General features: G+C 72.4%; 59 protein-coding genes (2 of these 59 only partly in view). 26 read left to right on the top strand and 33 right to left on the bottom strand.

The genetic code is table 11. The features are described 5' to 3' along the window. Nucleotides 1-563: the 3' portion of a LysR family transcriptional regulator gene (locus tag VA596_RS30205; protein ID WP_323331573.1), read on the top strand. It extends 235 nt beyond the left edge of the window; the window shows 563 of its 798 coding nt (coding positions 236-798); its start codon lies off the left edge, out of view; it ends in the stop codon at nucleotides 561-563. A 145-nt stretch (nucleotides 564-708) separates the two neighbouring features. Here the strand turns inward: VA596_RS30205 and VA596_RS30200 are convergent, their stop codons facing one another. Further along, complete coding sequence (locus VA596_RS30200) at nucleotides 709-1623, bottom strand: hypothetical protein (RefSeq protein ID WP_323331572.1); 915 nt, start codon at nucleotides 1621-1623, stop codon at nucleotides 709-711. A 29-nt stretch (nucleotides 1624-1652) separates the two neighbouring features. Further along, the gene (locus VA596_RS30195; protein WP_323331571.1) at nucleotides 1653-2516 is read right to left on the bottom strand and encodes a helix-turn-helix domain-containing protein; all 864 of its coding nucleotides are present in this window, start codon (nucleotides 2514-2516) and stop codon (nucleotides 1653-1655) included. A 133-nt stretch (nucleotides 2517-2649) separates the two neighbouring features. Here VA596_RS30195 and VA596_RS30190 point away from each other — a divergent pair, with 133 nt between their 5' ends. Then, nucleotides 2650-3975 (top strand): alginate lyase family protein, encoded by a 1326-nt coding sequence (locus tag VA596_RS30190; RefSeq protein WP_323331570.1) that lies wholly within the window; start codon nucleotides 2650-2652, stop codon nucleotides 3973-3975. A 4-nt stretch (nucleotides 3976-3979) separates the two neighbouring features. Here VA596_RS30190 and VA596_RS30185 read toward each other — a convergent pair whose 3' ends face one another. Then, nucleotides 3980-4378 carry a hypothetical protein gene (locus tag VA596_RS30185; protein ID WP_323331569.1) on the bottom strand — a complete coding sequence of 133 codons (399 nt, stop codon included), beginning with the start codon at nucleotides 4376-4378 and terminating at the stop codon, nucleotides 3980-3982. A 168-nt stretch (nucleotides 4379-4546) separates the two neighbouring features. On the opposite strand from VA596_RS30185, the gene VA596_RS30180 reads away from it, so the two are divergent. The 3 genes from VA596_RS30180 (at nucleotide 4547) to VA596_RS30170 (ending at nucleotide 8632) form a co-directional block, all read left to right on the top strand. Beyond that, nucleotides 4547-5995, top strand: coding sequence for a glycoside hydrolase family 76 protein (locus tag VA596_RS30180; protein ID WP_323331568.1), 1449 nt, complete (start codon nucleotides 4547-4549; stop codon nucleotides 5993-5995). After that, the gene (locus VA596_RS30175; protein WP_323331567.1) at nucleotides 5996-7042 is read left to right on the top strand and encodes a LuxR C-terminal-related transcriptional regulator; all 1047 of its coding nucleotides are present in this window, start codon (nucleotides 5996-5998) and stop codon (nucleotides 7040-7042) included. Between the two features lie 660 nt (nucleotides 7043-7702). Beyond that, nucleotides 7703-8632: a helix-turn-helix transcriptional regulator gene (locus VA596_RS30170; RefSeq protein ID WP_323331566.1), complete on the top strand. Its 930-nt coding sequence runs from the start codon at nucleotides 7703-7705 to the stop codon at nucleotides 8630-8632. Here the strand turns inward: VA596_RS30170 and VA596_RS30165 are convergent. The 3 genes from VA596_RS30165 to VA596_RS30155 are packed head-to-tail and all read right to left on the bottom strand — an operon-like array spanning nucleotide 8610 to nucleotide 10562. Beyond that, a complete protein-coding gene (locus tag VA596_RS30165; protein ID WP_323331565.1) occupies nucleotides 8610-9344 on the bottom strand; it encodes a thaumatin family protein in 735 nt (244 codons plus the stop codon). The two genes, VA596_RS30170 and VA596_RS30165, sit on opposite strands and share 23 nt — an antisense overlap. A 5-nt stretch (nucleotides 9345-9349) precedes the next feature. Next, nucleotides 9350-10153, bottom strand: coding sequence for a glycoside hydrolase family protein (locus tag VA596_RS30160; protein WP_323331564.1), 804 nt, complete (start codon nucleotides 10151-10153; stop codon nucleotides 9350-9352). 13 nt (nucleotides 10154-10166) lie between these two features. Beyond that, complete coding sequence (locus tag VA596_RS30155) at nucleotides 10167-10562, bottom strand: cysteine/serine endopeptidase inhibitor (protein ID WP_323331563.1); 396 nt, start codon at nucleotides 10560-10562, stop codon at nucleotides 10167-10169. A 161-nt stretch (nucleotides 10563-10723) separates the two neighbouring features. Here VA596_RS30155 and VA596_RS30150 point away from each other — a divergent pair, with 161 nt between their 5' ends. Further along, the gene (locus VA596_RS30150; RefSeq protein ID WP_323331562.1) at nucleotides 10724-12250 is read left to right on the top strand and encodes an FG-GAP-like repeat-containing protein; all 1527 of its coding nucleotides are present in this window, start codon (nucleotides 10724-10726) and stop codon (nucleotides 12248-12250) included. On the opposite strand, the gene dapA is transcribed toward VA596_RS30150, so the two are convergent. Continuing rightward, on the bottom strand, nucleotides 12176-13108 hold the full coding sequence (gene dapA, locus VA596_RS30145; protein WP_323331561.1) for a 4-hydroxy-tetrahydrodipicolinate synthase: 933 nt from the start codon (nucleotides 13106-13108) through the stop codon (nucleotides 12176-12178). The two genes, VA596_RS30150 and dapA, sit on opposite strands and share 75 nt — an antisense overlap. 73 nt (nucleotides 13109-13181) lie before the next feature. On the opposite strand from dapA, the gene VA596_RS30140 reads away from it, so the two are divergent. Both VA596_RS30140 and VA596_RS30135 read left to right on the top strand, forming a co-directional pair. Further along, nucleotides 13182-14072, top strand: a complete 891-nt coding sequence (locus VA596_RS30140) for a LysR family transcriptional regulator (RefSeq protein ID WP_323331560.1) — start codon at nucleotides 13182-13184, stop codon at nucleotides 14070-14072. 46 nt (nucleotides 14073-14118) lie between these two features. Continuing rightward, a complete protein-coding gene (locus VA596_RS30135) occupies nucleotides 14119-14709 on the top strand; it encodes an RDD family protein (RefSeq protein ID WP_323331559.1) in 591 nt (196 codons plus the stop codon). Here the strand turns inward: VA596_RS30135 and VA596_RS30130 are convergent. Together VA596_RS30130 and VA596_RS30125 are read right to left on the bottom strand one after the other, a co-directional pair. Beyond that, a complete protein-coding gene (locus tag VA596_RS30130; RefSeq protein ID WP_323331558.1) occupies nucleotides 14590-15240 on the bottom strand; it encodes a response regulator transcription factor in 651 nt (216 codons plus the stop codon). The genes VA596_RS30135 and VA596_RS30130 overlap by 120 nt on opposite strands. Nucleotides 15241-15250: 10 nt before the next feature. After that, nucleotides 15251-16429 carry a sensor histidine kinase gene (locus VA596_RS30125; protein ID WP_323331557.1) on the bottom strand — a complete coding sequence of 393 codons (1179 nt, stop codon included), beginning with the start codon at nucleotides 16427-16429 and terminating at the stop codon, nucleotides 15251-15253. Nucleotides 16430-16591: 162 nt separating this feature from the next. Between VA596_RS30125 and VA596_RS30120 the strand changes: the two genes are divergently transcribed. Further along, nucleotides 16592-17044 (top strand): hypothetical protein, encoded by a 453-nt coding sequence (locus tag VA596_RS30120; protein WP_323331556.1) that lies wholly within the window; start codon nucleotides 16592-16594, stop codon nucleotides 17042-17044. Between the two features lie 3 nt (nucleotides 17045-17047). Here the strand turns inward: VA596_RS30120 and VA596_RS30115 are convergent, their stop codons facing one another. Next, nucleotides 17048-17812 (bottom strand): DUF1206 domain-containing protein, encoded by a 765-nt coding sequence (locus VA596_RS30115; protein ID WP_323331555.1) that lies wholly within the window; start codon nucleotides 17810-17812, stop codon nucleotides 17048-17050. Nucleotides 17813-17912: 100 nt separating this feature from the next. Between VA596_RS30115 and VA596_RS30110 the strand changes: the two genes are divergently transcribed. Further along, nucleotides 17913-19025: a DNA alkylation repair protein gene (locus VA596_RS30110; protein WP_323331554.1), complete on the top strand. Its 1113-nt coding sequence runs from the start codon at nucleotides 17913-17915 to the stop codon at nucleotides 19023-19025. Between the two features lie 497 nt (nucleotides 19026-19522). On the opposite strand, the gene VA596_RS30105 is transcribed toward VA596_RS30110, so the two are convergent. Further along, nucleotides 19523-20452 (bottom strand): NADP-dependent oxidoreductase, encoded by a 930-nt coding sequence (locus VA596_RS30105; RefSeq protein WP_323331553.1) that lies wholly within the window; start codon nucleotides 20450-20452, stop codon nucleotides 19523-19525. 61 nt (nucleotides 20453-20513) lie between these two features. Here VA596_RS30105 and VA596_RS30100 point away from each other — a divergent pair, with 61 nt between their 5' ends. Further along, nucleotides 20514-21167 (top strand): TetR/AcrR family transcriptional regulator, encoded by a 654-nt coding sequence (locus tag VA596_RS30100; protein WP_323331552.1) that lies wholly within the window; start codon nucleotides 20514-20516, stop codon nucleotides 21165-21167. Here the strand turns inward: VA596_RS30100 and VA596_RS30095 are convergent. Both VA596_RS30095 and VA596_RS30090 read right to left on the bottom strand, forming a co-directional pair. After that, nucleotides 21127-21498, bottom strand: coding sequence for a hypothetical protein (locus VA596_RS30095; RefSeq protein ID WP_323331551.1), 372 nt, complete (start codon nucleotides 21496-21498; stop codon nucleotides 21127-21129). The two genes, VA596_RS30100 and VA596_RS30095, sit on opposite strands and share 41 nt — an antisense overlap. A gap of 77 nt (nucleotides 21499-21575) precedes the next feature. Then, nucleotides 21576-22472, bottom strand: coding sequence for an RNA polymerase sigma-70 factor (locus tag VA596_RS30090; RefSeq protein ID WP_323331550.1), 897 nt, complete (start codon nucleotides 22470-22472; stop codon nucleotides 21576-21578). A 159-nt stretch (nucleotides 22473-22631) separates the two neighbouring features. On the opposite strand from VA596_RS30090, the gene VA596_RS30085 reads away from it, so the two are divergent. Beyond that, a complete protein-coding gene (locus VA596_RS30085; protein ID WP_323331549.1) occupies nucleotides 22632-23123 on the top strand; it encodes a carboxymuconolactone decarboxylase family protein in 492 nt (163 codons plus the stop codon). On the opposite strand, the gene VA596_RS30080 is transcribed toward VA596_RS30085, so the two are convergent. Both VA596_RS30080 and VA596_RS30075 read right to left on the bottom strand, forming a co-directional pair. Then, on the bottom strand, nucleotides 23120-23992 hold the full coding sequence (locus VA596_RS30080; protein ID WP_323331548.1) for an LLM class flavin-dependent oxidoreductase: 873 nt from the start codon (nucleotides 23990-23992) through the stop codon (nucleotides 23120-23122). The two genes, VA596_RS30085 and VA596_RS30080, sit on opposite strands and share 4 nt — an antisense overlap. Nucleotide 23993: 1 nt before the next feature. Continuing rightward, the gene (locus VA596_RS30075) at nucleotides 23994-25013 is read right to left on the bottom strand and encodes an aldo/keto reductase (protein ID WP_323331547.1); all 1020 of its coding nucleotides are present in this window, start codon (nucleotides 25011-25013) and stop codon (nucleotides 23994-23996) included. 93 nt (nucleotides 25014-25106) lie between these two features. Between VA596_RS30075 and VA596_RS30070 the strand changes: the two genes are divergently transcribed. The 3 genes from VA596_RS30070 to VA596_RS30060 all read left to right on the top strand — a co-directional run bounded on the left by VA596_RS30070 (nucleotide 25107) and on the right by VA596_RS30060 (nucleotide 27509). Then, complete coding sequence (locus tag VA596_RS30070) at nucleotides 25107-25682, top strand: TetR/AcrR family transcriptional regulator (RefSeq protein ID WP_323331546.1); 576 nt, start codon at nucleotides 25107-25109, stop codon at nucleotides 25680-25682. An 85-nt stretch (nucleotides 25683-25767) separates the two neighbouring features. Continuing rightward, nucleotides 25768-26394 carry an isochorismatase family protein gene (locus VA596_RS30065; protein ID WP_323331545.1) on the top strand — a complete coding sequence of 209 codons (627 nt, stop codon included), beginning with the start codon at nucleotides 25768-25770 and terminating at the stop codon, nucleotides 26392-26394. A gap of 23 nt (nucleotides 26395-26417) precedes the next feature. Continuing rightward, nucleotides 26418-27509, top strand: a complete 1092-nt coding sequence (locus VA596_RS30060; RefSeq protein WP_323331544.1) for an alpha/beta hydrolase — start codon at nucleotides 26418-26420, stop codon at nucleotides 27507-27509. Here VA596_RS30060 and VA596_RS30055 read toward each other — a convergent pair. Next, nucleotides 27496-27957, bottom strand: coding sequence for a MarR family winged helix-turn-helix transcriptional regulator (locus tag VA596_RS30055; RefSeq protein WP_323331543.1), 462 nt, complete (start codon nucleotides 27955-27957; stop codon nucleotides 27496-27498). The two genes, VA596_RS30060 and VA596_RS30055, sit on opposite strands and share 14 nt — an antisense overlap. A 361-nt stretch (nucleotides 27958-28318) precedes the next feature. Here VA596_RS30055 and VA596_RS30050 point away from each other — a divergent pair, with 361 nt between their 5' ends. Both VA596_RS30050 and VA596_RS30045 read left to right on the top strand, forming a co-directional pair. Next, nucleotides 28319-29170, top strand: coding sequence for a geranyl diphosphate 2-C-methyltransferase (locus VA596_RS30050; protein WP_323331542.1), 852 nt, complete (start codon nucleotides 28319-28321; stop codon nucleotides 29168-29170). Nucleotides 29171-29214: 44 nt separating this feature from the next. Next, entirely contained in the window at nucleotides 29215-30288 is a 1074-nt protein-coding gene (locus VA596_RS30045; protein WP_323331541.1) for a family 2 encapsulin nanocompartment cargo protein terpene cyclase, read from the top strand. Here the strand turns inward: VA596_RS30045 and VA596_RS30040 are convergent. Further along, nucleotides 30218-31678: an MDR family MFS transporter gene (locus VA596_RS30040; RefSeq protein WP_323331540.1), complete on the bottom strand. Its 1461-nt coding sequence runs from the start codon at nucleotides 31676-31678 to the stop codon at nucleotides 30218-30220. The two genes, VA596_RS30045 and VA596_RS30040, sit on opposite strands and share 71 nt — an antisense overlap. 111 nt (nucleotides 31679-31789) lie before the next feature. Between VA596_RS30040 and VA596_RS30035 the strand changes: the two genes are divergently transcribed. Further along, on the top strand, nucleotides 31790-32374 hold the full coding sequence (locus VA596_RS30035) for a TetR/AcrR family transcriptional regulator (RefSeq protein ID WP_323331539.1): 585 nt from the start codon (nucleotides 31790-31792) through the stop codon (nucleotides 32372-32374). A gap of 2 nt (nucleotides 32375-32376) precedes the next feature. Here VA596_RS30035 and VA596_RS30030 read toward each other — a convergent pair whose 3' ends face one another. From VA596_RS30030 to VA596_RS29990, 9 genes are all read right to left on the bottom strand, one after another. Continuing rightward, the gene (locus VA596_RS30030) at nucleotides 32377-33198 is read right to left on the bottom strand and encodes a hypothetical protein (protein ID WP_323331538.1); all 822 of its coding nucleotides are present in this window, start codon (nucleotides 33196-33198) and stop codon (nucleotides 32377-32379) included. Further along, nucleotides 33195-33824, bottom strand: a complete 630-nt coding sequence (locus VA596_RS30025; protein WP_323331537.1) for a hypothetical protein — start codon at nucleotides 33822-33824, stop codon at nucleotides 33195-33197. Before VA596_RS30025 ends, VA596_RS30030 begins: the two co-directional genes overlap by 4 nt. Nucleotides 33825-33872: 48 nt before the next feature. Continuing rightward, complete coding sequence (locus VA596_RS30020) at nucleotides 33873-34958, bottom strand: hypothetical protein (protein ID WP_323331536.1); 1086 nt, start codon at nucleotides 34956-34958, stop codon at nucleotides 33873-33875. 141 nt (nucleotides 34959-35099) lie between these two features. Beyond that, nucleotides 35100-35654 (bottom strand): GTP-binding protein, encoded by a 555-nt coding sequence (locus VA596_RS30015; RefSeq protein ID WP_323331535.1) that lies wholly within the window; start codon nucleotides 35652-35654, stop codon nucleotides 35100-35102. A gap of 16 nt (nucleotides 35655-35670) precedes the next feature. After that, the gene (locus tag VA596_RS30010; RefSeq protein WP_323331534.1) at nucleotides 35671-36042 is read right to left on the bottom strand and encodes a DUF742 domain-containing protein; all 372 of its coding nucleotides are present in this window, start codon (nucleotides 36040-36042) and stop codon (nucleotides 35671-35673) included. After that, a complete protein-coding gene (locus VA596_RS30005; RefSeq protein WP_323331533.1) occupies nucleotides 36039-36464 on the bottom strand; it encodes a roadblock/LC7 domain-containing protein in 426 nt (141 codons plus the stop codon). The genes VA596_RS30010 and VA596_RS30005 overlap by 4 nt, the downstream gene beginning before the upstream one ends. 67 nt (nucleotides 36465-36531) lie before the next feature. Then, complete coding sequence (locus VA596_RS30000) at nucleotides 36532-38931, bottom strand: sensor histidine kinase (protein ID WP_323331532.1); 2400 nt, start codon at nucleotides 38929-38931, stop codon at nucleotides 36532-36534. 358 nt (nucleotides 38932-39289) lie between these two features. Then, the gene (locus VA596_RS29995; RefSeq protein WP_323331531.1) at nucleotides 39290-40279 is read right to left on the bottom strand and encodes a helix-turn-helix transcriptional regulator; all 990 of its coding nucleotides are present in this window, start codon (nucleotides 40277-40279) and stop codon (nucleotides 39290-39292) included. 46 nt (nucleotides 40280-40325) lie between these two features. Continuing rightward, nucleotides 40326-40598 carry a PASTA domain-containing protein gene (locus VA596_RS29990; protein WP_323331530.1) on the bottom strand — a complete coding sequence of 91 codons (273 nt, stop codon included), beginning with the start codon at nucleotides 40596-40598 and terminating at the stop codon, nucleotides 40326-40328. Nucleotides 40599-40659: 61 nt separating this feature from the next. On the opposite strand from VA596_RS29990, the gene VA596_RS29985 reads away from it, so the two are divergent. The 5 genes from VA596_RS29985 (at nucleotide 40660) to VA596_RS29965 (ending at nucleotide 45045) form a co-directional block, all read left to right on the top strand. Then, nucleotides 40660-41022 (top strand): hypothetical protein, encoded by a 363-nt coding sequence (locus VA596_RS29985; protein ID WP_323331529.1) that lies wholly within the window; start codon nucleotides 40660-40662, stop codon nucleotides 41020-41022. Nucleotides 41023-41689: 667 nt separating this feature from the next. Continuing rightward, nucleotides 41690-43087: a fatty acid desaturase gene (locus tag VA596_RS29980; protein WP_323331528.1), complete on the top strand. Its 1398-nt coding sequence runs from the start codon at nucleotides 41690-41692 to the stop codon at nucleotides 43085-43087. Further along, nucleotides 43087-43275, top strand: coding sequence for a ferredoxin (locus tag VA596_RS29975; protein WP_323331527.1), 189 nt, complete (start codon nucleotides 43087-43089; stop codon nucleotides 43273-43275). The genes VA596_RS29980 and VA596_RS29975 overlap by 1 nt, the downstream gene beginning before the upstream one ends. After that, nucleotides 43272-44417 (top strand): NAD(P)/FAD-dependent oxidoreductase, encoded by a 1146-nt coding sequence (locus tag VA596_RS29970; RefSeq protein WP_323331526.1) that lies wholly within the window; start codon nucleotides 43272-43274, stop codon nucleotides 44415-44417. The genes VA596_RS29975 and VA596_RS29970 overlap by 4 nt, the downstream gene beginning before the upstream one ends. Before the next feature lies 1 nt (nucleotide 44418). Beyond that, a complete protein-coding gene (locus VA596_RS29965) occupies nucleotides 44419-45045 on the top strand; it encodes a TetR/AcrR family transcriptional regulator (protein ID WP_323331525.1) in 627 nt (208 codons plus the stop codon). A gap of 4 nt (nucleotides 45046-45049) precedes the next feature. On the opposite strand, the gene VA596_RS29960 is transcribed toward VA596_RS29965, so the two are convergent. From VA596_RS29960 to VA596_RS29940, 5 genes are all read right to left on the bottom strand, one after another. Beyond that, entirely contained in the window at nucleotides 45050-46786 is a 1737-nt protein-coding gene (locus VA596_RS29960) for a pyruvate dehydrogenase (RefSeq protein WP_323331524.1), read from the bottom strand. A 43-nt stretch (nucleotides 46787-46829) separates the two neighbouring features. Then, on the bottom strand, nucleotides 46830-47681 hold the full coding sequence (locus tag VA596_RS29955; RefSeq protein WP_323331523.1) for a haloalkane dehalogenase: 852 nt from the start codon (nucleotides 47679-47681) through the stop codon (nucleotides 46830-46832). A gap of 10 nt (nucleotides 47682-47691) precedes the next feature. Next, entirely contained in the window at nucleotides 47692-48150 is a 459-nt protein-coding gene (locus VA596_RS29950; protein ID WP_323331522.1) for a MarR family winged helix-turn-helix transcriptional regulator, read from the bottom strand. 62 nt (nucleotides 48151-48212) lie between these two features. Further along, nucleotides 48213-49433, bottom strand: a complete 1221-nt coding sequence (locus VA596_RS29945) for a kynureninase (RefSeq protein ID WP_323331646.1) — start codon at nucleotides 49431-49433, stop codon at nucleotides 48213-48215. Beyond that, nucleotides 49430-49813, bottom strand: coding sequence for a DUF5997 family protein (locus tag VA596_RS29940; RefSeq protein ID WP_323331521.1), 384 nt, complete (start codon nucleotides 49811-49813; stop codon nucleotides 49430-49432). Before VA596_RS29940 ends, VA596_RS29945 begins: the two co-directional genes overlap by 4 nt. A 41-nt stretch (nucleotides 49814-49854) precedes the next feature. Here VA596_RS29940 and VA596_RS29935 point away from each other — a divergent pair, with 41 nt between their 5' ends. Next, complete coding sequence (locus tag VA596_RS29935) at nucleotides 49855-50598, top strand: LysR substrate-binding domain-containing protein (RefSeq protein ID WP_323331520.1); 744 nt, start codon at nucleotides 49855-49857, stop codon at nucleotides 50596-50598. Nucleotides 50599-50602: 4 nt separating this feature from the next. On the opposite strand, the gene VA596_RS29930 is transcribed toward VA596_RS29935, so the two are convergent. Then, nucleotides 50603-50884: an early set domain-containing protein gene (locus VA596_RS29930; protein ID WP_323331519.1), complete on the bottom strand. Its 282-nt coding sequence runs from the start codon at nucleotides 50882-50884 to the stop codon at nucleotides 50603-50605. Nucleotides 50885-51091: 207 nt separating this feature from the next. Here VA596_RS29930 and VA596_RS29925 point away from each other — a divergent pair, with 207 nt between their 5' ends. Together VA596_RS29925 and VA596_RS29920 are read left to right on the top strand one after the other, a co-directional pair. Then, entirely contained in the window at nucleotides 51092-51607 is a 516-nt protein-coding gene (locus VA596_RS29925; RefSeq protein WP_323331518.1) for a hypothetical protein, read from the top strand. Nucleotides 51608-51657: 50 nt separating this feature from the next. Continuing rightward, a complete protein-coding gene (locus VA596_RS29920) occupies nucleotides 51658-51840 on the top strand; it encodes a hypothetical protein (RefSeq protein ID WP_323331517.1) in 183 nt (60 codons plus the stop codon). Nucleotides 51841-52385: 545 nt separating this feature from the next. On the opposite strand, the gene VA596_RS29915 is transcribed toward VA596_RS29920, so the two are convergent. Then, nucleotides 52386-53006 carry the 3' portion of a hypothetical protein gene (locus VA596_RS29915; RefSeq protein WP_323331516.1) on the bottom strand. 27 nt of this gene lie beyond the right edge of the window, so 621 of the gene's 648 nt are visible here — the last part of the coding sequence; its start codon lies off the right edge, out of view; it ends in the stop codon at nucleotides 52386-52388.

Below are 53006 nucleotides of genomic sequence, written 5' to 3'. Positions count from 1 at the left end.
ACCGGGCGGCCCGGCGGGTGGGACGGTCCTCGCGGCTGACGGTCGCGGTGCGCTCGGGCACGGCCGCCGGTGTGCTGGCCGAGCTGGTCGACGCGCACCCGGTGGAGCTGCTGTTCACCACCGACCAGGTCGGCGCGGTCCGCGGCGGCGCCGCCGACGTCGCCCTGCTCTGCGCGAGCAACGACCTCGCCGGCTTCGTGACGACGGACGTCGCCGAAGAGCTGCCGGTGGCCCTGGTCCCGGTGTCGCACCCGCTCGCCGGCCGCACCACGGTCTCGATCGCCGACCTCCGCCGCGAGGACGCGTTCCGCCCGGAGTGCCCGCAGCTGCCCCTGGACGAGATCGTGGACCGCGTCGCGGTCGGCGAGCTGCTGGCGGTGGTGGGCCACGGCGCGGTGAGCCGGGCGGGCGACACCGTGGTGGGCGTCCCGGTGGCGGACTGCCCGCCGACGCGGGTGGTGCTCGCCCGCCTGGCCGGAACCCCGACCGCCGAGGTGAAGACGTTCGAGCGCACAGCAAAGGACCTCGCGGCCCGAAGGCTCGCCATGGCGGCGACTGCCTAGCCACGGCAGAGTCCATGCGCGGAAGACGAATGCGTCGTCACCCGCGGCGGCGCGGTGTCGCTCCGGAAGATGAGGTGTTCTCCTTGTTGCGCAACAGTTCCCGGCCGTCGGGACGTGCTTCGACGGCCGGGAACGCCACCGCAACTCAGCAGCGGGCTAGCGTCGTCCGCAGCAGGTTCGGGTCGGTCTGCGTGAGGTAGGCCGCGCTGAACACGTAGACTTCCTTGCCCCGCACCGCGATCGACGTCGGGTTCTGCAGGCCGTCCGTGGCGTCCAGCACCGTCGACGCCACTCCGTCCGCGCCGATCCGGACGACCTTGTTCGGGCTGTCGAGCGCGGCGAGGATCTCGTCGCCGCGGCCGGTGAACGTGAAGTCGTCGATGCCCGGGACGTCGGTGGCCTTGACCCGCGGGGTGCCCGCCCGGCCGTCCGGCAGGATCGGGATGCGGAGCACCGTGCCGCGGTCGAGGTTGGTCACCCAGAGCGCGCCGTCGTGGAGCTTGGCGCCGTTCGCGCCGAGGAAACCGGCCGGGGCCAGTTCCGCCGCGGTCGACCAGGATTTCGCCGTCCCACCAAGGAACGGAACCGTCCACACGGTACCGAGCACCGAATCGGTGACGTAGAAGCGGCGGCCGTCGAACGCCAGGCCGTTGGGCAACCCGTTGCCGGGTAAGGCCGCGATGCGCTGCGGTGTGCCGCCCGGCCGCAGCCGCCACAGGCCGGTCAGGTCGTCGGTGCCGGTCGCGTACAGGACGTACAGGCTGCCGTCGGACGTCCGGACGATGCCGGTCGTCAACGGGAACCCCAGTGCCGGAGCCCCGCCGCCACCAGGTGCGGGCAGCGTCGCCAGGATCCGCGTCCGGCCCGCGCGGTCCACGCGGGCCACCTGGCGCGCGCCGGCGAAGGTGACGTCGGCGGAACCGTCGGGTTCCAGGGCGACGTTCTCCGGCTGCTGCCCGGCGGCCAGGTCGAAGTGCACGACGTCGCGCGACGCGGCGGAAGCCGGAGTGGCGGCAAAAACGGTCGCCAGAACGGTGAGGGTCAAGAGGGTTTTCTTCATGGTTCCTTCGTTTTGTGGTGAACGGAAATTCAGTGCCGGACGGGTACGTCGGCCGTGAGGTCCCGGGCGAGTAGCAGCAACGCGTGCGCGGACGCCGAATCCGGCTCCGCCGTCGCGACCACGACCTTCTGTCCCGGCTCGGTGTGCAGCGTCTGCTGGGTCACCGTCATGGCCCCGACGACCGGATGGTGCATTTCGTGGACCCCGACGTCGCAGCCGCGGACGCGGTGGTCCGACCACAGCGCGGCGAACTCCGGGCTCTTCATGGAGAGTTCGCCGATCAGCGACGCCAGCAGCGGGTCGTCGGGGTGCTGCCCGGCCGTCAGGCGCAGGTTGCCGACGACGTCCCGGGCCTTCGCCGCCCAGCCCGGGTACAGCTCGCGGGTGTGCGCGTCGGTGAACACCAGCCGCGTCATGTTGGGGCGGGCGGCTTTGTCCTCCGGCGAGCCGAAGGCGAGGTGCCCGGCGTGCAGCGCGTGGCCCGTGCGGTTCCAGGCGAGGACGTCGCCGCGCCGGCCGAGCACGACCACCGGCACGTCCCCGAGCGCGGCCACCAGCTGCCGCGTCGCGGGCGACACCCGCTCGGGCGCCGGCCGGCGGCGTCCGGGCCCGCGGCGAGGGGCGGCCAGGTTGTGCAGGTGACGGCGTTCGTCGTCGTCCAGCCCGAGCGCCCCGGCGAGCGCGTCGAGCACCTCGGCCGACGCGTTGAGCGAGTAACCCTGTTCCAGCCGCGCGTAGTACGAGGCGCTGACGCCCGCCAGCTGCGCGAGCTCCTCGCGGCGCAGGCCCGGCACCCGCCGCCGGTCCCCGTGCGGGGTGAGCCCGGCGGCCTCGGGGCTCACCTGCGAGCGCCGGGTCCGCAGGAACTCACCGAGCTGCCGTCGTCCGTCCATGGCTCCAGTCTCGGCGCGCCGGACGTCCCCAGCCACACCCTGGCACGGGGACCCTTGTGGAACCGGCGCCGTTCAGGTATCCAATCAAGCGTCACATGTATGTAACGTGTTCATGTACATGAACGGAGTAGCAGTGTCGCCACTCAGAACCTTCCGCCGTCTCGGTGCCCTGACCTTGGTGACGGCGACCCTCACCCTGCCGCTGTCCGGGGTCGCGTCCGCGGCGCCGGCCACGGACAGCGCCGGGGTGTGCTCGCTACCCGGGATCGAACGGCTCTGCCCGCCGAAGACCGTCGTGCTCGACGGGAACCGCCTGCTGCTGAACAAGCTCGCGCTGCTCGTCGGGGACCGGACGGTCAAGACGTCGCTCGGGAACCTGGTCAAGCAGGCCGACGTCGCCGTCAAGGCCGGCCCGTGGACCGTCGCCGACAAGGAGCGGGTGCCGCCCAGCGGAGACAAGCACGACTACCTGAGCCTCGCGCCGTACTGGTGGCCCAGCCAGCCGAAGACCGCGGCGAACCCGCTCGGCTGCCCGTACGTCCAGCGCGACGGCGTCCTCAACCCCGAGACCACCGCCGTGTCCGACAAGGCCGAGCGGCTCAAGGCGTTCAGCTCGATCTACCAGCTCTCGCTCGCCTGGTACTACACCGGCAAGGCGGACTACGCGCGGCGCGCGGCGCTCGACCTTCGCACCTGGTTCCTCGACGCCGCGACGAAGATGAACCCGAACCTGAACTTCGCGCAGGGCATCCCGTGCAAGAACGACGGGCGCGGGATCGGCATCATCGAGTTCTCCTACACCTTCACCCAGGTGCTCGACGCCGCCGCGATCCTGAGCACCGGCGCGCCGGGCTGGTCGAAGGCCGACGAAGGCGCGTTCAAGGGCTGGTCGGGCGAGTTCCTGACCTGGCTGCGGACCAGCCAGTACGGCAAGGACGAGGCCGCGGCCCAGAACAACCACGGCACGTTCATGGACATGCTGACCGCCGGGATCGCGCTCTACACCGGGCAGGACGCCGTCACCAAGGACATCCTCGAGAAGGCCAAGGCCGGCCGGATCGACCACCAGATCGCCGCCGACGGCAGCCAGCCGGAAGAGGTGGCGCGCACCCGCACGTTCCACTACTCGACGTTCAACCTGGTCGCGCTGACCCGGCTCGCGCAGATCGGCCGCCACGCCGGCGTCGACCTGTGGGGCTACCGGAACCCGCAGGGCGGCAGCATCTTCAAGGCCGTCGACTTCCTGCTCCCGGCGGCCACCGGCGGCGCGGCGCAGTGGCACTACCCGGACCTGAACTTCACCCAGTACGCGGCGCTGGACAGCGTGCACGCCGCCGCGGACGCCGGTGACCGGCAGGCCCGCGCGGCGCTCCCGAAGGTCCCGGCGCCGCCGGGCGGCGACCTCTACCCGGTCCGGCCGGCGGCCGAGCAGCTCGACGACATCTCGACGACCGGCTGAGCACTCAGGAAAGCAGCTCCGTGATCGCCGCGGTGGGGACGAACTCGTCCGCCACCGCGGCGAGCGCGGGGTCGAGGGTGACGAACCGGTCGGCCTGCAGCTGGGCGACGGCCAGGTACTCGGCCATCCCGACGTCCGGCCAGTCCAGCCGCGCGGCGATCTTCCACGCCGTGGAGCGTGACACCCGGTCGCCGAGCAGGCGGATCTTCAGGCCCGCCAGGCGCTCCAGCAGGGCGAGGCCGTCCTTTTCCGTCCGCTCGCCGCGCCGGACGCTCGCGTAGAGGTGGGCCATCGCGTGCGACCGCAGCACGTTCGGGGCGACGAGCCGGTGCTCGGGCGCCACCGCCACCTGGCCCTCGGCCAGGCGCAGGGCGGTCAGGGCGTCGATGCCGAACCTGGTCATGCCCCAGGATAACCGGGACGCAATTTGTCTGGACCAAAAACCGGACAATCTGTTGACAGCCGACCGGTTCGGGGCTCAACCTGAAACCGGTTCACCGCCGGGCCCGGGCGGGTTCTCCCTGCTCCCAGTGATCTTCACGCGGATCCCGTGTTCAGCGAGGAGTTCGTCATGCCCGGTACCTGGTTTTCCGCCGTGCTCACCGCCGCGGCCCTCGTGGCCCCGGCGACCGCGACCCCGGCCGCCCCGGCCTCGGAGCTCGCCACCATCTGCAACAAGTACTGCGACGCCGCCGATCCGGCGAACTCGCCCGGCGACCGCGCTCCCGTGTCCTCGACGCTGTTCTCGCGGACGATCGCGCTGCACTTCGACGACAGCGACGCGATGGGCTGGGCGACGATCGGCAACGGCAGCCCGGGTGACGAGGTGTGGCTCGACCGCTCCTTCGACGGCGGCCGGTCGTGGGCCTCGGGTAGCAGGCTCGGCGCCACCGCCATCCCCGCGAACAACCGCGGCTGGCGCACCCTGATGTACAACGTGGACGACTGGAACAACACCGGTGTCGGCGCGCTGCGGGCGTGCGGGAAGGCCGTGGACCGGGCGGACATCGCCTGCACGACGTGGGCCCGCACGACCTGGAACGCCGGGGAGCGGCGGACGGCCGCGGCCACCGCGCAGATGATGTTCTACAACAACTCGACCGGGTTGTTCGACACCACCGGCTGGTGGAACTCGGCGAACGCGCTCACCGCGGTGATCCGCAACGTCCAGGTCACCGGCATGCCGAGCTACCGCTACGCGATCGCGCGCACGTACGACAAGAACATCAACGGCGCGCTCGGGCAGTTCCGCAACGACTACATCGACGACACCGGCTGGTGGGGCCTCGCCTGGGTGCTGGCCTACGACGTCACCGGCGACAGCCGCTACCTGAACACCGCCCGCGCCGACGCCGACCACATGGCTTCCTACTGGGACGGCACGTGCGGCGGCGGGGTCTGGTGGAGCACCGCGCGGACGTACAAGAACGCGATCGCCAACTCCCTCTACATCCAGCTCAGCGCGGCGCTGCACAACCGGATCGGCGGTGACAGCGTCTACCTGAACCGGGCGAAGAGCGGCTGGAGCTGGTTCCAGGGCACCGGCATGGTGAACGGCTCGTCCCTGGTCAACGACGGCGTCGACCTGGGCACGTGCCGCAACAACGGCAGCACGGTCTGGTCGTACAACCAGGGTGTGCTGATCAACGCGCTGACCGAGCTGAACCGGGCGACCGGCGACGCCGGGCTGCTGACCACGGCCCGCCGGCTGGGTGACGCCAACGTCAACTCGTCGTCGCTCAACACCGCCGACGGCATCCTGCGCGACCCGTGCGAGGGCGGGGACTGCGGCGGCGACGGGCCGTCGTTCAAGGGCGCCGACGTCCGCGGCCTGGCCGCGCTCAACGCGGCGCTGGGCGATCACCCGTACACGACGTACCTGCGCCGCCAGGCTGACCGGGCGTACTCGGCGGACCGCAACCCGCTCGACCAGTACGGCCTGCGCTGGTCCGGCCCGCTCGACAAGATCGACGCGGCCCGGCAGCAGAGCGCGCTCGACATGGTCAACGCGGCGTCCTGAATGGGGGACACCCACCGGCTCGCCAAGCTGGTGAACGACGGGGTGGCGCGCGCCGAGGCGATCCGGCTGGCGTCGAGCGAAGGTGGCTGGTACGCGGTCCTGGCGCTGATGTACGCGGGCGAAATCGGCCGCGCGACGGCGGAATGCGCGCGGGTGCCGGACCGTGCGGTTACGGTGCTCCGAGCGCGGCTGGCCTGGCTGACGGGCGCGCCGGCGGAGGCGGCGGCGCTGCTGCGCGAGGTGCGCGACCCGCGGCTGCGGGGTCTCGCCGTGGCGTGGCTCGTGGCGGCGATGACCGACCTCGCCGACCTCGAGGACGCCCGCACGCTGCTGCTGGACCACGGCTTCGGCGGCGCGCTGGCCGACGTCCCGGACGCCCCGGAACTCCTGGCGGCCCGAGGCGATCTGCACTTCGCCGCCGGACGGTTCGTGCTGGCACGCAACGACTTCCGCGAGTGCGGCCGCCTGCTCACGGCGCTCGGGGTGGCCAACCCCGCGGTGATCCCGTGGCGGTCGAGGCAGGCCGTCTGCGAGTCCGTGCTGGGGCGCGCAGAGGTCGGCGCCGCACTGGCGGCCCAGGACTTCGCCGCGGCCCGGCGCTGGGGAAGCGCCCGGGCGCTGGGCATCGCGACGCACGCGGTCGCGACGACATCCGGCCGGGACCCCGCCCTGCTGCGCACCGCCGAGGCCCTGCTGCGCCATGGTGACCGGTTGCGCTGCCGGTACGACCTGGCCCTGGCTCTGGACGAGTCCGGCGATCGAGCCGCCGCGCGGGCGCTGCTGTCGGACGTCGGCCGGTCGGCTCGGGAGGCGGGTTACTTCTTGATGGCGGCCGAGGCGTCCGCCGCTTCCGGGCGGCTTTGTGCGTTGACCCAGCGGGAACGGAAGATCGCCGGCCTGGCCCGGGCGGGCTGGACCAACCGCCGGATCGCACAGCGAGAAGCGGTGACGCTGCGAACGGTGGAGTTCCACCTGACGAGCGTGTATCGCAAGCTGGGTGTCGGCGGACGGCATGAACTGGTTGCTTTGCCAGGGTTTCCGCGATGACCCGGTGTGCTGCGGACTCGGCCCTTTCGCTGCGGGAGGCGGTCGCGCTGCGGACCGTGGCTCTGCCGGGATTCGCGCGGTGAGCCGGTGCGCCGCGGGGCGGGTATTCGTGCGTGTCGAGGCGGGCGCGGGTCGGGTGCTTTTGGTGCGGGAAGCGGCGGTCTTGCCGAGGTCTCGGCGTGCGGCGGACCGAGCGTTCGCCCGGGTCGCAGCGGGAGCGGGTTTGGCGTTTTCGGCGCCGAAGGCGGCGGCCATGCGGACCGTGGTGTTGCCGGGTTCCTGTAGTGACCGGATGCGCCGCGGGTCGGGTGTTCGTTCGTGTCGGGCGGTTTCGGTGCAAGGTGGTGGCGTTGCGGATCGTGGTGTTGCCGGGGTTCCCGTGGTGACCGGGTGTGCTGCGGACCAGGCGTTCGCCGGTGTCGGGGCGGAAGTGGGTTGGGCGTTTTCGGCGCCGGAGTTGGTGGCGCCGCGGACCGTGGCTCTGCCGGGAGCACCGCGGTGACCGGGTGCGCCGCGGACCGAGCCTTCGCCCGGGTCAGCGCGGGAACCAACTGGGCCCTTTCCGTACAAGAAGCGGAAACCTCCCTGTCCTCAAGAAAATGCGGTGCAGGATGCGTCCTGAAGGCCTCCGCGGCTCTCGTGCACGCCGGAGAACCCGCCATGACCTACTTCGCCGCCGACACGGCCGACCCGCGGCTGCGGGTGCTGCGGGCCTACAGTTCCTGGCTCGGCGGCCGGCTCGAGCGGGCCTGGGCGCTGACCCGCTCGGTGCTGGCCGATCCCGGCTGCCGGCCGGCCGGGCTGGCGATCGGCGTCCGCGTGCTGCTCGATGCCGGGGCCCTCGACCGCGCCGCCGAGGAAGCGCGGCTGCTCAACGGTGACGGACCTCTCTGCTGGGACGCGGAGGGCGCCCTGGCCATGGCCGAGGGCGACTTCGCTGCGGCGGAACGAGCGTTTCTCACGTGTGGAAGGGAACTGGCGCGGCGGGGGCTGGTGAACCCGGCTCTCCACTTCTGGCAGGGCCGGGCGGCACTGGCCGCGCACGCCGGCGGCCGGGTCGAGACTGCCGAGAGCCTGGCCCGTGCGTCGCACGCGGCGGCGGTCAAATGGGGCGCACCCCGGGCCGTGGGGCGCGCGATGCTGGTCTCGGGGGTCGTGGGTGGTGACGTCGAGGTGCTGACCGGTGCCGTCGAGGTGCTGGAGGCGCCGGCCGAGCTGGCGGAGGCGCGGTCCCGGCTCGGCATGCTCCACATAGGACAGGGTGCGGCCGGGAAAGCTCGGCGCCAGCTGGAAACGGCCGTCGTCCTGGTCCGGGGCCTCGGCGACGAAGCCCGCGCCCGGCGGCTCGAGGCGGTGCTGCGGCGTCTCCGGTGCCCCGGCGAGGCGGCGTTGACCGGCCGTGAGTCGCAGGTCGCGCACCTGGCCTACGCGGGCTGCAGCACCAAGGAAATCGCCGCGAGACTGTTCCTGGGCGTGCGCACCGTCGAATACGACCTGACGCGCGTGTACGCCAAGCTCGGCGTCGCCGGTCGCGAAGAACTCGCCGGCGTCCTGGGGGAGGGCCTGATCACGAGCCGCCGTGGAAGGTGACGGTGAAGCCTCGGCAGGAGCCGCACTGGTACATCGTCTGGTTCCCGGGCTCGGTGTCCTGTTTGGACCAGGCGTAGGCCTTCGGGCAGTGGGCCTTGACCGTGTCGCTGTAGTTCGTCGGAGCGTCGCGGTTCGGGTTGACGCAGTTGACCGGCGCACCGTCCGGCCCGCGCCGGACGTACTCGGCGGGGCAGAACGGCAGGACGTCGTCCGGGCAGCCGGCCGACCCGCAGGACGCCGAGCCCGGGGGCACGGTCGCGCCGACCGGCTCGATGGTCACCGGCAGGGAGAAGGAGTTGACGTAGCTGACGTCGTACCACGGCGCGAGACTGTCGCCGCTGTCGAAGTTGAACTCGGCCAGGCTCGCCGGTTGTTCGCCGGTCGCGCAGTGGTCGGCGAAGACCCCGCAGTCGCCGACCAGGCAGTGGAAGTCCCGTCCGGAGGTGCCGGTGCACCCCTGGCGGCCGAAGAACTTCCCGCGCCAGTGGCCCGGCTCGGCCGACTCCGGGACCGTCACCGTCGCCGACTGCCCGTTCGCCAGCACCGGCAGGCCGGTGAAGTTCACGGACCCGTCGGCGTTCACGGTGCTGCCCACCCACAGCGTCTGCCCGGACCGGTTGACGAAGGTCACGGTGTGGTCGGTGGCCGCGGTGCCGGCGCTCAGCGACGACACGAGGGCCACGGCGACCAGGAGAAGACGTTTGAACGCCACGGAAATCACGCTGCCCGGTACGCGACGCCGCTCGCGTTCGGCGTGGTTCCCGTGTACAGCCCGGTCTGGGTGGTCGACGTCGACAGCGAGAACCAGGCGTAGCGCTCGACGAACGACAGGCCGTTGAGCATCGACGTCGACCGGGTGACGAAGTCGGCCTGCTGGGCGGAGGACGGGTACCGCGGTGTCGACCCGGAGAAGTCGATGAGGGCGTACTCGGTTACCCAGATCGGGCGGTGGTAACGGTTGTAGACCGCCTGGACGTACGACTGCAGCTGCCCGGCCGCGGCCGTCGAGAAGTCGCCGCCGTACCAGTGCAGCGGGATGAAGTCGACGCGGTAGCCGCGCGCCGCCGCGCCGCTCATGAACCGGTCGAGCCAGCCGCCCGGGGTGTCGCCGCCGTAGGCCACCGCCGGGGCACTCAGCCGCATCCCGGTGTTCTGCAGCTGGGGCCACAGGTTCAGCGCGGTGTCGACGGACATGTTCGCCTGCCCGGCCAGGTCCGGCTCGTTGAACGCGAGCAGCGTCGTGCCGGACGCCTTGGCCTTCGCCAGCTCGGCCGCGGTCACCGAGCCGCTGCCCCAGATCATCGGGACGAACTCCGTGCCGGACGGCGCCGTGACGCCCCGCGTGTCCGAAGCCCAGGTGTAGAACCACCGGGCGCCGACGTCGCTCAGTGCCGTCGTCACGCCCGAGAACGCGGCGGCGCTGACGCCTTTCTTGGCGCTGGCGGCGACCGCGGGTGCGGACAGGCCGCCGAGCGCGGCGACGACGACGGCCGCGGTGGCGAGGATCTTCCTGAGCTTCACGGGGTCCTCCGGGTCAGGAGCGTACGAACGACCAGGTCACCGGGATGTTTCCGAGGCCGGTGTCGGCCAGCTGGGCGAACGCCGGGGCGCTGAGGTCGATGTGCGTGCTGTCGCAGGTCGGGCACTTGTCGACGACCGGCACCGTGACGCTCCGGCCTTGGTAGGACACCTGGACCGACACCCCCTGGCACAGCGGGTCGTTGTTCGGGTTCGCCGTCGTCCAGTACGAAGCCGGCGCGGCGGCGAGCAGCTGCGTCGAGGCGTCGATCTGCGTGCCGCAGGCGCCGTAGCCCGCGTCGGTGTAGTAGGTGGCGGAGCCGGTGATCGGCTGCCCGTAAGGGATGTCGGCCCAGGCGGTGCCGACCGGTGTCAGGACGAGTGTGGCGGCCAGCACCCAGGTCTTCCGCATTCCGGCTCCCTTCCCGCGTGCCCGGATCGTCCCAGGGTTTCCGGGCGCGAGCACTGTGGCCGGCCCGCAAACCTTTGTCCGGACAGGAATCGCCGTGGCGGTTGACACCGTCTCCGTGACCTGTTCACGCTGAACGGAACCGGCTTCCGGAGGTTCCCTTGATGCGCCGCCTTTTCGTCGTCGCCACCCTGCTCGCGCTCAGCGTCGTCGTGGTGCCGTCGGCGTCCGCCGCGGCGCTCGGGCCCGCCGTCCGGATCATGCCGCTCGGCGACTCGATCACCTGGGGCGTCGGCAGCGCCACGACGTCGTCGTACCGTGCGCCGCTGTCCCGGATACTGGACGCGCAGTCGCGCTATTCGGCGCGGTTCGTCGGGTCGCAGGCGTCGGGAAGCCTGCCGGGGCCCGCCAACGAGGGCCACAGCGGGTACACGATCGACCAGCTCACCGCCGGGATCGACGGCTGGGCCGCGTTCGCCCGCCCCGACGTGGTGCTGCTGCACGTCGGGATCAACGACCTCAACCGCGGCATCGACGTCGCCCATGCGCCGCAACGGTTGCGGACGCTCGTGGACCGGGTTTTCGCGGACCGGCCCGGGGTCGCGCTGCTGTTCCTCGGGCTCATCCCGACGACGCCGGGGCTGGAGAGCGCGACCGCGTCGTTCAACAGCCAGGTGAAGGCCATGCAGGCGAGTGAACAGCAGGCGGGACACCGGTTCCGCTACGTCGACCCACCGGCGTTGACGTCCGCCGAGATGGCCGACGGCCTGCACCCGAACGACGCCGGGTACCAGCGGATGGCCCAAGCGCTGTACGGCCCGCTCGACCAGGCCTACACCGACGGCTGGATCGCGACGCACCCGCCGCTCGGCGCAGGGTCGGAAGCCGGTTCGGGCAAGGTGCGCTGGGCGGACTTCGACGGTGACGGACGGGCGGACTACCTGACGGTCGCGAGCACCGGCGCGGTGTCGGCGTACCTGAACCGCGGCGGTGACGGCCGTGGCGGCTGGTCGGGGCTCGGCCAGGTGGCGAGCGGCACGACCACCGATCCGGCACGGGCGCGGCTCGCGGATTTCGACGGCGACGGCCGCGCGGACTACCTGACGATCGCGAGCAGTGGTGCCGTATCGGCGTACCTGAACCGGGGTGGTGACGGCCGCGGCGGTTGGCAGAACCTCGGCCAGGTGGCGACCGGCACGACCACGGACCCGTCGCGCGTCCGGTTCGCGGATTTCGACGGCGACGGGCGCACGGACTACGTCACGATCGCGAGCAGCGGTGCGGTGTCGGTGTACCTGAACCGCGGGGGCGACGGCCGTGGCGGATGGCTGAACCTGGGCCAAGTCGCCACCGGCACGACGACGGATCAGACACGCGTCCGGTTCGCGGACTTCGACGGCGACGGCGCGGCCGACTACGCGGCGATCGCCGATTCCGGCGCGGTCACCCTGTACCTGAACCGCGGCGGTGACGGCCGTGGTGGCTGGTGGCAGTACGGCCAGGTCGCGACCGGCCTGACGACGGCGGCCGACCGCGTAGCGTTCGCCGACTTCACCGGCGGCGGCACCGCCGACTACACGCTGACCGACCCGTCGACAAACGCGGAAACGGTCTACTCATGGCAGGGCGGCGATGGCCACGGCGGCTGGGCCGACCTCGGCAAGGTGGCCGCCGGCGTCCCCGTCGGCTAAGACCTCCCGCAGCCGTTCCAGATGAGCCTGTGGGGACTCCAGCAGCGGCAGCCGCACCGTCGCGTGGGGGATGATTCCCCGCTCCGCCAGCGCCGCCTTGGCCATGATCGCGCCCTGGGACGTCCGCATGATCGCCTCCGCCACCGGAAGCAGCGCCGCCTGGATCGCCCTCGCCGCGCCCAGGTCACCGTCGCGGACCGCGTGGATCAGGGCCGCGTTGCGGTCGGCGAAGACGTTGCCCACCACGCTGACCACACCCGTCGCGCCGGACGCCAGGTACGGCAGGTTCAGCTCGTCGATGCCGCAGTAATAGGCCAAAGACGTTCGGGCCAGCACCGTCATCGCCTCGAACAGGTCGCCCTTGGCGTCCTTGACCGCCTGGATGCGGGGGTGACCGGCCAGCTCCAGCAGGGTCGGCACCTCGAAGGCCACGCCGGTGCGCGCGGGAACGTCGTAGAGCATCACGGGCAGCGGAGTCGCGTCGGCGACGGCGGTGCAGTGGGCCACGATCCCGGCCTGCGTGGGGCGCGAGTAGTACGGGCACACGAGCAGCAGCGCGTCGGCTCCCTCGGCCTCGGCCTCGCGGGCGCGGCGGATGCTCGTGGCCGTGTCGTACGTGCCGATCCCGGCGATCACCCGCGCCCGGCCCGCCGCCCGCGTGGCCACGGCGCGGACGAGCCCGGCCGACTCGGCGCCGGTCAGCGTGGGGGATTCGCCGGTGGTCCCGCCGACGACCAGGCCGTCGCCGCCGGTGGCCAGCAGGTGGTCGACCAGGCTCGCGAGGGCGGGTTCGTCGAGCGCGCCGCCGGGCCGCATCGGGGTGACCATGGCGACGAGGTTGGTGCCGAAGGGCGTCATGGCTCAGACCCTGCCGCGGTCGACTGCACAGGTCCAGCGATGCTTTTTCGCCAATATTGCGTAGCCTGGCTTCATGATCGACGTCGACGCCCTGCGCGCCCTGCGGTCCGTGGCGGCGCTCGGGACGCTGGTGCGGGCGGCCGACGAGCTCGGGTTCACGGCCTCGGCGGTGTCTCAGCAGCTCAAGCGGCTGGAACGGCAGCTCGGGGTGGCCGTGCTCGCGCCGTCCGGGCGTGGGGTCGTGCTCACCCCGGCCGGGCGGGCCCTCGTCGACGCGGCGCCCGAGGTGTTCCAGGCCCTGGAGCGCTGCGCCGAAGCCGCCCAGTCGGTCTCCGCGGGCGCGCCGCGCGGCACGCTGCGCGTGGTGGCCTTCTCGACCGGCATCCGCGGGCTGCTCGCGCCCACCCTGGCGGGGCTCGCGGCACACTGCCCCGACCTGGGCGTCCGGATCACCGAGCAGGATCCCGACGAGGCCCTGCACAGCGTCGACGCCGGCACCGCCGACGTCGCGCTCGTCCACGACGCCGACGGCCTGCCCGTCCCGCTGCGCCCGTCCCTGACCCGGCGGCACGTGCACACCGACGTCGGCGACGTCGTGCTGAGCCGGGCGCACCCGCTCGCCGCGGGCGACGCCCCGCTGGGCGAGGGGGATCTCAGCGGGCACGCGTGGGTGACCAGCCCGCCCGGCACGGTGTGCCACCAGTGGTTCCGGCGGCTCGTGCCCGGCGAACCCGACGTGCGGCACCTCGTCGACGATTTCGCCACGCAGCTGGCGCTGGTCGCCTCGGGGGACGTCCTCGCGCTGATCCCCCGGCTGGCCCGCCCGCCGCTGGGCGACGGGCTCGTCGCGCGAACCCTGCGCAGGCCACCGAAACGCGAGGTCCACGCCGTGTGGCGGCGCAGCGCGGACGCCAGCCCGGCGATCCGGGCGCTGCTCGCTGCACTGTCCACAAGGGACGGTTGAACCGGCTCAACGCGCGCCCGGACCGCGGGGCGGAGATCATAGGGCCATGACCGGTTCCCCGCCCGAGGGCCGCATCGGGCCCGGCGTCGTCGGGCGCAGGCTCGTGCAGTTCTTCCTGGACGAGATGCTCGTCTTCGTGCCGATGCTGCTGCTCGCCGTGCTGGCTGTGGTGCTGTTCCGCCCGAGCGGGCTGGTGGCGCTGGTGACGTTCCTCAAGGTCGTCTTCATCACCATGATGGTGCTGGACTTCCTGGGCCTGTGGTTCGTCATGACGTGGTGGCCCTACCGCCACGGCGGCCAGACGCCGGCGATGCGGTGGCTGCGGCTGCGCGTCGTCATGCTCGACGGCTCGCACCCGCCGTTGCGGCTGTTCGTGGTGCGCCAGCTGCTGGTGCTCGTCGACGGCTTCGCGTGGGGGCTCGCCGGGATCGTCGTGATGCTGTGCACGCGCCGCCGCCAGCGGTTCGGGGACGTCGTGGCGCGCACGGTCGTCGTCCGGGTGCCCAAGCGGGCGAAGTCAGTGGACGAGGCCGCTTTCCCAGGCCCAGATGGCTATTTCGGTGCGGTTGCGGGCCCCGAGCTTGCGCTTGGCCGCGCCGATGTGCGTCTTGACGGTGGGCAGCGACACCACGAGTGAGCGGCAGATCTCGTCGTTCGTCGCGCCGCGGGCGATCGCGCGGACGACGTCCAGCTCGCGCGGGGTCAGCGGGCTTTCCGGCGCGGTGGCACGCCGGGGATCGCGGTGCGCGTAGTGCGCGAGCAGCCGCGTCGTGATCGCCGGCGAAACGAGCGCCTCGCCGTGGGCGGCCGCGTGCACCGCCTCGATGAGCAGGCTCGGCCCGGCGTCCTTGAGCAGGAAACCGCAGGCACCGGCGCGCAGGGCCGCGTGGACGTTCTCGTCGAGGCCGAACGTCGTGACCATCACGACGTGCAGCGGGTCCGGCACGTCCGGGCCGGCCAGCAGCTCGGTGGCCCGCAGCCCGTCCACGCCCGGCATCCGGATGTCCATGAGCGTCACGTCCGGGCGCAGCTCCCGGGCCGCGCGCACGGCCTGCTCGCCGTCGGCCGCTTCGCCGACGACCTCGATGTCCGGTTCGCCTTCGAGGATCAGCCGGAACCCCGCGCGGACCATCGCCTGGTCGTCGGCGATCAACACTCGCGTGGGCACCCGTTCCTCCTCAGCCGGGCCCCAGCGGCAGCCGCGCGGCCACCCGCCAGCGCTGCCCCTCCTCCGGTCCCGCGTGCACCGTACCGCCCACCGCCGCGACCCGCTCGGCCATCCCGAGCAGGCCGTAGCCGCCGCGGCGGGCGGGCCGGGCGGCACCGTCGTTGACCACCTCGACGCGCAGCTCGCCGCGGGGTTCGTGGCGCACGAGCACCCGGACCTCGGCGGCGTCGGGCGCGTGCCGCCGGACGTTGGTGAGCGATTCGGTGAGCAGCCGGTGCGTGGTCGTCACGACCTCGGGCGTCACCGCCAGGACGGCGAGGTCGTCGCTGACGTCGAGGTGGATGCGGGTGTCCTCGGGCACCGCGCGGTCGACGGCGGTGGCCAGGTCGGCGGGCGGGACGAAGAGGTCCTCGCCGTCCGTCCGCAATGCACCGACGAGCCGGCGCATCGCGGAAAGCGCGGCCGCGCCCGCGGTTTCGAGCTCGGCGAACGTCGCGGTGTCGCCGTCGCTGCGTTCGGCGACGCGGTGCGCGGCCTGGACCCGCACGACGATCCCGGTGATCTGGTGCGCGACGAGGTCGTGCAGCTCCCGGGCCAGCCGAAGCCGTTCCGTGGTGCGGATTTCGAGGACGTCGGCGCGGTTGCGGGCCTCGGCGTCGCGCAGGATCAGCCCGACGGCGAGCGCGCCGCCCCACATCAGCGCGGCCACGGCGGAGAAGAGCGCGGCCGGGGTGTCCGCGCCGTAGCGCAGGATCGGGGCGAGCGTGGTGGCGGCGCCGCCGAGGATCGCCAAGGTCACTGCCGCCCGCGGGGCGAGCCGGTGGCAGCAGGCGCCGACCAGCAGCGCGATGGCGAGCGCTTCGGCCCCGCTGGGCAACGGCGGCAGGCGCTGGCCCGCCGCCCCGATCACCGCCGTGATCGCCGTGCCCAGCAGGGAAAGCCCGGACACGGCGGCCGCGAGCGCCGCGGTGTGGTCGGGGAACCGGCGGCGCAGCACGGCCAGCAGCGCGACGACCGGGCCGAGCCCGGGGGCGAACTCGAGGGTGAGGGTGGCGAGGTTGCCCTGGGCCGGTCCGGACCGGATGGCGAGGGTCATGTCGAGCAGCACCAGCGCGCCGAGGACGACCGCCTCGGCCACGAGCGGGCCGCGGCGGCCCGGCAGGACGAGCACCGGTCGCGCGGAGGTCATGGCCCGATCGTGCCGCACCCGACGGCGTCTCGCTGCGTCGCCGGGGGCATCTCATCCCTGGGTACGAGACGGCGCCCCTGATTTCGTACCGCCGGTTGATCGCTTCCGCGCCGCGGCTGGCCAGACTCGGGACGGAAGACGAAACGAGACGGAGGGATTCCGATGCAGGAGACCGCTTTCGTGCCCGGCCCGAAGCCGGTGAACGGGAAGATCACCGGCCTGCCGGGCTGGTACTTCGTGCTGGTCGGCCTGCTCGTGGCCAGCAACGACCTGAGCACGCAGTTCGCGGACCGCTATTCCTGGGTGGCGTACCTGCCGCTGGCGCTGGTCGCGGTGCACCTCGTGCTGTGGTTCACGCTGCTTTCCCAGCGCCGCCAGTACCTGCGGGCCGTGTGGCGCAGCAAGCAGGCCCTCGGCCTGGTCGCCGTGTTGTTCGCGGTGCGGCTGGGACTGCAGTTCGGCCTGGCCGCGCTGACCGACAGCGTCGCGCCGCTGCACAGCTACACGCACCTGATCATCGGGCTCGTCATGCTGGTGGTGACCACGGCCGGGGCCTGGTTCGACCAGTGGCTGGTGCTGCGGGTGGTCAACAAGCAACAGCACCCCGGGTTCTGACGCTCAGATCTTGCGGAACCGGGCGTCGAAGAGCGCGAACACGCCGAAGACGGCGATGCCCGCGGCGAGGGTGAGCAGCAGCGGCTGCCCGTACGGCTGGACGGCGAGCGTCTTCAACGCGGGATCGAGGCCGGCGGCCTTGGCCGGGTCGTAGTTCACGGCGGCCAGCACGAACATCACACCCACGACGGCGTAGGCCACCGCGACGGCGCACCAGCCCACCTGGCCGAGGCGCTCGGCCGACCGCCGGACGGTCCGGGTGGCGCCGCCGAACTCGAGGTCGTGCAGGAACGTCTTGCGCAGGCCGCGGTGGATGAGGAAAGCCGCGACGCCGAGCACGCCGATCCCGGCGGCGACCACGACGACCGCGCCCCACGGCTGGGCGAGCAGCCCGGCGACCAGGGACTTGCTCTTGGCCGGGGCGCCGACGGCGGTCTTGCCCGCGCTGTAGGCGACCAGGGCGTACAGCGCGACCTCGATCCCGCTGGTCACCCGCCGCAGCACCCGCCGGCGGCCCTGGACGTGCCGGTGGCCGGCGACGGCCTCGGTCAGCTGCCAGATCGCGAGCACGCCGGTGCCGGCCGTGACCAGCCACAACAGCCAGACGCCACCGCCTTCGGCGACGAGCTGGAGGGCACCGGCCTTGTCGGCCTTTTCGTTGTCGCCCAAGGCGACCTGGGCGGCCAGCCAGGCCACGACGAGGTGCACCACGGCGTAACAGGCCAGCCCGACTCGGGCGATCAGGGCGAACCCCTTGAAATCGGGCATCCGCTGATACTCGTCCACCGGGGCCGGAATGACCAGCACGGTTTTTGTCGGTGGTGGTGCGTACGGTCGAGCCGACCGAACATCCAGACCGGAGGACCCCATGCCCTTCGCCGACGAACTGATCGGCACCCCCGCGGCCCGCGCCCTGGTCGCGGGCCTGCGCGTCGCCGCCCCGAAGGCGCGGCTGACCGGGTTGCGCGCGGCCGAGGGCGCGCTCGGCCCGCTGTCCCTGCGCGAGCGCAGCGACCTCCTGCGTGACGCGCTGCTCGCGGACCTGCCGGGCGACTACGCGTCACTGGCGGCGGTGGTGCGGACCGCGGCCGCCGAGTCGCCGTCGTTCACCGGCTGGCTGATCTGGCCGGTCACCAGCGCGATCGCGGTCAAGGCCGTCTCGGACGGCGGTGTGGAAGCCTTCGACGACGCCCTCGCGCTGCTGGCGGAGCTGACACCCCGGCTCACGGCCGAGTTCGCCCTGCGCGTCCTGCTGAACCACGACCTGGACCGCGCCTTGGACGTGATCCAGGGCTGGACGGCATCGGACAGCCCCGACGTGCGCCGCCTCGCGTCCGAAGGCACCCGCCCGATGCTGCCGTGGGCCGTGCGCGTGCCGGGCGTCCTCGCGTCGCCGAAAGCGACCCTGCCGATCCTCGACGCGCTGTACCGCGACGAGAGCGAGTACGTCCGCCGCTCGGTCGCCAACCACCTGAACGACGTGAGCCGCCGCGAGCCGGACCTGGTCGTCGAGACGGCGACGGCGTGGCTGGCCGACCCCGGCGACGACCCGGCCGCCACGACCCGCCTGGTCCGCCACGCCCTGCGCACCCTGGTGAAACAAGGCCACCCAGGCGCCCTGGGCCTGCTGGGCTTCGCCCCGGCCCGCGTCGACGTGACCGGCCCGCTCCTGGTGTCGGACACGGTGGTGATCGGCGAATCCCTGGCGTTCACGGCGTCGGTCCGCAACCTCGAACCGGAACCGGCCCGCCTGGCGATCGACTACGTGGTCCACCACCGCAAGGCCAACGGCACGTCGACGACCAAGACGTTCAAGCTGACCACCCAGCTGGTCCCACCGGGGGAGACGTACGAGCTGTCCCGAGAGCACTCGTTCCGCCTGATCACGACCCGCCGCTACCACCCGGGCCCGCACGCGGTGGAGCTGCAGATCAACGGAGTCCGCACGGGTCGAGCAGACTTCGACCTGGTAACCGGCTAGCCCGGAAACCGCGGGCCAACCCTGGCCGGTCCACCGCGAATCCGGCTTCTGGGGCAGCAGCGCGGTTCCCCCGGCGTGCCGGTTTCGCGAGTTCGTGCGCGGCTGCGGCCTCGGCCATCGGAGTCCCCAGCCGGCCTTCGTCGGTGAGGGCGGCCGCGGTCGAAGGTCTGTGCACGGCGGGCGGTTCCGATCCGCTGGTGCTGCTGCCCGATCTTCCTCGGGCGTGCCGGTTTCCGCGAGTTCGTGCGCGGCTGCGACCTCGGCCAGCGGGAATGCCGCCGCGATCGGGATCCGCAACCGGCCAGGGTGACCGCGGCCGAAGTCCTTGCACGGCAGGCGGATCCGAGTCGCCGGTGGTGCTGGCGCAGCAGCGCGTTTCCCCCGGCGTGCCGGGCTCCCGCGAGTTCGTGGGCGGCTGCGACCTCGGCCATCCGGATCCGCAATCGGTCAGGGTGACTGGGGCCGGAAGTCTGTGCACGGCAGGCGGATCCGAGCCGCTAGTGCAGCAGCACGATCTTCCCCCGGGCATGCCGGGTCTCCGCGAGTTCGTGGGCGGCCACGACCTCAGACAGCGGGAACGTCGCCGCCACCGGGATCCACAGCCGGCCCTCGTCGGCCAGGGTGACCGCGGCCGCAAGGCCGTGCACGGCAAGGGGATCCGCGCCGGGCGTGGCCGGGGCGCCGTGGGAGAAGTGCACTCCGTGGGCCGCCGCCGTGAAGTCCGCCAGCGTCACCACCCGCGACGGATCACCAGCCACCGCAACGAGGTCCGGCAATGCGCCGCCCGCGCAGTCGACCACCGCGTCCACTCCGGACGGTGCCAGCGCACGCACCCGGTCCACCAGCCCGGGTCCGTACGTGGTCGGCTCCGCGCCCAGCGCACGCAGGAATTCGTGGTTACCCGGGCTGGCCGTGCCGACCACCCGCGCACCTCGGGCTGCCGCGAACTGGACGACGGCCGTGCCCGTTCCGCCCGCCGCACCCTGGACCAGGACCGTCTGGCCGGCGCCGACCGCCAGCCGGTCGAGGACGCGGGTGGCCGTCTCGGCCGCGCCCGCCGCGCCGCCCGCCTCCGCCCAGCTCCACGCCGCGGGCTTCGGGGCCCACGCCGCCAAGACCGCGAAATCCGCGTTGGCGCCACGCACCTTCGCCGGGGCCATGCCGAACACCGCATCGCCGAGGGCCACGGCCGTGACGCCGGGGCCGATCTCGTCGACCACCCCGGCCGCGTCGAACCCGGTGCGGAACGGGAACTCCACCGGCACGGCGTCCCGCAGCGCACCCGAACGGAGGCGGATCTCGCCGGGCGAGATCCCGGAAGTCCTTACGGCGACCCGGATCTCGCCCGGACCGGCGTGCGGCGGAGGCACGTCGGCGACCTCCACCACGCTCGGCGGGCCGTACGAGGAAAACTGGACTGCTCTCATACGGGCGAACGTAACGGAGCACCCCGTCCGGTTGGCTAAAGTGAGAGGGGTGACGGCTCAAGTGAGAGCGCCCCTGCGCTCCGACGCCCGCGACAACCGCGGGCGCATCCTCGCGGTCGCCCGCGCGGCCTTCGCCGCCGAGGGCCTCGACGTGCCGATCCGCGAGATCGCGCGACGCGCCGAGGTCGGCGTCGCGACCGTCTACCGGCACTTCCGGACGAAGGAAGCCCTGCTCGCCGAGGCCTTCGCCGAGCAGCTGGCCTCGTGCCGGGCGGTCGTCGAAGCGGGCCTCGCGGCCGACGACCCGTGGCGCGGGTTCTGCCTGGTGATCGAGCGGCTCATGGAGGTGCACGCGCTCGACCGCGGTTTCGCCCGCGCGTTCACCTCGCGGCTGCCCGGCATCGAAGACTTCGCCGTCGACCGCGATCGCACCCTGCGGCTACTGCTCAAGCTGGTGCGGCGAGCCAAAGACGCCGGGAAACTACGCGACGACTTCGTGCTCGAGGACATCAGCCTGGCGCTGATGGCGAACGAAGGCATCCGCGCCGACTCGCCCGAGCTGCGCGTGGCGGCGTCACGCCGGTTCGCCGCCCTGATGATCCAGTCGTTCCGGGCGGAGCCGGTCCGCGCGCCGCTGCCGCCCGCCGTCCGGCTGCCGCTGTCCCGGGTCGAGCTCAGCAGGGCCCGAAGTACCGGCACTCGATCAGCGCCCTGAGGTCGTGCGTCGCGGCGCGCGACTCCAGGTCGTCGAGCAGGGCTGCGACGCCGTCAACGGCGACGACCTGCTCGGCCGTGTCGTGCTCGGCGCAGCCGCTGCCGTGGAGGTTGCCCGCCGGGACGACGCAGAACACCTCCGCGCCGTCGTCGCCGTAGCTGAAGTAGGCCTGCAACGGGACTGGGGTCGCGTCGGCGACGGGGTTGCACCGCTGGCCGCCGAAGCTGCCGGGGTACTCCCAGCCGGCGTCGAGGTCGGCCGCGTCGAGGCGCCAGCCGCGCCCGGTGAGGATCTCGTGCACGCGCTGCCGGCCGGACGCGGTCTGGGCCATCAAGGCGATCCCTTTCGAAGGTGGCGAGGAGCCTCCAGTGTCTCGGGAGGCCGCTCGCCACGATCGGGTGACCACGGTCAGCGCCGGAGCGTGGTCTCCTCCGCCATCCCCGACAGCTTCGCCGGGTTGCGCACCGCGTAGACCCCGGTGACGAGGCCGCCGTCGATGCGCAGCGCCACGACCGTGTCGAGCTCGCCGTCGATGGACAGGACCATCGCCGGGTGGCCGTTGACCTGCGCCGGCCGCAGCATGGCCTGCCCGTCGACCCGGTCCAGCCCGCCGAACAGCACCCGGCCCACCTTGTCGGCGCCCACGACCGGCCGCAGCACGGCCTGCTTGACGCCGCCGCCGTCGCCGACGAGCACGACGTCCGGGGCGAGCAGGTCGAGCAGTCCCTGCAGGTCCCCGGTTTCGATCGCGCGCTGGAACGCCGCGAGCGTGTCCCGGGCGGTGGCCCGGGAGACCGTCTCGCGCGGCCGGCGCGCCGCGACGTGCGACCGCGCCCGGTGCGCGATCTGGCGGACCGCCGCACCGCTCTTGCCGACGGCCTCGGCGATCTCGTCGTAGGGCAGGTCGAACACCTCGCGCAGCACGAACACCGCGCGCTCGGTCGGGGTGAGCGTCTCCAGCACCAGCAGCATCGCCATCGAGACGTGGTCGGCCAGCTCGACGTCCTCGGCGACGTCGGGTGTGGTCAGCAGCGGCTCGGGCAGCCACGAACCGACGTAGGACTCCTTGCGCCGCCCGAGCGTGCGCAGCCGCTGCAGCGCCTGGCGGGTGGTGATCCGCACGAGGTACGCGCGCGGCGACTGCACGGTGGCGAGGTCGACGCCCACCCACTTCAGCCACGTCTCCTGCAGGACGTCCTCCGCGTCGGCGGCCGAGCCGAGCATCTCGTAGGCCACGGTGAACAGCAGGTTCCGGTGGGCGACGAACACCTCGGTGGGGTCCTCTGCGCTCGTGCTCCCCGTCATGGTGGTCCCCCTTCGCGTCCGGCTGCGTCCCCCATCAGATACCGGGCCCCGCCGTTCTGTGACAGGCCAGTGCTGTGGCGTGGGTCACTGTCACAACCGGGCAGGGCACCGGCATCTGGTGGTCGTCAACGCACGCACCACGAGATGAGGACACAGATCATGGAAGCTCGATTCAGCATGCTGGACAACGCGTTCGCCGCCAAGTTCGGCAAGCGGTTCGCCGGGGTCAGCCTGGTGATCGACCAGTCGCCGCTGCCCAAGGTCGTCCAGGAGCTGGTCAAGATCCGCGCCAGCCAGATCAACGGCTGCGGGTTCTGCACCGACATGCACACCAAGGACGCCACCGCCGACGGCGAGACCGCGGTCCGGCTCAACCTGGTCGCGGCCTGGCGCGAGGCCACCGTGTTCACCGACGCCGAGCGGGCCGCGCTGGCCCTGACCGAGGAGGGCACCCGCCTCGCCGACGCCCACCAGGGCGTCTCCGACGAGACGTGGGCCCAGGCGCGCAAGCACTTCGACGACGACCAGCTCGGCGCCCTGGTCTGCCTGGTCGGGCTGATCAACGCGGCCAACCGGATGAACGTCATCGCGCGCACCCCGGCGGGGTCCTACGAGGCCGGCATGTTCGCCGACTTCGCCCCGAAGGGCTAGGCCGTCACCGGCCGGATCAGCTCGTCGGCCACCCACTTCGCGACGCCGTCCGGATACGGCGACGCGACGCTGAGGACGAAGTGCCCGAAGCCCGCGTCGAGGGCTTCGCGGATCGCGTCGCGGGTGGCGCCGGGGTCGTCGTAGGACACCGGCAGGTGGATCGAGCGGGTGATCGACGCGGGGTCGCGGCCGATCTCGCCGCAGTAGCGGTCCAGCAGGGCGCTGCGGCTGATCACGTCCTCGATGTCACCGCCCGGGATGTTCCAGACGTCGGCGTGCTCGGCGACCACCCGCAGCGTCGCGGCCGCGCGCCCGCCGACGACGATCGGCGGGTGCGGCCGCTGCACCGGCTTGGGGTTGCCGAACGCACCGGTCAGCCGGTGGTGGACGCCGTCGAAGTCGAACGGCGCGTCCTCCGTCCACAAGCGGCGGATCACCGTGCAGGCTTCGGCGAAGCTCGCCACGGCGTCCGCGGTCTCCTGGAACGGCAGGCCGTGGGCGGCGTACTCGCGCCGGGCCAGCGGGTGGCTCGGCCGCGAGCCGACGCCGATGCCGAAGTCGAGCCGGCCGCCCGAGACGACGTCGACGGTCGTGGCGATCTTGGCCAGCATCGCGGGCGGCCGGAAGCGGTTGCTGGTCACCAGCAGCCCGAGCCGCAGCCGGGACGTCTGCGCGGCCAGCGCCGCAAGCAGCGTCCAGCCCTCGAAGATCGGCCCGTCCGGGTCGCCGAAGATCGGCATGAGGTGGTCGAACAGCCAGGCGTGCTCGATCTCGGGGACCGTGTCCGCCTCGCGCCAGACGCGCAGGATGTCGTCGTAGGAGACCTGCGAGGGCGCGGTCATGATGCCGAATCGCGGGGTGGGGGACATGTCAGCGGCGCCTCAGGGTCGGGTCGAGCAGGGCGGGCGGGGTGTCGAACTTCTCGTCGGCGGCCAGGTCGGTGCCCGGCGCGACGATCGCGTCGATCTCGTCGAGGACGTCGGCGGGCAGCACGGTGTCGGCCGCGGCGAGCTGCGAATGCAGGTGATCGAGCGTGCGGGGGCCGATGATCGCGCTGGTCACGGCGCGGTGCGCGGTGACGAACCCGAGCGCGAGCTGGATCAGCGTCAGCCCGGCCGCGTCGGCCACCTTCACCAGTCGCTCTACGGCGTCCAGCCGGGCCTGGTTGGCGGGCCGGGCGAGGTCGAAGCGCTGCGGCAGGACCTGTGACCGGCTGGTGGTGATCTCCCGGCCCGCGCGGACCGCGCCCGAGAGCCAGCCGGACGCGAGCGGGCTCCACGCCAGCACGCCGAGGCCGTACTCCTCGGTCACCGGCAGCACGTGGGTCTCGATGCCGCGCTGCAGGATCGAATAGCTGGGCTGCTCGGTGACGTACCGGCTCAGGTGGTGCTCGCGGGCGGCCCACTGGGCCTGCACGATCCGGTAGGCCGGGAAGGTCGACGAGCCGAAGTAGCGGATCTTGCCCGCGCGCTGCAGGTCGGTCAGCGCGGAAAGCGTTTCCTCGTCGCTGGTCGCCGGGTCCCAGCGGTGCATCTGGTAGAGGTCGACGTGGTCGACGTCCAGCCGGCGCAGGCTGTTGTCCAATTCGGTGACCAGCCAGCGGCGGGAGCTGCCGCGGTGGTTGCGCTCGTCGCCGATCGGCATGGTCGCCTTGGTGGCGAGCACGAGGTCGTCCCGGCGCCCGGCGATGGCCTTGCCCACCATCACCTCCGACTCGCCGTCCCCGTACATGTCGGCGGTGTCGACGAGGTTGATGCCGCCTTCGAGGGCGGCGTCGACGATGGCGGTGGCCTCGTCCTGGGTGGTGCGCCCGATGGCGCCGAAGTTCATCGCGCCGAGCGCGAGGGCACTGACCTGCACACCGGTGCGGCCCAACGTGCGGTACTGCATGAGACTGGTCCTCCATGGCATCATGGTCAAACGGAACGTTGCTCCGCTAACGATACGGAGCATTGTTCCGTTTAGCAAGGACGGGAGGACTTCGTGGTGGACGAAGGGGCGGCGCGGCCGAAGCGGGCGGACGCGCGGCGCAACAAGGAGACGCTGCTCGACGCGGCCGCGGCGGTCTTCGTCGCCTCGGGCGTGGACGCGCCGGTACGCGACATCGCGGCCAAGGCCGGCGTCGGGATGGGCACGATCTACCGCCACTTCCCGACCCGGGCCGACCTGGTCATCGCCGTCTACCGGCACCAGGTCGAAGCGTGCGCCGAGGCGGGCCCGGCCCTGCTCGAAAGCAGTGACAGCCCGCACGCCGCGCTGGCGCAGTGGATCGACCTGTTCGTCGACTTCCTGGTCACCAAGCACGGCCTGGCCGGGGCGATGCAGTCGGACAACGCCGGGTTCGAGACGTTGCACGCGTACTTCCTCGACCGGCTCGTGCCGGTGTGCACGCAGCTGCTCGACGCCGCGGTCGCGGCGGGTGAGGTGCGCGCCGACCTGGCGGCCATCCAGCTGATGCGCGGTGTCGGGAACCTGTGCATCGGCGCGGACAGCGACGACGGCTACGACGCGCGCCGCCTGGTCGGGATCCTCGTCGCGGGGCTGCGCCTGGCGCGGTGACCCGGGTCTCACCGCGAAAAGTGGTCAAGAGTCTTGATAGTCATTAATCTTGACTAAGTCAGGCCCGCGACCCCGAGGAGCGACCATGTCCGCGACCAAGTTCACCGAACGGCTGACCCGCGACAACGCGGCGTTGCTGCTGGTCGACCACCAGGTCGGCCTCTACAGCGGCGTCCGGGACATCCCGGTCGGCGAGCTGAAGCACAACGTCGTCGCGCTGGCGAAGACCGCGCGGATCCTCGGCCTGCCGATCGTCGTCACGACGACCGCGGCCGACAGCATGTGGGGCCCGCTGATCCCCGAGCTGGCCGAGGTGCTGCCCGCGGACCTCGAGGTGATCGACCGCTCGAGCGTCAACGCCTGGGACGACGAGCGCGTGGCCGGCGCGATCCGCGCCACCGGCCGCAAGAAGCTGATCGTCACCGGCATCTCGACCGAGGTGTGCCTGGCGTTCCCGGCGATGGCCGCCACGGCCGAAGGGTTCGACGCCTACGCCGCGATCGACGCGTCCGGCACCTTCTGGCAGGCCAAGCGGGAAGCGGGCCTGCTCCGGATGCAGCAGGCCGGAGTCATTCCCATCGACTACTCGACCGCGATGGTGGAGATCCTGGCCGACAACGCCGATCCGCTGGCCGGCGACGTCTACGCGGCCCTGGACATGCCGTTCGCCGTGATCGTGGGCCAGCTGGCCGCCGCGTACGCCAAGAACTGACTGCACCGAAGGGACCGCGCACCATGTCCGTCATCGAGCTGACCACGTTCACCGTCCGCCCGGACCGCACCGCGGCGATGCTCGCGGCGCGCCCCGGGATGGTGGCGGCCTTCCGCGAGGGCCGCCGCGGCTTCGTCTCGGCGAAGCTCGTGCGCCTGGACCCCGACACCTGGCTGGACTTCGTCGAATGGACCGACGACACGGCCTGGGACGAGTCGAAGGCGAAGGGCGGCGACGACCCGCGGATCGCGGCGTTCTTCGCCACCATCGACGCGCTGGTGAGCGCCCGCCGCGGCGCCCGCTACGACGACGAGCAGGACGGCCCGCGCCCGGTGCGGACCATCGCCTACGGCCCGGACCCGTCGCAGGTGGGCGAGCTCTACCTGCCGGCGGGTGACGGGCCGTTCCCGGTGGTCGTGCTGCTGCACGGCGGGTACTGGTCGGCACCGCACGACCGCCGCGGCATGACCGGCGTGGCGGACGACCTGGTCGCCCGCGGGTACGCGGTGTGGAACGCGGAGTTCCGCCGCCTCGGCGACGGCGGCGGGTGGCCGGCCACGTTCGAGGACGTCGCGGCCGCGGTCGACGCGGTGGCCGGCCTGGACCCGGCGCTCGACCCGGCCCGCGTCGCCGTGCTGGGGCACTCGTCCGGCGGCCAGCTCGCGGCGTGGACGGCCCGCCGCGCGGCCCTGCCCGGCGGCACGGTGGGGGCGTCGCCGGGCGTGGTGCCGGTGGCGGCGGTGTCGCTGGCCGGGGTGCTGGACCTGGCGGAGGCCGACCGCACCCGGCTCGGCGCCGGCCTGCCCGGCGTCGGCGACGGTCTGGTGAACCAGCTGCTGGGCGGCCACGTCGACGACGTCCCGGAGCGGTACTCCGCGACCTCGCCGATCGCGCTGGGCGACACGGGTGTGCCGGTGCTCGCCGTCCACGGTGCCGCCGACGACGCCGTGCCGCCGTCGTACGGCCGGGCGTACGCCGAGCGGGTGGCGAGCGCGGAGTACCTGGAAGTGGCCGGTGCCGGCCACTTCGACGTCGCCGACCCCGCGCACGAGAGCTGGGACCGGGTGACGAAGTGGCTGGGCGAGCACCTGCCGGCGGGCGTCACTCGCGGGTGACGGCGCGCTGTTCCTCGGTGATGTCGGTGAAGAGGCGCTTGAACCGCGCGTAGTCCTCGTGGCCGAGGCGCTGCGCGTGCCGCTCCTGCATCGCGGCCATGATCGCGTCCGCCGCCTGCATCTGGGCGAGGCCGCGATCGGTGGGGCAGATCAGCTTCGCGCGGCGGTCGCTCGGGTCGGGGCGGCGTTCGACGTACCCGAGGGTTTCCAGCTCGTCGATGAGCGTGCCGACGATCTGCTTGTGCTGCCCCGACAGGCGGGCCAGCTCGGTCGCGCGCACGCCACCGGGGTCGAGGTAGGCGAGCACCGCGCCGTGGCGGGGGTTCAGGTCGCCGAACCCCCGCGCGGCCAGCGTGCTGAACAGCTCCCGCTGCACCGCGAACAGCAGCCGGCCCGCCAGGACGCCCAGATCGGGATCCGTCGCGTTGCGCTCGGCTCGGGTGACCATGGGACCACCCTACCCAGCCCGGGGGCGAAAGTAAGCAACCGGCGGTGATCCCGACCGCCCACAGTGGAGGGTGCCGGGGTCGTGTTGGCCGCTCGCCAAGGTGGCCGTGCCTCGTTCACCCGCTGTGGCCCGGCGTCATCCGACCAGGGAACGCAATCGGCCGCCCGGGTTGCTTTCGCGGGCTTCGGTCCTGGCGCTCGGGAGGCCCCGATGGTCCGTTCAGGCCGCGCAATCGCGGGCTCCCGTTTCCCGGAGTGAACGTTCTTGTGACCCGCGACAACGGCCCACTAGCGTTAATCACCGGGCCGAGGAAAACGTCCGGCCCCATTCCTTCCGCCAGGGAAAAACCAAGGAGCCGCCCGTGATCTCCACCGACCAGCCCGTGATCCGCAGCGCGTACCAGCAGTCCATCGCGGACTACTGGAACCGGGAAAAGGATCCGGTCAACCTCCGGCTGGGCGACGTCGACGGGCTCTACCACCACCACTACGGCATCGGCGAATACGACCCCGCGGTGCTGGAGGCCCCCGAAAACATCCGCGACGAGGCGATCATCGCGGAGATGCACCGGCTCGAGACGGCGCAGGCCGAGGTGCTGCTCGACCACCTCGGCGCGGTCGGCCCGGGGGACAGGCTGCTCGACGCCGGCTGCGGGCGCGGCGGCACCAGCATCATGGCCAACCAGCGGTTCGGCTGCCAGGTCGACGGGGTGTCCATTTCGGAGCAGCAGGTCGCGTTCGCCAACGAGCAGGCGAACAAACGCGGCGTCGCCGGCCGGGTGCGCTACCACCTGCGCAACATGCTCGACACGGGTTTCGAAACCGGGGCCTTCAAGGGCGCCTGGAACAACGAAAGCACGATGTACGTCGACCTGCACCAGCTCTTCGCCGAGCACGCGCGCCACATCGCGCCGGGCGGCCGGTACGTCACCATCACCGGGTGCTACAACGACGTGACCGGCGGCCGGTCGCGCGCGGTGAGCCAGATCGACCAGCACTACATCTGCAACATCCACGCCCGCGGCGACTACTTCAAGGCGTTGTCCGCCAACGGTTTCGTGCCGATCAACGTCGTCGACCTGACCGCCGCCACCATCCCGTACTGGGAGCTGCGCGCGCAGTCTTCGGTGGCCACCGGGATCGAGGACCCGTTCCTCACGGCGTACCGCGAAGGCAGTTTCCACTACCTGCTCATCGCCGCCGACCGGGTCTGATCGTGGCGACCGGCACCGGCACCGCCCCGGGGTGTCCTCTGTGGATGGTGGACGACGCGCTCGCGTTCGCCGCCGGGCCGTCGGGGATCGGCACGTCCGCGGCGCGGATCACGGCGGAGCTGGCCCACGAACCGGCGTACGCGGAGCGGGAGTGGGGTGACGGCACGGCTTCGCCGTTGTACGTCCCGGTGGTCGAACGCGTCGACGAGCCGCTGGCCGAGGAGGTCGACCGGCGGCTCGTCGCGTGGGCCGCGGACTGCGGGTTCACCGGCGAGGGCCTCGACCAGATCGCGAAGGCGGGCTTCGGCCGGCTGGCGATGCTGGCCCACCCCGACAGCGCGGACCCGGACCTGCTGCTGATCGCCGCGCAGCTCAACGCCGTCTGGTGGGCCGCCGACGACTACTACGCCGACGACAGCGCGCTCGGCGCGTCCCCGACCGAGCTGCCGCCGCGCCTGGCGCTGGTGATGGCGGCGATGGACCCGGTCGCCCCGGCCGGCGAGTTCAGCGGCCCGCTCGAGGAGGCGCTGCGGGCCGACCCGATCCTGGTCGGGCTGAACTCGGCGGTCGGGCACCTGGGCCGGCACGGCACGCCGACGCAGGTCCAGCGCGTCTGCTACGCCACGTTCTCGATGTTCGTCAGCTGGGACGCGTACGCGGCCTGGCGCTACACCGAGGCGTACCCGCCGGCGTGGGAGTACCTCGCCGCGCGCCAGCACGACAGCTTCTACACGTCGATGACGCTGTGCGACCCGGTCGGCGGCTACGAGCTGCCCGCCGCGTGGTTCTACGACCCGCGGGTGCGCCGGGCGATGATGCGCGCCGGCACCGCCTGCGTGCTGGTGAACGACCTGTACTCGGTGGCGAAGGACGCCGCCGACGAGAACCCGGTGTGCAACATGGTCCTGCAGGTCGCCGCCGACCGCGGCTGTTCGGTCGAGGAGGCGACCGAGGTCACCGTGGACCTGCACAACACGATGGTCCGCGAGTTCGAGGCGGGGCACCGCGAACTGCTCGCCGTGCCCGCGCCCGAGCTGCACCGGTTCCTCAAGGGCGTGCGGGCGTGGATGGGCGGCGGGTACGAATGGCACGCCACCAACCCGCGCTACCGGAGCTGACCGGGCGGGTGCCGGGCAGCAGCAGGGCGGGGACGACGGCGAGCGCGGCGAACGCGACCGCCCAGGCGAAGGTGTGGCCGAAGGCGGTGACCTGACCGGCCGCCCCGGGGTGGGCGGTCAGCTGGCGTTGGAGGACGACGGCGAGCACGGCGGTGCCGAAGGAGCCGCCGATCTGCTGCACGATCCGGGTCGTGCTGCTGGCGTGCGAGATCCGCTCGGGGGGCAGGTCCCGGTAGGCGCCGACCAGCACGGCCATGTTCGCCGCGCTCAACCCGGCGCCGCGGACGACCAGGGCGATCGCGAGCAGCAGGCCGTTCGGGTGCTGGCCGCCGAGGGCGAAGGGGAGGGTGCCCGCGGCGGTCAGTGCGATGCCGGCCAGCACGAGCGGGCGCGGGCCGATCCGGTCGGCGAGGCCGCCGGTGAACCGGGCCAGGAGGCTGCCCAGGCCCTGCGGGGCCAGCAGCAGCCCGGCGGCGACGACGCCTTCGCCCTGCACCTGCTGGTAGTACAGCGGAAGCAGCAGCATCGAGCCGAACAGGGCGAGCCCGGAGAGGAACAGCAGGGCCGACGACGCGGCGAACGAGCGCGTCCGGAACAGCCGCAGGTCCACCAGCGGTTCGGTGGTGCGCACGGCGTGGCGGGTGAACGCGGCGAGCAGCACGAGCCCGGCCGCCAGGGGAAGGAGCGCCCGCGGGCTGCCCGGGCCGTCCGAGGTGGCCATCTCGGAGAGGCCGTAGACGACGGCGGCCACGCCCGGCGAAAGCAGCAGCAGCCCGGGAACGTCCAGGCGGCTCGCCTTGCCCGGCGGGTCCGCGGGGAGCAGCCGCCAGGCGAGCACGATCGCCAGCAGGCAGAGCGGGACGTTGACGTAGAAGATCCACCGCCAGCTCAGGTGCCCGGCGATGAGCCCGCCGAGCACCGGGCCGAGGATCGGGCCGATCAGCGCGGGCAGCGTCACGACGGCCAGCAGCTTCCCGAGCCGCCGTCCGCCGGCGGCCCGGACCAGCAGGGTCTGCAGGAGCGGCAGCATCAGCCCGCCGCCGACCCCCTGGACCACCCGGAACCCGATCAGCGAGCCGATGTCCCACGCCGCCCCGCACAGGACGGAACCCAGCAGGAAGAGCGTCAACGCCGCCAGCCACAGCCGTTTGGCGCCGAAGCGGTCGGTCAGCCACGCGCTGCCCGGCACCGCCGTGGCCATCGCCAGCAGGTAGCCGGTGCTGACCCACTGCACGGTCGCCACCGGCGCGCCGAGCTCGGTGCCCAGCGTGTGCAGGGCGACGTTCACGATCGTGCTGTCCAGCAGCGGGGCCATCGCCCCGAGGACCAGCACGCCGGCCAGCTTGAGCACCGCGGGCTCCAGCCGGTCCGGACGGGTCGGTGTGGTCATGCGTACCCCCATCGTTGTCAGAAACAGCCGTTAGAGACGGTCCGTCTCTAACGACGTACGGTAGCCTGACCCATCAGGAGACGCAACGTCTCTTCCGGAGGGGATGCGGGCATGACGCAGGGCGGGGTGCGACGTCGGGGCGCGGAGCTGGAAGCCTCGCTTCTCGAAGCGGCGTGGGAAGAACTGGCCGCCGTCGGGTACGCGCGCCTGACGATGGAGGGGGTCGCCGCGCGGGCCAGGACCGGCAAGCAGGTCCTCTACCGCCGCTGGGGCAACCGGGCCGAGCTGGTGGTGGCCGCCCTGCGACACCGGACGGGCTCGATCGTCGACCGGATCCCCGACACGGGAACGCTGCGCGACGACGTCCTGACGCTCCTGCGGCGGATGGTCCGGCGCCAGCACGACGTCAGCCCCGACGTCATCCACGGGCTGCTGGCCGAAGTGCCCGAGATGAACCCGGAGTTCTTCACGGTGATGCGCGAGGCGATGACCGCCGTGCTGCGCCAGGCCGCGGACCGGGGTGAGCTCACGCTCGACGCCCTGCCCGCCCGCGTCGTCACGCTGCCCGCAGACCTGCTGCGCAACGAGATCTTCTTCGCCCGCGAGCCGATCGCGGAGAACACGCTCCTCGAGATCGTGGACGACGTGTTCCTCCCGCTCGTCCGAGCGACGGCGGGAGGAACGTCGGACCGTTGAGGTCAGGCCAGGCGTTCGTGCCAGGACGTGAACGCCGCGACGAGGTCGCCAGGCGCGCCGGCTTCGCACAGCCGCCGCGTTTCGTCCTCGATGTACTCCCGATACAGCGGGGCCAAGTGCGCCAGCAGGGCCGGTTCCGCCTCGGCCGGATCGAGCGGCTCGCCCGCCCGGACCCGCGTCGCCAGGTGGACCAGCGGCGCCGCCGAAGCGCCGGGACGGCCGAGGTACCAGGCGATCGCCTCGTCGTTGGTCGCCGCGCGGCCGGACTCCATCGCGCCGGTGCACCCGAAGCGCAGCGGGAAGAACACCGCCTTCGTGAACCACACCTTGTCGGCCAGCAGCCGCTTCGGCCGGTGGAACTCGGCGACCACCTCGTCGGCCGCCAGGACGGCGACGGCGAACCGCGCGGTCTCCAGCAGCAGCACCGTGTCGTCCGGGTGGGCCACCTTCCCGGCGATCTCCTCGCCGGTCAGCAGCGCGCCGCGCTCGGCCAGTTCCAGCCGGTCGATCGCCGGGAAGCGCCCGTCCTCCTCGCCGCGGCTCAGCGCCGGCAGCGAACCCCAGAACACGGACAGCTTGCGGTGCAAGGGACTGCGCTCGCGAAGCCGCTCACCGAGGGTGTCGAACGTGGCCGGGTCGTCGTCGTGGCGGTCGGCCAGGACGACGGCGAGGTCGATGTCGCTCACGGCGGCGGAGTACCCGCCGTAGGAGAGGCTGCCCAGGAGGTAGGTCGCGACGAGCCGTTCGCCGAAGGTTTCCTGGTAAGCACGAACGGCTTCGTCGGCGACGGCCCGGGCCGCGGCGGTGGGGTCGGTGATCGTCATGCCGCGACGGTATCGCGCTTGGCGCACTCGGCGATGCGGTTCGAGACGACCCCGATCACCTGCCAGGCCCGGTCCAGCACGGTGACGAGCGCGTCGACGGTCCAGTCGTCGCGCTGCCGCAGCACTTCGTAGCCCATTTCGAGGTGTTCGACGTCGGCCTCGTCGTGCAGCTCGAAGTACTCGTCCTCGGGAAACGCTTTCGTGCCCGCCTGGCTGAACACCAGGCTCCCGGCTTCGAGGGCGAGGTGCGCGAGCACGGCGCGCTGGACGCCGGGCAGCACCGCGAACTGGTCGACGAACCACGACGCGCCCGCCTCGATCACCGGGTCCCAGACCAGCTCCCGGTCCTCCGCGCGGCTGCGGGCCAGGATCTTGTCGTGGCCGATCTCCTCCTCCTGGTGCTCCAGCGCGAGCGCCCGCAGCTTCGGGTCGGACTCGTAGGTGACGCGTGCGCTGATCATCCGCTGGAAGGCGTTCGACCACGGCTGCAGGTAGGTGAGCACGGCCTTCTTGGTCTCGTCCGACGTGGTCTCGTCGGTCAGCAGCCGGATCAGCTCCGACCCCTCGTATTCGCGTTGCCGTTCCTCGTTGTAGGCGGCGACGCGTGCGACGTCCTGCTGGGACATGGCCGGCTCCTTCCGGTGGTGCTGCGGCAGATCGTCTTTCCGGAGCCCCTACGCGGGATCGACCGGCACGAGCTGGTCGAAGACGGGGAACCGGAAGTACGTGGTGACGTCGCCGCGGCGGCCCGCGGCGCGGTGGCTGACCAGCTCCAGCAGGCCGCGGCTTTCGGCCAGCGGCCCGGGGGCCAGCGCGGCGGCGAGCGCGCGGAACCGGCCGGGATCGACGCCTTCGCCGGCCAGCAGCGCGGCGGTGCGGTCCACGGCCTCGGCGTCACCGGAGGCCAGTGCGGGGAGGCGGAGGTAGGTGGTGGCCTCGGCGGCCCGGTCCAGTCCGGACCGGAACGCCAGGCAGCTCAGCGCGGCTTCCCCGGCGCCTTCCCGGTCACCGGTCAGCACCCGGTAGGCGGCCGCGGCGGCGGCGCTGTCGTGCCGCTGTGCGACGGCGGCGATGCGGTTCAGCTCGGCGACGTCGGCGTTGTGGTTGCGGTAGTAAATCTTCACCCTGGCGTCGGCGCCTTCGGCGACGTCCACGGCGAAGAACTCGATCTCCCGCTCGCCGACGGCGTCTTCGACCCGCCGGCGCGCGTCGTCCCACGCCGGGGTCAGGCCGAGCCGGTCCATGGCTTCGCCGACCGCCGCGTAGCGGTGGGACAGCGGCCACTCGTACAGGCCGAAGTAGGACTTGTGGACGATCCGCGACGGCGGCCGCCAGGCGACCGAGTGCCACAGCGGCGCCGTCGACGGCCGGCCGGCGCGCGCGGTGAAGAGTTCGTGGATCCGGCCCCAGTAGCGGGTTTCCCCGGTGTCCACCGCGGGATCCGGGTCCTCCTCGCCGAGGGTGTCGAACAGCAGGCGCAGCTCCGGGTGGTCCCCGGACCAGTTCACCGACAGCTCGGCCGGGAACCCGTCGCCGGCCACGTAGGACGGCCGCGCGGGCTTGATCCCGATCGGGTCGCCGCTCCACGAGGGGAGCAGCCCGCGCAGCATCCGGGTGGTCCGCACGGCTTGGTCGACCGGGATCTCCAGCGCCTCGCACGCCGCCGCCCACAGCCCACCCAGGAAATCGCCGAACAGCCGGCCCCGTGCTGGGTAGTTTTCCCTTATATATTCGGGAAACCACGGCAATCGACTGGTCACGTCCGGATGCTATCAGCGTGGTGCAGCCTCAACTAAAAAGCTGTACCCGGGTGGTCCAACCAATTGCGCCATGTGGGTCTGCCGGCATTAGCCCTGGCCACAGAGGGGTACGGCACTGTCCCGACCGGACAAAGCAAGACATCAGACCGTGGCGGGTACCACGGTCATCGCGTGCTTGACCAGACGAATCAGGGCCAGTTTGCTGGAATCCCGGTCACGTGCGTCACACATGACGATCGGCACACGGTCGGGAATGACCAACGCTTCCCGGATTTCGTCCGGGGTGTACCGCGGCGCCTTGTCGAAGCAGTTCACCGCGACGACGAACGGGATCTTGCGGCGTTCGAAGAAATCGATGGCCGCGAAGCTGGTCTCCAGGCGCCGGGTGTCGATGAGCACGATGGTGCCGATCGCGCCGCGCGCCAGGTCGTCCCACATGAACCAGAAGCGCGCCTGCCCCGGCGTGCCGAACAGGTAGAGCACGTGCCGCGGCGAGATGGTGATCCGTCCGAAGTCGAGCGCGACGGTCGTGGTGGTCTTGCGCTCCACGCCGGACAGGTCGTCGACGCCGGCACTGGCCTCGGTCAGCACCTCTTCGGTCGTCAGCGGCGGGATCTCGCTGACCGAGCCGACCATGGTCGTCTTCCCCGCGCCGAACCCGCCGGCGATGATGATCTTGACCGGGGTGGGGACCATGTCCACCCCGGAGCCGTCAGTACCTGATGAGGCCATCGAGAACCGCCTGGAGAGTTTCGAGGTCCGGCGCCTGGGCCGGATTGTGGGTGGGGGAGCGCGTGATGACGAGGCCGCGTTCGATCAGGTCGCCGCACAGCACCCGCACGACCCCGAGCGGGATCTTCACGTAGACCGCGATCTCCGCGATGGACACCGGGTTGCGGCACAGCTGCACGATCGCCAGGTGCTCCGGGCCCAGTCCCATCGGCTCCTGTTCGGAGCGCAGGGTCATCACCTGGGTCGAGAGGTCGAGCCGGGCGTACTCGCCCGGCGTCCGGCCGCTGGTGATCGTGTAGGGCCGCACGAGCGGCCCCGCGGCCTCGTCGTACCAGCCTTCTTCCCCGCTCACGTGGCCTCCCGTAGTACGCGTGCCGCGTCGCGCGGCGCGGACGCCAGGTAGTCCCCGACGCGCTTGACCAACCGGTTCATCTCGTAGGCGATCATCTCGACGTCCACGCTGTCCGCCGCCAGCACGGCGAGGCAGGCGCCCTGCCCCGCCGCGGAGACGAACAGGTAACCGCGCTCCATCTCGATCATGTTCTGCAGGACCGGGCCGCGGTTGAACTGCTTGCTCACCCCCTTGGCCAGGCTGACCAGGCTGGAGGCGATGGCGGACAGCTGGTCCGAGTCGTCCTTGCTCATGCCGGCCGACTTGCCGATCAGCAGCCCGTCGGAGGACAGCACGATGGCGTTCTGCGCGCCGACGACGCGGCTCACGACGTCGTCGAGCAGCCAGTTGAGATCGGGTTTCGCGTTCCCGTACTCGTTCATGCTCCAGAGACCTTGACTTTCCTGTGGTGACGACTTTCCTATGTGGACGTTCGGGGGGTGACGCGGCTTACGAGTCTTCGGCGCCGTCGCGGCCTCGCCGGGTGCCCTTGTGGAAGGCCGCGAGCGTGCGCGCGGTGCCTTCACCCGGGGCCACGTCGGGCACGGCGTCGTCCTCCGGCTCGTTCTCCAGCTGGGCGACGAGGTTCTGCTGCGGCTCGCGCCGCGGCAGGCGCGGCCGGTCGTCGAGCCGCTCCTGCGGCGGCTCCGGCGGGCGGGCGGCGAGCCGCTCCTCCAGCGCGGCCGGCGGGGCGGGCGGCGGGTCGAGCGGGGCCCGCACCGGGTACGGCCGGGGCTTGACGTCCCGCTTCATCGGGATCTGACCGGTGAACGAGCTGGGCGTGTCCATCGAACGCAGCGAGCTTTCCTGTGCCGGTGCCTGAGCGGGGGCGCCCACGGGGGCGAGGATCGCGGTGTCCTCGGGCCGGGCGAACTCGGCCTCGTCCGGGCCGCCCGCCTGGTCGGTCGCCAGGTGCGCGGTCGGGACGAGCACGGTGGCCCGCAGGCCGCCGTAGCGCGAGGGGTCGAAGGTGACGGTCATGCCGAGCTTGGCCGCCAGCCGCGCGACCACGAACAGGCCGAGGCTCGAGTCGGCCCGCAGCGCCATCGCGTCGAACTCGGGCGCCTCGGCCATCATCTCGTTGGCCCACTGCCGGACGCCCTCCTTCATGCCGAGGCCCTGGTCCGACACGTCGACCACGACCCCGCGGGCGACCGCGCGGCTGGTCACCTCGACCGGCGAACCGGGCGGGGAGAACGTCGTCGCGTTGTCGACCAGCTCGGCGATCAGGTGGATCGTGTCGGCCACCGCCGCGCCGGCGATGGCGACGTCGGCGACCTGCTCGACCTGGACCCGCGCGTACTGCTCGGTTTCCGAGACCGCCGCGCGCAGCACCTCCATCAGCGCCACCGGCTTGCGCCAGCGGCGGCCCGGCTGCTTGCCGCCGAGGATGATCAGGTTCTCCGTGGTGCGCCGCGCCCGGGCGGCGAGGTGGTCGAGCTGGAACAGCGACGCCAGCTGCGTCGAGTTCTCCTCCCGGGCCTCCATCTCGTCCAGGATCTGCAGCTGCTGGTGGACCAGGACCTGGTTGCGGTGGGCGATGCCGAGGAACACGTTGTGCACGCCGCTGCGGGCCTTGGCCTCGCTCGCCGCCGCGTTGACGGCGGTCAGCTGGGCGACGTTGAACGCCTCGGCCACCTGCCCGATCTCGTCCCGGCCGTGGTCGAGCTGCGGGAGCTCTTCGTTCAGGTCGACGGATTCGCCGTTCTTCAGCCGGTCCACGATGTTCGGCAGCCGGTTGCGGGCGAGGTCGAGGGAGTCGTTGCGCAGCCGCGCGAGGCGCGTCATCAGGGCCCGGTCGACGAGCGAGCGGGACACCCGGACCGCGACGATGATCGCCGCGAGCGAGGCGAGCAGGGCCAGCACACTGCCGATGATCGCGTTGCGCAGCTGGGCGTCACCGGAGTCGATGGCCGCCGCGGAGACCTTGTCGGCCTGGTCGATCGCCATGTCGTTGAGGCTCTGGGCGACCTTGCTCGTGGCGCTCTGCCAGTCGGCGCTGCCGACCGGCGGGCCGTCCCGGTCGCTGCCGGACCACGGGCCGTGCTTGACGATCGCGTCTTCGGCGCCGGACAGCTGCTTCCAGGCCGTGCCGGTGGTCAGCGCCTCGTACTTCGCGCGGACCGCGGGGTCGAGGAACGGCGCGATCTGCGTCAGCTGCGTCTTGTAGTACCCGGACAGCTGGGTGAACTGGACGAAGTCGTCGGGGGCGAACGTCCCGGACGCCAGCGCCGTCGAGACGAGCGACGTCTCGCGCGACATCATGTCGCCGGCGCGGAAGACCGACGTCGCGGTGATGCCGCCGTAGGCGGCCGCGGCGTCCGGCACCACGCGCGCCTGGGTGTCGAACAGGTTCGACGCCGTGTCCAGCACGCCGTTGTAGTACGTGTTGACCTGGGCGCGGTCGATGCTGCGGAAGCCGATCTGCGAGCGCAGCACCGGCAGCTGGTCGAACTGGTTCTTGAGCGCGTTGACCTTCGTCGCGATCTCGTCGGGCGCGCTGGAGATCGTGGCGGCGAAGGCGTTCTGCAGCACGACGAGCTTCTGGTCGGTGGCCTTCTGCTGCGTCTGCAGCCGGGTCTGCCCCAGCCCGGGGTCGTCCAGGTACTGCAGCGCGACCTGGCGCTCCTGCTGGAAGGCGGCCAGCGCCGTGGCGGCGGGGATCGACACCTCGCGCACGGAGGCCGCGACCAGCCGGACGTAGAGGCCGTTGACGAAGAAGTACGAAGACAGCGCCGTCCACAGCACCAGGAGCGTCACACTCGGAATGAGGACGGTCCTGGTGAGCCTTTTGCGGATCGACTTGTCGTACGGCTTGTCGGACTCGTCTTTGTCGTCTTTGTTACGCACGGGGGTTCACGTACTCCTGAGTGACGGTCGGCGATAAGGGGGGACCCGGTCGAGGAAGCAGACACGACGATGGGACACAGTGGCCGCCGTCACTCGTCTTCGCCTCACCCTCCGTGTTGCCGCAGTATCGATCAGGGTCCGTTTTTTACCACGAACTACTGAGGAGCGGCGGAGCTGGCCCGGCCCGCGGACGGTTGTCCGGCGCCGGGCGAACACCGTTTACCGTCCGCTGCGGGGTCGTTACCGCCATTTGCGCGGGTCTCGGCGCCGCACGCCAATTCGCAGTACTGGGGACTAGGCTGAACGGGTGAATCCGAATTCGTTCGGAGTGATCGTCGCGGTAGCGGGAAGAACGGCGCTACCGCCGTTCGGGTTCTTCGACGATTTCACCGGAATCGGCGGCCGTCCAGGCGGTGAGCCGCCCGGCGAGACTGCGAACTTGATCACGCAGCGCGTCCGGCGTCTCGATCGCGAACGGGCGGTCCAGGGACGCGAGCAGGGCCGGGACCCAGTCCAGCCGCTCGGCCCGCAGCCGGACCCGCACCCAGCCGTCGTCGCCCGGGATCGCCGTCACGGTCGCGATCCCGGCCGGGAGCCGCGGCCGGACCTGCTCGGCGCTCGCCCGCACCCGCACCGAGACGTCGTGCGGGCGCGGCACTTCCGCGAGCCCGGCGAGGACCCGCTCGCCGGGGTCGAACCCGTCGGGCACCGTGAAGGAGCCGGCCGCGGGCGTCGCGGACGCGATCCGGTCCAGCCGGAACGTGCGGACCTCGCCGCTGGCCGAGTCTTCGCCGGTGACGTACCAGCGCCCGGAATGGGCGACGATCCCGTACGGGTGCACGGTGCGTTCGCTGCGCCGCCCGTCCCACGCCGTGTAGGCGACGGCGACGGGCCGCCGGTCCCGCGCCGCTTCGGCGAGCGTCAGCAGCACGGCCGTCTCGGGACTCGTGCCCGCTTTCGCGGGGGTGGTGAAGTCGAGGGTTTCGAGCAGCGCGTCCAGCTTGCGGCCGAGCGCCTCGGGCAGGACGCGGCGCACCTTCGCGGTGGCGCTTTCCCGGGCGACGGCGGAGGTGGCTGCTTGCCCGGTAACCAGGCCGAGGAGCACGGCGAGCGCTTCGTCGTCGGTGAGCATCAGCGGCGGCATCCGGAACCCGGGCGCGAGCCGGTAGCCGCCGTAGCGGCCGCGGACGGTGCGGACCGGGACGTCCAGGTCGATCAGGTGGGCGGCGTACCGGCGGACGGTGCGCTCGTCCACCTCCAGCCGCCCGGCCAGTTCGGCGACGGTGCGGGTGCCGCCGCCCTGCAGGATCTCCAACAGGGCGAGCACCCGGGCGGTCGGTCGCGTCACGGCCTGAGTCTGACACGAATACCGGGCGGATCCCGCCCGGTATCCGCTAGCCCTGGTCCTCTTCGCGGACCGGCAGCGGCCGGCGCGGTTCCCGCACCCCGGCGGGATCGCCCCCGCCGGTGATCCAGACGGTGACGGTGCCCCAGCGAGCCAGCCGCGTCCCGGCCTCGGGCAGCTGCGCGACAACGCGGCCGTTCAGCAGGGGATGGGGGCTGTCGGGATCGGGACCCTGCACGAAGAGCCCCGCGTCATGCCCGGAAAGCCAGGCGTCGAGCGCCTGCCTGCCCCGGAAGTTCGGCACGATGACCGGTTCGTCCAACTGTGCTCACCCGGTCCCAATTTACCGGATCCCGACGGCCTTGGCGAGGTACCTTCCGGGCATGTGCCGCTACGCGGAATCCGTCTACCGGGTGCATTACGTCTGCGTGCCGTGCCGCCGCAGCCGCAAGGACGCCTGGGACGGCGCGGAGCACCGTTGCCCGTCGTGCCGCCGGCCGATGGTCTTCGCCGGCCACGACTTCGCGGCCCCGCCTCGCCGGGACGTCTCGGGCTGGGCCGCGGTGGCGGCGGTGCTCGAGGCCGGCTTGAGGTACGAGGGTTTCGAGCCGTGCGGCTGCGGCCGCGAACCGAAGTTCCGGCCGGCAACCAGCGCCCAGGTCCGCGCCCGCCGCCGCATCGCCCACCGGACCGGAGTGCCCGAGTCCGAGGCGCTGGCCACCCGGGACCCGCACGACCTGGCCTGACCCGCACCACGCCCGCCCCCGCCCCCGCAGCCGCGGTCGCGGTCGCGGTCGCGGTAGGAATGGTGGTCACGCGGCCTGATTCCCGCCGCGCGCGCCCGTGGTCGCAAGGGCGAGGGCCATGCGGCCGCCCGACTCCGTGGCCACGAGGACACGTGGCCAGCTTCGCCACGTCCGACCCTGCGATCGCAAGGGCACATGGCCATGCAGCCGGTTTCGTCGCGCCCGCCCCGGTGGTCGCAAGGATGAGGGTCATGCGGCCGGTTTCGTCGCGCCCGACTCTGTGGTCGTAAGGGTGCGTGGCCGTGCGGCCGGTTTCGCCGTGCCCGACTCTGTGGTCGTAAGGGTGCGTGGCCGTGCGGCCGGTTTCGCCGCGCCCGCCCCTGCGGTCGCAAGGAGGCGTGGACATGCGACCGGACTCGCGCTGCGGTTTCGCGGGGACCGGTGGTCCGGAGCGCTCCGGCCTGATCCGCGCTGCGGCCGGTAACCCGGCGCCGCGGGCCCGCCCGCGCGACTCGACCTGACTCAGCTCGCCCTACACCGGCATTGGTCGCGTCCCGGGGAAGCCACGACCGGACTGAAACCGAGCGATTGACAAAGGTGCGGCACTTGTCAATCGAACTGTACATACTCTATTGTTTTGTAAACCCAGCCAACGGAGGAGGGTGTGATGAGCGAAGTGACCGGGACCGTGCCCGCCGGGTCGACCGAGGTGTGGCGCGATCGCAAGCGGTACCTGTGGCTGATCGGGCTGGTGGTGCCGTCGCTCGCGTTCCTCGCCATCGGGCTGCACGCCGCCACCGGGTGGGGCGTCTGGTTCTGGATCGGGCCGATCGTGATCCTCGTGGTCGTGCCGCTCATCGACCTGGCCGCCGGGCTCGATCGCAGCAACCCGCCTGACGACGTGCTCGAACGGCTGGAAAAGGACCGCTACTACCGCTGGATCACCTTCGCCTTCCTGCCCATCCAGTACGTCGGTTTCGTCGCCGCGTTCTGGCTCGTCGCGCGCGGTGAACTGTCCGTCGTGGACAAGATCGGCCTGGCGATCTCGATCGGCTGCATCGGCGGGATCGGCATCAACACCGCGCACGAACTGGGGCACAAGAAGGAGAGCCACGAGCGCTGGCTGTCGAAGATCGCGCTGGCGCAGAGCTTCTACGGCCACTTCTACATCGAGCACAACCGCGGCCACCACGTCCGGGTCGCGACGCCGGAGGACCCGGCCAGCAGCCGCGTCGGCGAAAGCTTCTACCGCTTCTGGCCGCGCACCGTCTTCGGCTCGCTGAAGTCCGCGTGGCGGCTGGAGCGCAAGCGGTACGCCCGGCGCGACAAGCACCCGTACCGCATCGGCAACGACGTCCTCAACGCCTGGCTGATGTCGGCCGTGCTGTGGGCCGCGATGATCGCCTGGCTGGGCGTCGGGATCCTGCCCTACCTGGTGATCCAGGCCGTGGTCGGCTTCTCGCTGCTCGAGGTCGTCAACTACATGGAGCACTACGGCATGCTGCGCCAGCGCGTCGGCGCGCCCGATCGACGCCGGTACGAGCGCGTGGATCCCAGTCACAGCTGGAACTCCAACAACATCGCCACCAACGTCCTGCTCTACCACCTGCAGCGCCACAGCGACCACCACGCCAACCCGACCCGGCGCTACCAGACGCTGCGCGACTTCGCCGAGTCGCCGGTGCTGCCCACCGGGTACGCCGGGATGATCGTGCTGGCGCTCGTCCCGCCGGTGTGGCGCCGCGTGATGGACCCGCGCGTGCTCGGCCACTTCGACGGCGACCTCTCCCGCGCGAACCTGCAACCGTCCAAACGGGACAGGATCCTCGCGCGGTACGGCACCCGGGTCACTGCACCCGAAGACAAGGCCGATTCCCACGGCGACGCCACCGAAGGCGGCATGTGCCCGGGCTGCGGGTACGTCTACGACGAGAAGCTCGGCGACCCGCGCGAGGGCTTCCCGGCGGGGACGCCGTGGTCGGAGATCCCGGACTCCTGGTGCTGCCCCGACTGCGGCGTCCGCGAGAAGGTCGACTTCGTCGCGCCGGGACGGGTGGGTGCGTGATGCGGATCGAAGCGGACCGCGGCAGGTGCGACGGCCTCGGCATGTGCGAGGCGATGGCACCCGACTTCTTCGAGGTGGGGGACGACGGCACGGTCGTCGTGCTCGACGAGCGGCCCGGCGAGGACCACCGCCAGGACGTCGCCGCCGCCGTGGACTCCTGTCCCGTGCTGGCCCTGAAACTGACATGACGCTCGTCGTCGCGGGCGCGTCCCTGGCCGGGCTGCGCGCGGTCGAGTCCGCGCGCCGCACCGGCTACCGCGGCCGGATCGTGCTGGTCGGCGCCGAGGACCACCTGCCCTACGACCGGCCGCCGCTGTCGAAGGCGTTCCTCGACGCCGGCGGCCCGGCCGAGGTGACGCCGTTCCACCCGGAAACCGTGCTGCGGGACGAACTCGGCGTCGAGCTGATGCTGGGCGCCCCGGCCGAAAGCCTCGACCCGGCCGCCCGCGAGGTGACGGCCGGCGGCACCGCGATCCGGTACGACGCCCTGGTCATCGCCACCGGCGCGACCGCCCGCCGGCTCGCGGGGGCCCGTGCGCTGCGGACCGCCGAAGACGCCGTCGCGGTGCGCGCCGCGCTGGACGAGGGCGCGCGCACCGTCGTGATCGGCGCCGGGTTCATCGGCAGCGAAGTCGCTTCTGCGGCCCGGAAACGCGGCCTGCCGGTGACGATCGTCGAAGCCCAGGCCGTTCCGCTCGTCCGCGCGGTCGGCGCGGAAGCCGGGGCGGCGCTGGCCGGGCTGCACCACGCGGCGGGCACCGATCTGCGGCTCGCCACCGAGGTCGTCGAGGTATCAGAAGGCGTCCGGCTGGCCACCGGCGAAGTCCTGCCCGCGGACCTGGTCGTCGCGGGCATCGGCGCCGTCCCGGCCACCGGCTGGCTCGAGGGCAGCGGCCTGACGCTGCACGAGCGCGACCGCGGCGTGGTCTGCGACGCGACGCTCGCCGCGGGACCACCCGGCGTCTACGCGGCCGGTGACGTCGCGCACGTGGCGAACCCGCTGTTCGACGGCGAGCCGATGCGGCTGGAGCACTGGACGAACGCGGCCGAGCAGGGCGCGGCCGCCGCCCGTCACGCGCTCGACCCGGCGTCGGCGCGCGCCTTGGCGCCGGTGCCGTACTTCTGGTCCGACTGGTACGGCCACCGCATCCAGTTCGTCGGGACGCCGCACGCGGACGAGGTCGTCGTCCAGGACGGCACCACGCTCTACCGGCGCGCCGACCGGGTCGTCGGCGCGCTCACCGTCGACCGGCCGCGCGAGATCATGAAGCACCGCAGGCGGATCGCGGCGCGCGCCCCGTGGTCCGAAGCGCTGAAGGCCACCGCCTAGGATGCGCACCATGAGCGGGGCGGTTCCGGCGCAGGCCGAAGGTGGTCAGCACCGGCGGCCGATCATCACCGCGGCGATCGAGCTGACCGCGAAGTCCGGCTGGTCGGCGGTCACCATGGCCCGGCTGGCCGAGCTGGTCGGCGTCAGCCGCCAGACCGTCTACAACGAGATCGGCTCCAAGACCGCCCTGGCCGAGGCGATGGTCGCCCACGAGCTCGACCGGTTCCTCTCGGTCGTCTCGGCGGCGTTCGAGCGCCACCCGGACGACCTCGTCGAGGCGATGTACGACGCCGTCCGCGCGGTGCTGGAGCTGGCCGACGACAACATCCTGCTGCGCGCGATCGCGACGGCCACCCACGGCACGGACACCGAGCTGCTGCCGCTGCTGACCACCCGGGCGAGCATGCTGCTCACCGGCGCGAAGACCATGCTGGCCGCCCGCGTGGTGTCCTACCACCCGGAGCTGACGGCCGAGCAGGTCGCGGTGGTGATCGACGTGGTCGTGCGCACGGTGCTCAGCCACGTGATGCAGCCGTCGGACACCCCGGCCCGCACCGCGGACGCCCTGGCCTGGGTGGCCGCACGCGTCCTCGGCGTGGAGACGCACCCGCGCCTGCGCCACGCCTGAGCCGTCAGGGCCGGGGGATGTTGCGCAGGTTGCTGCGCGCCAGCTCCAGCATCCGCCCGACCCCGCCCTGCAGCACCGTGCGGGTCGAGGCCAGCGCGAACCCCCGCACCTGCTCACCCGTGATGTGCGGCGGCAGCGAAAGCGCGTTGGGATCGGTCCGGACGTCGACCAGGAACGGGCCCGGCGACGCCAGCGCCCGCTCCAGCGCCGGGCGCACGTCGGCCGGGTCGTCCACCGCCACGGACGCCAAGCCGCACGCCGCCGCGATCGCCGCGTAGTCCGCCGTGCCGTGGTCGGTCTCGTAGAACGGGTAGCCCGCGACCATCATCTCGAGCCGGATCATGCCGAGCGAGCCGTTGTTGAACACGACCACCTTGAGCGGCAGGTTCTGCTCGCGGACCGTCAGCAGCTCGCCCAGCAGCATCGACAGCCCGCCGTCGCCGGACAGCGAGACCACCTGGCGGCCCGGCGCCGCGGTCTGGGCGCCGATCGCCATCGGCAGCGCGTTGGCCATCGAGCCGTGCCGGAACGACCCGAGCACCCGGCGGCCCGGCCCCGGCGTGAGGTAGCGGGCGGCCCACACGTTGCACATGCCGGTGTCGACGGTGAAGATCGTGTCGTCGCCCGCGACGTCGTCGAGCTGCGCGGCGAGGTACTCCGGGTGGATCGGCCGCAGCTTCGTGATGTCCTTGGTGTAGGCGGAAACGACGTTCTCGAGCGCCTTCGCGTGCCGCCGCAGCATCTTGTCCAGGAACGCGCGGTCGGTCTTCGGTTCCAGCAGCGGCAGCACCGCGCGCAGCGTCGCCCCGACGTCGCCGGTGACGCCCAGCTCCAGCGGCGTGCGCCGGCCCAGCCGCGCGGCGTCGCGGTCGATCTGCACCGTGCGGCGGCCCGGCAGGAAGCTGTCGTACGGGAAGTCCGTGCCCAGCAACAGGAGCAGGTCTGCTTCCTGTGTCGCCTCGTAGCAGGCGCCGTAGCCGAGCAGCCCGCTCATGCCGACGTCGTACGGGTTGTCGAACTGGATCCACTCCTTGCCGCCGAGCGAGTGCCCCATCGGCGCGCTGACCTTCTCGGCCAGCGCCAGCACCTCCGCCCGCGCGTCCCGGACCCCGGCGCCGGCGAACAGCGCGACGCTCCCGGCCCGGTTGATCAGCTCGGCGAGCTCACGGACGTCGTCGGCGGCCGGCTCCTCGACGGGCGTGCGGTAGGCGAGCGGGCTCGTCCCGGTCTCGTGCGCGATCGGCCGGGCGCCGATGTCACCCGGGATCACCAGCACGGACACGCCGTGCCGGCCGACCGCGGTCTGCATGGCGATCCGCAGCAGCCGGGGCATCTGCGCGGCGCCGTTGACCATCTCGGTGAAGTGGCTGCAGTCGTCGAACACCCGCTCCGGGTGGGTCTCCTGGAAGTAGCCGGTGCCGATCTGGTTCGACGGGATGTGCGACGCCAGCGCGAGCACCGGCGCGCCGCTGCGGTGGGCGTCGTACAGCCCCTGGATCAGGTGGGTGTTGCCGGGCCCGCAGCTGCCGGCACAGACCGCCAGCCGGCCGGTGACCTGGGCCTCGGCGGACGCCGCGAAGGCCGCGCCCTCCTCGTTGTGGGTGTGCACCCAGTCGAAGTCCGGGTGCCGCCGGACGGCGTCCGCGATCGGGTTGAGGCTGTCGCCGACGAGGCCGTAGATCCGGCGCACACCCGCCGCGTACAGGACTTCGACGAGCTGTTCCGCCACAGTGGTGGCCATCAGGTGTCCCCTTCGCGCCGCGGTCCGTCCTTGATCGACAGTATTACCGCAGCCCGTGCCGGTCCGCCCAGGCCGAGATCTCGGTGGCGATCTCCTTCGGGCGATCTTCCTGGGCGTGGTGCCCGGCCTCGCCGCACGCGACGACGTCCAGCGCGGCGATGTTGTCCGCGCACCACTTCGCCATCGCCTCGCCGATGAGCAGGGTGGGTGAGCCTTCGAACGTCAGCAGCAGCTTCGGGACGTCTTCGCTGGCCGCCAGCCACGCGTCGTAGGCCTCGATGCGCGTGACGAGCCCGGCCGGGTCGCCGCCGAGCGGCAGCTGGCGGGCCCAGGCGAGGATCGGGCGGCGGCTTTCGGGCGTCGGGAACGGCGCGAGGTAGGGCTCGAGATCGGCGACCGGCGTGCGCACACCGCCGGTGAAGGCCTGCCGGACGAACAGGTTCTGCTCCAGCACCATCTCTTCGCCGACGCCGGGCGTGCGGATCTTCCGGGACCGTTCGGCCGCCTGCGGCGAGAGGTCTTCCCAGGCCATGGGCTTGACGATCGTCTCGAAGAACGCCAGCCCGCGGACCCGGCCCGGGTGGCGCGCGGCGAAGTCGAAGGCGAGCGCGCCGCCCCAGTCGTGCCCGACGAGCACGACGTCGTCCAGGCCGAGCGCGTCGAACCAGGCGCCGAGGTAGCGGGCGTGGTCGGCGAAGGCGTACGGGACGTCGGGCTTGCCCGAGCGGCCCATGCCGATCAGGTCGGGGGCGAGCAGCCGCCCGGCGCCGACGTGCGGCAGGACGTTGCGCCAGCCGTACGACGAGCCGGGGTTGCCGTGCAGGAACACGATGGGGGAGCCGCTGCCGGACTCTTCGTGGTGGATGACCGAATCGAGGACGGGGGTTGCGGGCATGGCCGTTCCTTCAGGAGGGATCCAGTGGGGTGTCGAGCAGGAGGGTGAGCTCCCGGACCAGCACGTCGGTGCGTTCGCCTTCGCGGCCGCCGAGCGGGGCCAGCAGCCGGTCGAGCAGGGCGCTCACCGTGCTGATGGCCGGGCGCACGATCTCGCGGCCGTGGCCGGTGAGCGTCAGCCGGATGGTCCGGGTGTCGGCGGGGTCGCGGGTGCGTTCGATGAGCCCGTCGGCGTCGAGCGAGCGGGCCAGCTTGGAGACGTAGAGCGCCTCGAGCCCGGTCTGGTCGGCGAGCTCGCGCTGGCTCGGCGGCTGCCCCGTGCGGTCCAGGCCGTACAGCGACGCCATCAGCACGTACTGGGCGTGCGTCAGGCCCAGCGGCGCCAGCGCGCGGTCGACGGCCACGCGCCACTTCATGGACAGCCGCCAGACTAGATAACCCGGCGTCGGCCCGTTCGATGTCCTGCTCATGGCCGATACAGTACATGGCTACTAAATACATGGCTACCGTTTGTCGCCGCGCGCTGCCTCAGTCAGGCCAGCTCGCGGATCCGGGCCATCGCGTCCCGGACCTCGGTGAAGCCGGTGGTCAGCGGGCTGAGCCCGAGCCGGATGCCGTCGGGACGGCGGAAGTCGATGATCACGCCGTGCTCGATGAGCCGCGCCGACAGCCGTTCGGCGTCCGGGTGCCGCACGGTGACGTGCCCGCCGCGGCGGTCGTCCTCGCGGGGCGAGGCGATCGTGAAGCCGAGCGGGACGAGCCACGCGTCGGCGAGGTCGAGCACCCACCGGCCGAGCGCGACGGCCTTGGCGCGCACGCGCGTGATCCCCGCTTCGGCCAGCAGCGCGACGCCTTCCTGGACGCCCACCATGCCGAGCACCGGCGGCGTGCCGGACAGGGCACGGCGGATGCCCGGCGCCGGCTCGTAGTGCGCCGCCATGCCGAACGTGTCGGCCGCGCCCATCCAGCCGGTGATCGGCTGGGCGAAGGCGTCCTGGTGCCGGGCGGCGACGTAGAGGAACGCGGGCGCGCCGGGTCCGGCGTTGAGGAATTTGTACGTGCAGCCGACCGCGAAGTCGGCCTCGGCGGCGTCCAGCTCCACCGGGATCGAGCCCACGCTGTGGCAGAGGTCCCAGACGGCGAGCGCGCCGCGCTCGTGCACCAGCCGCGTGATCCCGGCCAGGTCGGCGATCGCGGCCGACCGGTAGTCCACATGGGACAGCACGACCGCCGCGGTCCGTTCGCCGACGGCTTCCGCGACCTGCTCGGCCCCGAAGCCGTCCCACGGATCGGCGTCGATCCACCGCACGGTCAGGCCCAGCTCGGCGGCGATGCTTTCGACGAGGAACCGGTCGGTGGGGAAGTTCGCGGTGTCCGTGACGATCTCGTCGCGCCCCGGCCGCAGCGCGACGGCGGCCCGGATCGTCTTGTAGAGACAGACGGACGTCGAATCGGCGACGATCGCCTGGCCCGGCGCGGCCCCGAGCGCGACGCGGCCCAGGTGGTCCCCGATCCGCCCGGGCAGCGTGAGCCAGTGCTCGTCCCACGACCGGATCAGCCGTGAACCCCACTCCTGGGCGACGACCTCCTGCAGCCGTTCCGCGGTGGCGAGCAGGGGACGGCCGAGGGAGTTCCCGTCGAGGTAGGCGACGACGCCGGGGTCGGCGATCGGCACGAACCGCGCCCGGAACGGCGCCAGCTCGTCGGCGGCGTCGAGCCGCCCGGCGCGCTCGGCCGAGACGTCCGCGGTCAGCGGGCCTGCTCCTTGACGTTTTCCTTGACCCGCGCGGTTTCCTTGCGCACGTCTGCCTGGACGGCGCGCTCGCGCACCAGCCACTCGGGGCTTTCGGTCTTCAGCGCGTCGATCTGCTCGGTGGTCAGGGCGCCGGTGATGCCGCCGCGCGCGAGGCCGCCGATGGAGACGCCCAGCCGCGCCGCGACCACCTGCCGCGGGTGCGGCCCGGTGCGGCGCAGCTCGCGCAGCCACTCGGGCGGGTCGGTCTGCAGCGCGTTCAGCTCGTCGCGCGACACGACGCCGTCCTGGAACTCCGGGGGCGTGGCTTCGAGGTACACACCCAGCTTCTTCGCCGCGGTCGCGGGCTTCATCGTCTGGGTGGTCTTGTGCGACGTCATGCCGACCAGGGTAGCCAGCGCCCGCCCGGTAACCTGACCCGGTGACCGGCCCGGACGTCCCCGATACCTTCCGGCTCGCGTACGTCCCGGGAGCGACGCCCGCCAAGTGGGTGCGGACCTGGGCCGAGCGGGTCCCGGAAGTGCCGCTGCAGCTGGTGCCCGTGGCCGCCGCGGACGCCACCGCCCTCGTGCGCGAGCGCGGCGCCGACGCGGCGCTGCTGCGCTCGCCGATCGACCGCGACGGCCTGCACGCGATCCCGCTCTACACCGAGACGACGGTCGTCGTCGTCCCCAAGGACCACGTGGTCGCCGCGGCCGACGAGGTGGCCGTCGCTGACCTGGCGGAAGACGTCGTGCTGAACCCGCTCGATGACACGATCGAGTGGGATTCGCTCCCGGGACGCCCGGCTCTGGAGCGCCCGGCCACGACGGCGGACGCGATCGAGCTGGTGGCCGCGGGCATCGGCGTCCTGGTCGTGCCGCAGTCGCTCGCCCGGCTGCACCACCGCCGCGACCTCACCTACCGGCCGGTGGCGGACGCGCCGCAGTCGAGCGTGGCGCTGTCGTGGCTGGAGGACGAGACGACGGACCTGATGGAGGAGTTCATCGGCATCGTCCGCGGCCGCACGGTGAACAGCACCCGCGGGCGGCAGCAGCCGGCGCCGGCTCCCGCCGAACGCAAGGCGCCGGCCCGCAAGCCCGCCGGCGGGAAGTCCGCGAAGCCCGGCGCCGGGCGCCGCGGTGGCGGGGTGGCCAAGCGCGGGAAGCCGCGGCGCCGGTCCTGACGCCTCAGTCCGTCGCGCAGACGCAGTTGCCGTCGGCGCGGTGCGGGAGGTCGGGGTCGTCGAACCAGTGGCCGTCCTCGCCGAGGTAGCGGAACTGGAGCACGGTGCCGGGCACCACCTCGACCGACGTCGAGCGGCGGCCGTTCGAGCGCGGCTGCAGGTGGTGGCGGCCGGGGGTCCAGTCGTTGAACGAACCCACGACGCTCACGCGCCCCGGCGGGGCGCCGATGGGCAGGCTGAAGGTGACGCGCCGGGCTCCGGCGCGGCTCTTGCTGATCTTGATCACTCGGCGGTGGCCCTTTCACGGGACGGTCGGGAGGGCGTGCTCGACGCTGAGCGCCGCCCATGATCGCACACCTGTGACGATTTGGTCACGAAGAGTGCTCAAAAGGGGGACACCGCCGCTCAACGGTGCGCCACCGACCGGGTGGACTCGCCGCGATCCATGATCATCTTGCTGTTTTTCGAGGCTCCCGGTGCAAAACTGGCTGCCGTGACCATCACCGTTGATCGTCTCGTCCAGGACCCGTGTGCCTGGCTCAGCGCCGCGACCCACGAGCTCGCCGACGCGCCACCGGCCGACACTCGAGCGGTGCTCCTGACGGTGTGGGACGGGCTGGCCGCCGCGCGGCTGGCCGGCCTGCACGCCGCCACGGCGTCGCCCGGGTGGCAGGCGCGGCAGCGCTGCGCCGAAGCGGTCGAATTCGACCTCGCCGTGCAGCTGGCCAAGGACTGCACCGTCGCGCCCGGCCTGGCCGTCCCGGCCCGGCTGCCCGGGGCCGCGGTCGACTGGACGTCGGAGCGGGCCGACGCCGCGGTCGCCGTGATCATCCGCTTCTGCCGCACGGCCGAGCGCGTCCTGCGCCGGGCCGGCGAGCTGCGGCCGGTGTGGGAGGACAGCCTCCTCGGCCCGGTCGCGCTGACCCGCTGGCTCGGCGACTGCTGGGCGGGCCGCCACACGTGCTGCCCCCTGCGGCTCCCGGCACCCCCGCCCCCGTGGTGGCGCTGAGCGTGTCCGTCAGGTGAAGGCGGAGGCGGGGCCGGCGAGAGGAGCATCGGTTGAGACTGGCCGAAGCCACCCGTACTTCCCTGCGTGAACTGCTGGCAGCCGAGCTGGCCGACGCGGGAGCCCGGGCCCGCAACGCGGGCTGCCCACCGGAAATCCTGGCCGAGTTGTTCGCGGCCCGGCTGAGTTCGGCCGCCGAAGCCGCTCAGGCCCCCGACTCGTGCGATGGTCCGTGAAGGCCACATTGAGGGACTCAGAGTCCCTCAATGTGGCCTTCACGGATTTGAGGCCGGGGCGGTCAGCGGGCGAGCAGGGCCAGCGCCGAAGCTCCGGTCGGCTTGGGTTGTGCGTGAGGCGTGGCCGGGCTTTCGTCGGTTTGGGGCCGGGGTGGTCAGCGGGCGTGGACGGCCGGTGCCGTGGCTCCGGAAGGTCCGGTCGGCTTGGGTTGTGTGTGAAGCATGGCTGCGTTTTCGTCGGTTTGGCGCCGGGGCGGTCAGCGTGCGAGCAGGGCCAACGCCGGAGGTCCGGGCGGCTTGGGTTGTGCGTGAGGTGTGGCCGGGCTTTCGTTGGCTTGCTGCCGGGGTGGTCAGCGGGCGGGGACGGCCGGTGCCGTGGCTCCGGAAAGTCCGGCCGGTCTGGGCTGTGCGTGAAGCGTGGTCGCGTTTTCGTCGGTTTGGCGCCGGGGTGTCAGCAGGCGAGCAGGGCCAGCGCCGAAGGGCCCGCCGGCTTGGGTTGTGCGTTAGGCGCGGCCGGGCTTTCGTCGGTTTGGCGCCCGGGGCGGTCAGTGAGCGAGCAAGGCCAGCACCGTGGCCACGATCCGGTCCAGCCGGGCGTCGTCGGCCAGTGCGGTGGCCAGCCAGTCGTCGCGCGGGGATCCGCTGTGCGGCAACGCCTCGAGCGCGCCCGCGCCGAACACCACCCGGACCACCGCGGGGACGGCCGTCGCCGGGTCCTGGCCGCGGCCCAGCCGAGCCTCGATCGCGCGCAGGGCCTGTTCGGCGAGGGCGGTGAGCCGCGCGTCCTCGACTTCGTGCGGGCGCACCAGCTCCAGCGGCGACAGCTCGGCCGAGTTCTCGGCCGGCATCGGCGCGACCGGCGCGCGCTTGTGCCCGAGCGGACGTTCGACGTGCGCGGTGTACCACTTCGGCCGGGTCCGCATGGCCGCCAGCACCGTCCGCACCTCGCGGTCGAGCGTGTCGCGCAGGTCGTGGACGGCCGGCTTGCCCGTGACCTCCGCGCGGCGCGCGGCCCAGCCGGCCAGTGGCCACAGCTCGCCGCCCGCGGTCGCCGGGACGCCGACCCAGAGCAGGATCTGGACGGCGAGTTCGCCCAGCCACGGGTCGCGCCCGAGCGCGTCGTCCAGCCAGCCCGGCAGCCGGGGCCGTTGCAGCGCCCCGATTGC

It is taken from the genome of Amycolatopsis heterodermiae (genome assembly GCF_034929455.1).
GTDB lineage: Bacteria > Actinomycetota > Actinomycetes > Mycobacteriales > Pseudonocardiaceae > Amycolatopsis > Amycolatopsis heterodermiae.
This window is presented reverse-complemented; position numbering and strand designations above follow the sequence as displayed.

What these genes read in the sequence shown, in the direction of transcription:
- VA596_RS29960 (WP_323331524.1), bottom strand. Translation starts at nt 46,786, where the DNA reads ATGGCCACCACTGTGGCGGAACAGCTCGTCGAAGTCCTGTACGCGGCG.
- VA596_RS30185 (WP_323331569.1), bottom strand. Translation starts at nt 4,378, where the DNA reads ATGACCAGGTTCGGCATCGACGCCCTGACCGCCCTGCGCCTGGCCGAG.
- VA596_RS29950 (WP_323331522.1), bottom strand. Translation starts at nt 48,150, where the DNA reads ATGAGCAGGACATCGAACGGGCCGACGCCGGGTTATCTAGTCTGGCGG.
- VA596_RS30055 (WP_323331543.1), bottom strand. Translation starts at nt 27,957, where the DNA reads ATGGTCACCCGAGCCGAGCGCAACGCGACGGATCCCGATCTGGGCGTC.
- VA596_RS30170 (WP_323331566.1), top strand. Translation starts at nt 7,703, where the DNA reads ATGACCTACTTCGCCGCCGACACGGCCGACCCGCGGCTGCGGGTGCTG.
- VA596_RS29955 (WP_323331523.1), bottom strand. Translation starts at nt 47,681, where the DNA reads ATGCCCGCAACCCCCGTCCTCGATTCGGTCATCCACCACGAAGAGTCC.
- VA596_RS30060 (WP_323331544.1), top strand. Translation starts at nt 26,418, where the DNA reads ATGTCCGTCATCGAGCTGACCACGTTCACCGTCCGCCCGGACCGCACC.
- VA596_RS30065 (WP_323331545.1), top strand. Translation starts at nt 25,768, where the DNA reads ATGTCCGCGACCAAGTTCACCGAACGGCTGACCCGCGACAACGCGGCG.
- VA596_RS29965 (WP_323331525.1), top strand. Translation starts at nt 44,419, where the DNA reads ATGCGCACCATGAGCGGGGCGGTTCCGGCGCAGGCCGAAGGTGGTCAG.
- VA596_RS29940 (WP_323331521.1), bottom strand. Translation starts at nt 49,813, where the DNA reads ATGACGTCGCACAAGACCACCCAGACGATGAAGCCCGCGACCGCGGCG.
- VA596_RS29970 (WP_323331526.1), top strand. Translation starts at nt 43,272, where the DNA reads ATGACGCTCGTCGTCGCGGGCGCGTCCCTGGCCGGGCTGCGCGCGGTC.
- VA596_RS30030 (WP_323331538.1), bottom strand. Translation starts at nt 33,198, where the DNA reads ATGACGATCACCGACCCCACCGCCGCGGCCCGGGCCGTCGCCGACGAA.
- VA596_RS30125 (WP_323331557.1), bottom strand. Translation starts at nt 16,429, where the DNA reads ATGACCTCCGCGCGACCGGTGCTCGTCCTGCCGGGCCGCCGCGGCCCG.
- VA596_RS30025 (WP_323331537.1), bottom strand. Translation starts at nt 33,824, where the DNA reads ATGTCCCAGCAGGACGTCGCACGCGTCGCCGCCTACAACGAGGAACGG.
- VA596_RS30015 (WP_323331535.1), bottom strand. Translation starts at nt 35,654, where the DNA reads ATGGTCCCCACCCCGGTCAAGATCATCATCGCCGGCGGGTTCGGCGCG.
- VA596_RS30120 (WP_323331556.1), top strand. Translation starts at nt 16,592, where the DNA reads ATGCAGGAGACCGCTTTCGTGCCCGGCCCGAAGCCGGTGAACGGGAAG.
- VA596_RS30080 (WP_323331548.1), bottom strand. Translation starts at nt 23,992, where the DNA reads ATGTCCCCCACCCCGCGATTCGGCATCATGACCGCGCCCTCGCAGGTC.
- dapA (WP_323331561.1), bottom strand. Translation starts at nt 13,108, where the DNA reads ATGACGCCCTTCGGCACCAACCTCGTCGCCATGGTCACCCCGATGCGG.
- VA596_RS30155 (WP_323331563.1), bottom strand. Translation starts at nt 10,562, where the DNA reads ATGCGGAAGACCTGGGTGCTGGCCGCCACACTCGTCCTGACACCGGTC.
- VA596_RS30005 (WP_323331533.1), bottom strand. Translation starts at nt 36,464, where the DNA reads ATGAACGAGTACGGGAACGCGAAACCCGATCTCAACTGGCTGCTCGAC.
- VA596_RS30045 (WP_323331541.1), top strand. Translation starts at nt 29,215, where the DNA reads ATGGTGGACGACGCGCTCGCGTTCGCCGCCGGGCCGTCGGGGATCGGC.
- VA596_RS30095 (WP_323331551.1), bottom strand. Translation starts at nt 21,498, where the DNA reads ATGGCCCAGACCGCGTCCGGCCGGCAGCGCGTGCACGAGATCCTCACC.
- VA596_RS29980 (WP_323331528.1), top strand. Translation starts at nt 41,690, where the DNA reads ATGAGCGAAGTGACCGGGACCGTGCCCGCCGGGTCGACCGAGGTGTGG.
- VA596_RS30175 (WP_323331567.1), top strand. Translation starts at nt 5,996, where the DNA reads ATGGGGGACACCCACCGGCTCGCCAAGCTGGTGAACGACGGGGTGGCG.
- VA596_RS30110 (WP_323331554.1), top strand. Translation starts at nt 17,913, where the DNA reads ATGCCCTTCGCCGACGAACTGATCGGCACCCCCGCGGCCCGCGCCCTG.
- VA596_RS30105 (WP_323331553.1), bottom strand. Translation starts at nt 20,452, where the DNA reads ATGAGAGCAGTCCAGTTTTCCTCGTACGGCCCGCCGAGCGTGGTGGAG.
- VA596_RS30195 (WP_323331571.1), bottom strand. Translation starts at nt 2,516, where the DNA reads ATGGACGGACGACGGCAGCTCGGTGAGTTCCTGCGGACCCGGCGCTCG.
- VA596_RS29975 (WP_323331527.1), top strand. Translation starts at nt 43,087, where the DNA reads ATGCGGATCGAAGCGGACCGCGGCAGGTGCGACGGCCTCGGCATGTGC.
- VA596_RS30135 (WP_323331559.1), top strand. Translation starts at nt 14,119, where the DNA reads ATGACCGGTTCCCCGCCCGAGGGCCGCATCGGGCCCGGCGTCGTCGGG.
- VA596_RS30085 (WP_323331549.1), top strand. Translation starts at nt 22,632, where the DNA reads ATGGAAGCTCGATTCAGCATGCTGGACAACGCGTTCGCCGCCAAGTTC.
- VA596_RS30140 (WP_323331560.1), top strand. Translation starts at nt 13,182, where the DNA reads ATGATCGACGTCGACGCCCTGCGCGCCCTGCGGTCCGTGGCGGCGCTC.
- VA596_RS30040 (WP_323331540.1), bottom strand. Translation starts at nt 31,678, where the DNA reads ATGACCACACCGACCCGTCCGGACCGGCTGGAGCCCGCGGTGCTCAAG.
- VA596_RS30180 (WP_323331568.1), top strand. Translation starts at nt 4,547, where the DNA reads ATGCCCGGTACCTGGTTTTCCGCCGTGCTCACCGCCGCGGCCCTCGTG.
- VA596_RS29985 (WP_323331529.1), top strand. Translation starts at nt 40,660, where the DNA reads ATGTGCCGCTACGCGGAATCCGTCTACCGGGTGCATTACGTCTGCGTG.
- VA596_RS30200 (WP_323331572.1), bottom strand. Translation starts at nt 1,623, where the DNA reads ATGAAGAAAACCCTCTTGACCCTCACCGTTCTGGCGACCGTTTTTGCC.
- VA596_RS30115 (WP_323331555.1), bottom strand. Translation starts at nt 17,812, where the DNA reads ATGCCCGATTTCAAGGGGTTCGCCCTGATCGCCCGAGTCGGGCTGGCC.
- VA596_RS30035 (WP_323331539.1), top strand. Translation starts at nt 31,790, where the DNA reads ATGACGCAGGGCGGGGTGCGACGTCGGGGCGCGGAGCTGGAAGCCTCG.
- VA596_RS30075 (WP_323331547.1), bottom strand. Translation starts at nt 25,013, where the DNA reads ATGCAGTACCGCACGTTGGGCCGCACCGGTGTGCAGGTCAGTGCCCTC.
- VA596_RS30150 (WP_323331562.1), top strand. Translation starts at nt 10,724, where the DNA reads ATGCGCCGCCTTTTCGTCGTCGCCACCCTGCTCGCGCTCAGCGTCGTC.
- VA596_RS30090 (WP_323331550.1), bottom strand. Translation starts at nt 22,472, where the DNA reads ATGACGGGGAGCACGAGCGCAGAGGACCCCACCGAGGTGTTCGTCGCC.